Genomic DNA, 55,514 nt, shown 5'->3' with positions numbered 1-55,514 from the left:
GGTTTAAGAGTGCGTTAATCGGCTTCGGCCAGAGTGACCCGATTCGAGACAGATAGTAGTAGCGTGCGGGGAGCACCATGGCTGCCAGTATTTTGATCGCCGACGACGACGCCGTTGCCCGCCGCCTGGTCGAGAACATGGTGCAGAAATGCGGCTATGAGACGATCGTCGTGGAGTCCGGCGACGCCGCGATATCGGCCCTCACCGCCCCCGACGCACCTGCTGTCGACGCCGTGATCCTCGATCTCGTGATGCCCGGCCTCGACGGCATGGGCGTGCTGGCGAAAATCCGCGAGGCGGGCCTAGCCGTGCCCGTCATCGTGCAGACCGCCCATGGCGGCATCGACAATGTGATCTCGGCGATGCGCGCCGGTGCGGCCGACTTCGTGGTCAAGCCGGTCGGCCTGGAGCGGCTCCAGGTCTCGCTTCGCAACGCCCTCAACACCTCCGCGCTCAAAGGCGAATTGCAGCGCATCCGTCACAGCCGCGAGGGACGGCTGACCTTCTCCGACATCATCACGCGCGCGGAGGCAATGACGGGCGTGATGCGCGCGGCGCAGAAGGCGGCGAACTCGTCGATCCCCGTGCTGATCGAGGGCGAGTCCGGCGTCGGCAAGGAGATGTTCGCGCGCGCCATCCACGGCAGCGGCGAGCGCAAGGCAAAGCCCTTCGTCGCCGTCAATTGCGGCGCGATCCCCGACAATCTCGTCGAATCCATCCTGTTCGGCCACGAGAAGGGGGCGTTCACCGGCGCCACCGAGCGGCACACCGGCAAGTTCCTCGAGGCCCATGGCGGTACGCTGTTTCTGGACGAGGTCAGCGAGCTGCCGCTGACTGCGCAGGTCAAGCTGCTCCGCGCGCTCCAGGAAGGTGCGGTCGAAGCCGTCGGCGGCCGCAAGCCCGTGAAGGTTGACGTCCGCATCATCTCTGCGACCAATCGCAAGCTCCTGGAGCGAGTGAAGCAGGGCCATTTCCGCGAAGATCTGTTCTATCGCCTGCACGTGCTGCCGCTGACGATCCCCTCACTCAAGGCCCGGCGCGAGGATATCCCGCATCTGCTGCGGCATTTCCTGGCGCGCTTTGCCGCCGAAGAGAACCGCTCGATCTCCGGCATCAGGGGCGAGGCTGTGGCGCATCTCGCCCAGCTTGATTGGCCCGGCAACATCCGCCAACTCGAAAACGCGGTCTACCGCGCGGTGGTGATGAGCGAAGGCGACCAGCTCGGTCTCGACGATTTCCCGCTGCTGGCCTCGCATCCGCATTCCGCAAGCGAGATCCCGACCGCCCCGCTGATGATCGAACCGATCGCGGCGCCTTCGGTGGTGTCGGGTAACGAAATACCGATTGCACCGCTGCCCTCGGCAGGATCCCTGTCGATGCTGACCTCGACCGGCGACGTCCGTCCGCTCGAGGAGATGGAAAACGAGATCATCCGCTTCGCCATCTCGCACTACCGCGGACAGATGTCGGAGGTGGCACGTCGCCTGAAGATCGGCAGGTCCACGCTCTACCGCAAACTCGACGAAGCCGGGGTTCCCGGCCATGGCGGAAAAAGCGGCGAGGAGACGCACTGAACCTCATGCGAACGGAGGTTCGCGCGAGCGATGAGGCGCCCGCAAGCCGTTGAATTACGGCAAAATTCGGCGGCGACCGAAACCGTGACTTGGAAGTGACAGACAGCGGGAAAAACGTGCGGTCAAGCCGCACAATCCGTTGCAAACGCGCTGTCTTGAAGTCAGTTTGTCGTGAGTTTCCCGGGGTAGCGCTGGCCGCAAAAACGGGGCCTGTATATCGTCTGCGTAGGAATCGTTGCGTGCAGGCGTGCAACTTTCAAGAGGCCGGCGCGATTTAGCCGAAGCTCAATTAGGCGATAAAGAAAGCTGTTCCACGGGGGACAGTTCACCCGAGGGGTGCGATACAATGCGTGACTGTTTGAACCACCGTGCAGGCTTTGACCGCGTTTTGACAGCGGTCGCGGCGACCTTCCTCACGGTATCGGCCGGCTCGGCGCTGGCACAGGATCAGGCGCGCAGCAGTGCCGCCGAGCTCGCAATCGAAGCCGCGATCCCGCGCCCCGAGCCCGCAAACGTCCCGCCCCCGACCGCCGCCGACATCAAGCTCGACACCACCGCCGCCGTCCAGGATACGCCGAAGGAAGCTGCGAAGGAGCCCGTGAAGGCTGAAGCCGCACCGGCCCCCGAGAAAGTGGAGACCAAGCCTGCCGACGTCGCCACGACGCCAGCCTCCGACGCGCCGAAGAGCGAGACGGCCAAGACGGAGCCCGCGAAGACCGAACCCGCCAAATCTGAGCCCGCCAAGGCCGATACCGCGGCAGCACCGGCAGCCGCTCCGGCAGCGCCTGCAGCTGCAGCAGCCACTCCGACCGCCGAGCCCGTGAAGGCCGCAAGCAACGTCCCCGCCGCCGACCAGCCGGTCGCCGACAAGATCAAGGACATCATCGGCGCCAAGGCCTCGCGCCATTTCGACCGCAAGAACGAGCGCGCCGCCGTCGAGAAGTTTTATGGCGCCCGCGACTTCGCGCCGGTCTGGACTCAAGCCGGCGGCCTCACCGCTGCGGCCAAAGGTGTGATCGCCCGGCTGAAGGATGCGGCGTCCGACGGTCTCAATCCCGCCGACTATCCGGTGCCGGACTTCGCCGCCGCCACGACGCCCGACGCGCTCGCCGACGCCGAGCTGAAGCTCACCGCCAGCATGTTCGACTATGCGCGCCAGGCGCAGAGTGGCCGCATGCACTGGTCCCAGGTCAGCGCCGACATCCTCTATCCCGAGCATCCGGTCGAACCCAGCGAGGTGCTCGCCAAGGTCACGACGGCGGCCGACGCCTCCGCGGCGCTCGACAGCTACAACCCGCCCCAGAAACTCTACAAGGAGCTGAAGGCGCAGCTCGCCAAGCTCCGCGGCCAGACCGACGGCCCGGTCATCGAGATCACCGACGGCCCCGCGCTGAAGTACACGCCCGCCAAGGGCAAGAAGCAGGCTGAAATCGTGGTGCAGGATCCGCGCGTGCCGCAGCTCCGCGCCAAGCTCGGCATCACCGAGAACGCCAGCGACGACCACTATGACGCAACGGTCGCGGAAGCCGTCCGCAAATTCCAGGACGGCGCCGAGATGAAGGCGACCGGCGTCCTCGATTCGCCGACCGTGAAGGCGCTGAACAGCCCGAAGCGCGACAAGCAGATCGACACCGTGCTGGTGAACATGGAGCGCTGGCGCTGGCTGCCGCGCGACCTCGGCGTGGCCTCGCTCGGCGATGCCTATGTCATCCTCAACATTCCCGACTACACGCTGAAGGTGATGCAGCGCGGCCAGCAGGTCTGGACCACCCGCGTCGTCACCGGCAAGCCCGGCCAGCACGCGACGCCGCTTCTGACCGAGACGATGAAGTACATCACGGTCAACCCGACCTGGAACGTGCCGCCATCGATCGTCTATGGCGAATACCTGCCGGCGCTGCAGCAGGACCCGACCGTGCTTCAGCGCATGGGCCTCAAGCTCGAGCAGAACCGCGACGGCTCGGTGCACATCTCGCAGCCGCCCGGTGAAGCCAACGCGCTCGGCCGCATCCGCTTCAACTTCCCGAACAAGTTCCTGGTCTATCAGCACGACACGCCGGACAAGCACCTGTTCGCCAAGGACGAGCGCGCCTTCAGCCATGGCTGCATGCGCGTGCAAAATCCGGATCAGTACGCCTCGGTGCTGCTCAACATCACTATGCCGGGTGAGAAGTACACCCCGGAGCGCGTGCGCAGCATGTACGGCTCGGGTGAGATCGACCTGAAATTCCCGACGCCCATCCCGGTGAACATCACCTACCAGACTGCGTTCGTGGACGATGGCGGCAAGCTGCAGTTCCGCAAGGACGTCTATGGCCGCGATGCGACCATGATCAACATCCTGAAGAACGGCCGCGGCAAGGACCTCGAGAACATCGTCGCCCACTCGCAGCCGAGCTATTCGCGCCCGGCAACGACGCTGCCGTCCGGCGTGGCCTTTGCCAATAATGGCGGCTCGTCGGGTCCGAACTTCTTCGAGCGGCTGTTCGGCGGCGGCGCCCCGACCCCGCCGCCGGCTCCGGTTGGCCGCCGGCCGCAGCGGGTTTTCACGCGCTGAGCCCCGGCGCAGCTAAATTCCCCAATGAAATCAGCGACCCCGTCCGCTGGATGGGGTCGCTTAACGTTAACCATTCTCCACCCGAGTTCGGGCGGCGGGCGTTTTTTCGCCACACTCGGCCGTTTAGGATTGTAGCCTGACTTGGTTTTGGGGGCGGGAAGGTAAGCTGCAATTAACCTTCTCGCTTTAAGAAAGCGTTCACCCTCTTTCGCGCGCTAACGGGGTTGGCGGGAGAGTCCATTTTGAACGCTCGTCGACTGGGTGGGCTCATTCGTGCTGGCTGGTTTCGCACGCCAATTCGCTGCGTTGTCGTTGTCCCATGCGGGCGTGAAGGTCGGATCTCGGATCGGCCTCGCCTCGCTGGTGCTGCTCGCGGCTGCCGGTTCGGTCCATAACGCCGCCGCGCTGAACGAGACCAAGACCCTCTCGTTCCACCACACCCATTCCGGCGAAGACCTCACCGTCACCTTCAAGCGCGATGGGCGCTACGACGAAGCCGCGCTGAAGACGCTCAACCACTTCCTGCGCGACTGGCGTACCCAGGACGAAACCGTGATGGACCGTCACCTGTTCGACATCCTCTGGGAAGTCTACCGCGACGTCGACGGCAAGCAGCCGATCCAGATCATCTCCTCCTATCGCTCCCCGGCGACCAACGCCATGCTCCGCCGCCGCTCCTCGGGCGTGGCGCGCTTCAGCCAGCACATGCTGGGCCATGCGATGGACTTCTACATTCCGAGCGTGCCGCTGGAGCAGATCCGCTTCGCGGGCCTGCGCCTGCAGCGTGGCGGCGTCGGCTTCTACCCGACCTCAGGCTCGCCGTTCGTGCATCTGGACACCGGCAGCATCCGGCACTGGCCGCGCATGACGCATGACCAGCTCGCGCGCGTCTTCCCGGACGGAAAGACGGTCCATCTGCCGACCGACGGCGTGCCGCTGAAAGGCTATGAACTCGCCAGAGCCGAGATCGAGCGTCGCGGCGATGGCGACGACGGTGCCAGCAAGCCGGGCTTCTTCGCCGCCCTGTTCAAGGGCAAGCCGGCCCCCCCAGCCAGCAGCGACGAGGATGACGAGGGCGCTCCGGCCCCGGCCGCCAAGCCGGTCACGCCGACCGTTGTCGCCGCCGTCGCCAAGCCCGCCGATCCGGTGCCGACGCCGCGCGCCAAGCCGCAAGTTCCCGCCGCGCTGCAGCTCGCCTCGGCTGATGCCCAGCTCGTAGCGCCGCCCAAGCCGAAAGCAGAGCCGAAGCCGGAGCCCGTGGCTGACAAGCCGGCAGCCGGCAAGTTCGAGTCCCCGGCCGACATCATCAATGCCCGCGGCTTCTGGGATGCACCAGTGACCCCGCAGCAGGCGACGCCGGCCCAGGTCGCAGCCCTCAGGGCGCGCCAGGCACTTGCCGCCGCCACCGATCCGCAGCCGACCGCGAGCGTCACCAACGCCGCCTACCAGGCGCTGGCCTTTGCACCGGCTTCCGCATCGCCAGTCGACCGCTCCCGCGTCGTCGCCGCGTCCGCGCCGATCCCGCGCGGCGTGCGTCCAGCATCCGCTGCCCGCAACGCCGCACCGGCCACCGAGATCAACACCGTCGTCGGCAAGAGCTCCGATGGCATGATCGCAACCGCCACCCGCCTCTCCGCGGCCAAGGGTGAGAGCATCTGGCTCAAGATCGCGATGCTGTCGCCGAGCGCCAGCCGCGCGATGTCGGTGACGCTGATGGGCGAGCTCGACATGGCCGCGCTGCGCGGTTATTTCGTCAAGCCGCAGGCGGTGGTCGCGATGGGCTTCACCGACGATCCGATGCAGGGCCTGTCCTGCGACAGTTTCTCGGGCAGCGCCACCACCAAGATCGAAACGACGTCGTTTGTCATGCGTACCGCCGCGCTGCGCTGAGGCTGATCGCCTAGCGCGTCTTCTTTCCTCGCCGATCCAGATGATAGGTTAGCGCCAGCGACAGGCAGACTGACAGCTCCTGCTTGGGCAGCTTGCCCGCCACCGGCAGCAACAACGCCCTGGTCTGCCGATATTCGAACTGATCGGGAAAGCGCTCGCGAAAGGTGTCGACCAGCGTCGTCTTGCAGTTGAACAGAATGGCGGCGTGGTCGGAGTCCTTGAGGCGGCCAAGCCGGATCGTCGAGCCGCTCCCCGACTGCTCGGTCAGATAAGCAGGCTCGCCCCATTTCAGCGTTTCAGTGAGCTTGCCGACACTGTCATCCGCCGCAGCGGTCGCAAAAATCAGGTCGCGCACCTGAAGTAGCCGCTTGCCGATCGGCGCTGGAAGAGCGCCGATGGCACGGTTCACCTCACGCGGCAGCGATGGCGCAGTCACTGATGTCTCCGTTCACAAACGAAGTGCAGCAGCCGCAATTTGTAGCCTGAGTAATCTTCGAGGCGCAAACGCCTCAGATCATCCCCAACGCCTGCATGTAGGTCTCGAGAATGGTCTCGGCCTCGGCGCGCTCGTTGGGATCCTGCTTGCGCAGGCGCACGATGGTGCGCAGCGCCTTGACGTCGTAGCCGTTGCCCTTGCTCTCGGCATAGACGTCGCGGATGTCGTCGGAGATCGCCTTCTTCTCTTCCTCCAGCCGCTCGATGCGCTCGATGATGGATTTGAGCTGGTCCTTGGCAAATTTCGTCGCGGGCTCGTCGTCGCGGACGGCGGCGGAGGTGGCCATCTTGGTACTCCCAATGGAACTGGCAAAACGAGGTGACGCCGGCATCCACCGCGCGTGCTGCGTAGACCCTTAGGGTTGACGCTCCCCGCGTTCAAGCAAGCATCGCGCTCGTCCACAGCGCGCCCACACCTTCCTGCGGGGATGCAAAGAAAGCTGTTGTGTGGTGCGACTCAGGGCACCACAGCCCTTAGTGATTGTGGGGATGGACCTTCTTCATCGCCTCGATCTGCTCGGGGCTCGCCGTGCCCTGGTGCTTTGCCTTCCAGGTCTCGTAGGGCATGCCGTAGACGGCCTCGCGACTCTCGTCCTTGCTCAGCGCCACCCCCTGCGCATCGGCGGCGTCCTTGAGCCAGTTCGACAGGCAGTTGCGGCAGAAGCCGGCCAGATTCATCAGATCGATGTTCTGGACGTCGGTCCGCGTCTTCAGATGATCGACCAGGCGCCGGAAAGCGGCTGCCTCGAGCTCCGTTCTGGTTTTGTCGTCGATTGCCATGGCTGGACCTCTCGGCTTTGTCCCTGATCGTGGTCACCCTTACGGGATCAGGTGGGGTGCTGTCACAGATTTTGCCATATCGCGGCGCAAACGGCCGCTGGGCCGGCAAATCGGCCGTTCCCCGGCCCCTACGCCAAATCGTCAATCATCTGGTATACGTTCCGCGACAATGATCGCCGAATCTCCCCGCTCCCCCCTTCGCCTGCTCGCCCGGTTGGTCCCGGCGCTGGCGGTTGGCTTATTGTGCCTCTGGGCTAGCCCGGCCTCGGCCGATTTCCGGCTCTGCAACAACACGTCGAGCCGGGTCGGCATCGCGCTCGGCTACAAGGACGCCGAGGGCTGGACCACCGAAGGCTGGTGGAACATCTCGTCCCGCTCCTGCGAGACCCTGCTGCGGGGAACGCTGGTTGCCCGTTACTATTACATCTACGCGATCGACTATGACCGCGGCGGCGAATGGTCGGGGCAGGCCTTCATGTGCTCGCGCGACAAGGAATTCACCATCCGCGGCACCGAGGACTGCCTGGCGCGCGGCTATGACCGGACCGGCTATTTCGAGGTCGATACCGGCGAGCAGCGGGCCTGGACGGTGCAGCTCACCGATGCCAACGAGCAGCCCTCGTCGCAGCCACGGGTCCCCGGCATGCCCGGCCCTGTCGGCCCTGGTGGCGGCGTTCCGGGTTTGCCCAATAGTCCGCCCGGTGGTACGCCCCCCGCCGCACCTGGCCTCCCGCCAGCCCCCTCGCCACCGTCTGGAAATAAGCCATGAGGCGTCTTCGCCGTATCAAGATTCTCGCGACCCTGGGACCTGCCTCCTCGGACCTCGCGATGATCCGCCGCCTGTTCGAGGCCGGCGCCGACGTGTTCCGCATCAACATGAGCCACACCCCGCATGACAAGATGCGGGAGCTGGTGGCGACGATCCGCAATGTCGAGTCGAGCTACGGCCGCCCGATCGGCATCCTGGTCGATCTCCAGGGCCCCAAGCTCCGCCTCGGCGCGTTCGCGGAAGGCGCGGTCCAGCTCCAGAACGGGCAGACCTTCACGCTCGATTCCGACAAGACGCCGGGCGACGCCACCCGCGTCAACCTTCCCCACCCGGAAATTCTGGCAGCGCTCAGGCCCGGCCACGCGCTGCTGCTCGACGATGGCAAGGTACGGCTGATCGCCGAGGAGACCAGCAAGGAGCACGCGGTGACGCGCGTCGTGGTCGGCGGCAAGATGTCCGACCGCAAGGGCGTCAGCCTTCCGGATACGGACCTGCCGGTCTCGGCCATGACGCCGAAGGACCGCGCCGACCTTGAGGCTGCGCTCGTGACCGGCGTCGATTGGATCGCTCTCTCGTTCGTGCAGCGCGCCGATGACGTGATCGAGGCCAAGAAGATGATCCGCGGCCGCGCTGCGGTGATGGCCAAGATCGAGAAGCCGCAGGCGATCGACCGGCTCGCCGACATCATCGAGGCCTCCGACGCGCTGATGGTGGCGCGCGGCGACCTCGGCGTCGAGCTGCCGCTGGAGCGCGTGCCGAGCCTGCAGAAGCAAATGACGCGCATGGCGCGCCGCGCCGGCAAGCCGGTGGTGATCGCAACGCAAATGCTGGAATCGATGATCCAGTCGCCGGTGCCGACCCGCGCCGAGGTCTCCGACGTCGCCACCGCCGTGTATGAGGGCGCCGACGCCATCATGCTGTCGGCGGAATCGGCAGCCGGCAAATTCCCGGTCGAGGCGGTCTCGACCATGAACCGCATCGGCGAGGAGGTCGAGCGCGACCCGATTTACCGGTCCGTGATCACGGCGCAACGGCCGGACCCGGAATCGACAGTCGGCGATGCGATCGCCGATGCCGCGCGGCAGATCGCCGAGACGCTCGACCTGCCCGCATTGATCTGCTGGACCTCATCCGGATCGACCGCCGTGCGCGTGGCGCGCGAGCGGCCGAAGCCGCCGGTCGTCGCCATCACGCCGAACATCACCGCCGGGCGCCGGCTCGCGGTGGTGTGGGGCGTGCATTGCGTGGTGGCGGAAGATGCGCGCGACCAGGACGACATGGTGAACCGCGCCGGCCAGATCGCCTTCCGCGACGGTTTCGTCCGCGCCGGCCAGCGCGTGATCATCGTCGCCGGCGTGCCGCTGGGCATCCCCGGCACCACCAACATGGTGCGCATCGCCTCCGTCGGCCCCGAGGGCGACGCGAATATGTGAGGCGGTCGCCACCCGGCGAACCTAAACCCGCGAAAACAACCCCATGCACAGTAGCCGGCCATGGCCGGCTGCCTTGCGCGGGTCTTGCGAAAAGGCTTGCTCAGGCAACGGCCTGAACGCGATCAGGCCTAGGCTCCCACTGCAGGCGGCTCTTCACGCCCCGACCAGCGCCTTGGTCGTCGGCAGCAATGTCTGCTGCACCACCAGACCCCTGGCGCGGGCGTCCATGACGCCGACGGCGCGCAGCGCCAGCAGCGTCACGGTCTGAACAGCGTCGCGCATCTTGGCGGGATCTTCGAGATTGTCAGGCGCCAGCGGCCCGACCAGGGCCTCATGCAGCGCGCCGAGCAGCGCGGTTGCCGCCAGCGCCGTGTCCTGCGCCGGCAGATGGCCGGCGCGCACGGCGGCGTCGATCCGCCCGGCAATCTCGCCCGCGATCTCGCGGCGGCTGGCCAGGCGCGAGGCGCTGACATCGACATCGACGGGCTCGGCCAGGATGCCCCAGGCGAGGCGCCGCTGCGACAGGGTATGGACCGCCACCGTGGTCACGGCCGCCGCCAGCGCGGAGGACGGCCCTGGCGCGGCATCGGCCGCCCGCCTGATCGCCGCGAGCTCGTCGCGGGAGACTTCCGAAATCAGTTCGGAGATCAGCTCGGCCTTGGACGGGAAGTAACGATAGACAGTGCCGGCCGCCACACTGGCCCGGACCGCGACCGGTGCGATCTGCACCGCTGCCATGCCGCCTTCGGCTGCGGCTTCCCTTGCCGCCGCCAGGATGGCGCTGCGCCGAGCCGCAAGGCGCTTAACCACTTGATGCGTCCGCCGATAAACCATGGCGCGCTTCCTGTCCCACCACGCCTGCCGCACGCCAGCGGCCGAACGCTTCGTCACTGATTTCGCTGCAAATCGCCCCGCAAGGACTGAACAACTATTCAGGGAGGATGACAAGAAGCAAATGTGCGACCGATGACACGCGTTCGGCTTTGCGGATTGGCACTGGCTCCATGCTGCGGGATGCCGCCGCGGTGGGTCGCCGCGACACCGCTGATCAACGGCGCACCACTTTTACGAGAAAAATGAAAAAGTTCCCGCACTGATTCATGCAACCTTAACTGGTGATCCGTAGTCCTACGGGCGTAAATTGGAATTCAGCAATGCCCCTCGCAAGCGTGATTTTTGCGCCACGCCCCGCTTCCGCGAACGGCTCCGGCCCTCGGTTCGACGTCCACAGGGAAAGCAGCAACGCCATACACGATGGACCTATGGCAGACGTACCGAGTGCGCGGTGCGAACATCAAGCGCCGTTGTCCCGTGCCGATCACGAAGTTGCGACCGCACTAAGACTAGTTGAATTCAATTGGCGACTTCTGGCCAGCGTCGCAGGCTTCGTCCTCGCATGGCTCGTCGCGACGCAATTCTATATCGAGCCGGCAGGCTATGTCGTTGCCTTCGCATTGGCGACCCTCTGCGGATGGTTTGGGCTCCGCAATGCACGATCAGGCGCGCGCGCAAATCCGAGAGTCTTTCTTTCGCTCATTGCATTGGCGCAGATGACGTTGGCCATTCCGGTCATGCTCACACTGACCTATGTGGCCACATCCGCCGGCTTTCCGCTGCAAGATGCCCGACTGCTGGCCTGGGACCGCGCACTTGGCTTCGAATTCAAAAGCTTTCTCGATTTTATAAACGGTCATCCAGAACTGCTCTCTGTCCTGGCACAATCCTACAGCTCAATTACTTTGCAGATGATCCTGCTGGGACTCGTTCTTCCGTTAACCGGATGCTATCAGCGCGGCGCGGAGGCAATATGCGCTTACATCCTCGCCCTTCTCGTGACGACTTGCATTTCGGCTTTCGTCCCGGCTATTGGCGTCTATCATGTACTCGGCTTGCAGGCCTCCGACTTCCCTAACTTCGAACCTGCGGGCTACTACGATACTTTGCGCGACGCGCCGCTCGTGCGCGCGGGTCTACTCCGGAAGCTAAATTTGCCGCAACTCGTGGGCGTGGTTACGTTTCCGAGCTTCCATGCAGCAGCTGCCGTTCTTTACATGTGGTCGTTCTGGCCATTGCGCTGGCTCAGACTGGCCGCCATCCCCTGGAACGTGCTGATGATCGTCGCGACCCCGCTGGGCGGAGGTCACTATCTGGTCGACATACTGGCCGGCGTCGCGGTGTCAACCGTGGCGATTGTCGTCACGACAGCCATCAGTGCAGCCTGCTCAACAGGCCGCCTCATGAGCACCGCTCGGCTGGCGATGGTCCCTGCACGGGCTGGAAAACCAGCATAGCAATTCGGCTTCGTCCGCTCCATCGACTGCGGCTTTCTCTCCGACCCTTTGCGAGATTGCGCGGTCTTCGCACCCAGAGATTTGGGACACTCGTCGAAATGCACCTTGGAACAACCTTGACGTGGAGTCTGACAATCGGCGCAGCCCTCCTTGCGCTCATCATGGGCAAGCTGCAGGGGTTCAGTTTGGCGCTAGGCGGCTATGCCCTCCAAGGTCTGGGTCTCCTCGTTGTCTGTCCACTCGCCTTCGCCCTGTACGGAACGCTACGATCGGGCTTCAGGTTTCTCGCGTTGCCATTCCACGCCTTCGCGCAGTTTTCCGCGTTCAATATTGCTGCGTGGCTGCTCCAATTCCCGCTGGCAAGCCTCGATCTCCCGTCCGTCGACCGCTCCTTGATCCAATTCGACAGCATGCTGGGCAACGATTGGCTGGCACATTTCGAACTGATCTGCGCCGATCCGACGGTATACAGCTTTGTTGAACTCATCTATCGCGCACTCCTTTTCCAGGTCCCTATCGTCTGTGCCGTCGTGGGTACTCTCGATCCGCTCCGACTGCGCATATTGGTCCTGGCAAATGCGCTGGCGCTCTCGCTAACGCTCGCCTTGGCAACGCTATGGCCTGCGGGAGGGGCTTTTATGGCGTTCTTCAAGCCGCCTTACGCAGCGTCGATGGCATCGCAATTCGCCGCTGTCCGTGACGGCAGCCTGCGGGCCCTCGATCCCGAGGTCATGACCGGCATCATCGCTTTCCCCTCGTATCATACAATTCTAGCGATCCTCATCGGGCTCTCATTCCGCGGCGTCCCGGTTCTATTCCCGTTCGTCGCAGCCTTTCAATTTGCGATCATCTTTAGTGCCCGTTCCATGGGGGGCCATTATTATGCCGACATTCTCGCCGGTATCCTGATTGCCTGCGCGTCGAACTGGGCGGCTGAACGGTTGACCACCGCGAAAGAAAGCGGCATCGGATCGAATTTTCAAATTGCTACCGCAGAACTACCCGGGAATATGGCGACCAACCACTACGTTGCTCAGCGCTTCCCGAAGGCGGGCACGTGAAGAACCTTCGAGGCGGGGTGCCGGCGACGTCACACTCGGGAAGCCGGGCGGCAAATCGCTCAAATTGCAGGGAATCAATTGGGAAACAGTCGACCACGATTGTTACCGTGCCCTTAAAGCCGGTCGGCGACTGTGGCTTTGATCCTAAGCGGTGCAGTATGGTCGACACGGACGCCAAAACGGCCTGGAAGCTCTTTCAGCTGAACGGGTTTCCCATCGCAGCGATGGGCAGCCTGCTGGCGCTCGGCCTCTCCGTCACCGGCCTCAGGCTCGAGCCGGTCGGCTACGGCATCACGCTCGCGATCGCCGCGTCCTTCGTTGCCATCGCCTATCGCCACTACATCGCCAGGGGCGATCGCGCCGATCCGAAACTCATTTTCTCGCTGGGCACGATCGGCCAAATCATCATCACCTGCGCCATCGTCGGGCCGCTCAGCTATGTCGCCAACTGGATGGGCTTTCCACTCCAGGATCAGGCGCTGCTCGCGATCGATCGCGCGCTAGGCCTCGATCCCGAGCCGATCGCGCGCTTCGTCAACGATCACCCCTGGCTCGCGGACGTCCTCTCGCGCAGCTACGGCCTGATCAAATGGCCGTTGCTCGGCATCCCCATCGTGCTGGCGCTGACGGGGCGTTACGTGCGGCTGCAATTGTTCATGCTGGCGATGAGCCTCGCGCTCGCCATCACCATCGCAATCTCGGCGCTCGTGCCGGCAATCGGCACTTACTACGGTCTGCAATTGCCGGCGGCCCAGCTGCCCGATATCAACACCGCCGCTTACGCCGGACAGCTGCGCGATATCCTGGCGCTGCGCGACGACAGCCTGCACCAGCTGCAACTGTTCACGCTCTCCGGCATCGTCTCGTTTCCGAGCTTTCACGCTGCATCCGCCGTGCTCTACATCTGGGCGCTGTGGCCGGTGCGGCGCATTGGCGGCATCGTGGCCACGCTCAACCTGCTGATGATCGCGGCAACGCCGGTCATCGGTGCGCATTACATCATCGACGTTGCCGGCGGTGTTGCACTGGCGGCAGGCTCGATCTGGGCCGCGAAGGCTTATCTGGAATGGATGGGGCGCGTTGCGCACAATGTTGCGAAGGGCGCATCGACTGTCTGGCAGCCGGGTCTCGGCTGAGCTCCCTTCGAGCGGGCAAAGGCGCACGGCGCCGTGCTCACCACGTATCCGCAACCACGATAGAAGTCGTCCCACGACGACCCATCCCCGTCATTGCGAGCGCAGCGATGCAATCCAGACTGTCTCCGCAGAGAGATTCCTGGATTGCTTCGCTGCGCTCGCAATGACGTTGTGGGTGCAGCGGGCCCCAAAACAAAGAGAGCCCCGTCCAAGGACGGGGCTCTCTAGAACTCTGAGTTCGTCTCAGCTTACTTGAGGCTGGACGAGATCGAGCCGAACTTGGTGTTCAGCGTGGTGCCGAGGTTGTTGACGACGGTGATGATCGCCAGCGCGATGCCGGCAGCGATCAGGCCGTATTCAATGGCGGTGGCGCCGGATTCATCCTTCACGAAACGCGAAACGAGGTTCTTCATAGACTGCTCCAAAAGGTACACGAGGCTTCAATGGTCTGGTCTCTTCGGCTTCCCAGCGCCGCCCGACCATGGAACCGAACGTAAGGGCAAAGACTTGCGCCGCAGTTAATTCGACTGCGTAAACACGGAACGGTTTGCATGTATTCGTCGATGGTAAACCGAAATTGAAAACAACCCGTTAAATTGCACGGACACGAAATCCGGCAATCCCGCCGATTTACTGGAAGTTATGACCGCTATGGTCCAATGCCGCCCGCTGGCAAATCCGACAAGAACAAGACGAGGCGGCATGTCCCTTTCCTTCACCAACAGCATCACGGTGCAGAGCCGCGCGCGGGCGCTGGTGCCGCTGTGTGTCGGCGCGGGCGCCTATCTCTTCTTCCTCTATATCGGCGACACGCTGCTTCAGGACTCCGATTCATTCTGGCAGATCAAGATCGGGCAGTGGATCCTCGATCACCACGCCCTGCCCTATTTCGACATCTACTCCTTTACGCGGCCGGGCGAGCCCTGGATCTCGACCTCGTGGCTGTCGCAGATACTCTACGCCGTCTCCTACGCACACATGGACTGGGCCGGGCCGGTGATCCTCACCGCGCTTGCGATCGCGGCCTCAGTTGCGATCTTCGTCTACCTGCTCGATGCGCATCTCGAGATTCCGCGCTCAGTGCTGTTCGCAATGCTGGCCGTGCTGCTGTCACTGCATCACATCCTGGCGCGACCGCACATCCTGGCGCTGCCTGTCATGATCGCGTGGGTCGGCGTGCTGATGAACGCGGCCGACCGCAAGGTGACGCCGTCCTGGGTCTGGCTGCCGCTGATGTCGCTGTGGGCCAACCTTCACGGCGGCTTCGTGCTTGGCCTCGCGCTGATCGGCCCGATGGCGCTGGAGGCGATCTGGACACTCGAGTCCGGCAAACAAATCCGCCTGCTCGCGCGCTGGTTCCTGTTCGGCGTCGCTGCTATGCTAGCCGCCTGCGTCACGCCCTATGGCTGGCGTACGCTGTTGGGCGCGACCAACATTCTCAATCTCGGCGAGCTGCTGTCGGTCATCTCGGAATGGATGCCGGCGAATTTCGCCTCGTTCTCCGCCTTCGAGGGCGCGATCCTCGGCCTGATCGCGATCGGCCTGTTTCGCGGGCTGACGCTATCGCCGCCACGCATCCTGCTGATCCTGCTGTTCACCTGGATGGGGCTGACCCATGTCAGGAGCATTGAGGCCTTTGCCTTCCTGGTGCCGCTGGTGCTCGCAAAACCGCTCGGCGAAAAATCGCCGCTGCCGCAACTCGCGCAAGGCACGGAGACCCCGGCGGCGCGTTATGTCACCATGATGGGTGCGCTGATGATCGCCGCCGCGGCGTGGACCTCGACCTCGATCTACATGTCGCATCACCGCTTCACCTTCACGATGGATCAGACGCCGGTGGCCGCGGTCGATTTGCTGCAGCAGCGCAAGGCGCAGCGGATCTTCAACGCCTACCAGTTCGGCGGCTATCTGATCTCGCGCGACATTCCCGTGTTCGTCGACGGCCGCGCCGAGCTCTATGGCGAGACATTCGTGATGGATTTCTTCAAGGCGATCGAGGTCAAGAAGCTCGACAATTTGATGCGGCTGCTCGAAGAGCACAAGATCGACGCAACGCTGCTGGTCGCCGACTCTCCTGCCGCCCAGGTGCTCGATCACATCAAGGGCTGGAAGCGGCTCTATGGCGACGATATCGCCGTGATCCATGTGCGGGATGACGGGGCAGGCGCCGCGCCGGCCAAACCATGAGCATCGCCGCCAGTCTTCCGATTGCGCGCACCCGGCGCAATCTGGCCCCGCTGTGCCTGGCAGCCGCGACCTTTCTGTTGCTGCTGGTGAGCGGCGACAGCCTGCTGCACGATCCCGATACGCTCTGGCAGATCAAGGTCGGCCAGTGGATCCTCGATCATCGCGCTGTGCCCTGGACCGATCTTTATTCGCTGACGCGGCAAGGCGAGGTCTGGCTCTCGACGTCGTGGCTGTCGCAGGTTCTGTTCGCGACCGCTTATTCTGGATGGGGATGGGCTGGGCCCGTGGTGCTGACCGCGGCCGCGATCGCGTTGGCGATGGGATTGTTGCTCGCCTTCCTGCAACGGCATCTCGATTTGCCCTATGCCCTGGTGTTCTGCCTGCTGGCGATGACGCTGGCCGCGCCGCATCTGCTGGCTCGTCCGCATGTGCTGGCGCTGCCAGTGATGGTTGCCTGGAGCGGCGCCTTGATGGCGGCGGCCGATCGAGGTCGTGCGCCGTCCTTCCTGCTGCTGCCGCTGATGGCGCTGTGGGCCAATCTTCACGGCGGCTTCGTGCTCGGGCTCGCGCTGATTGGCGCGATCGGCCTCGAGGCGCTCTGGCGTTCGCCCGCGCCGCGCCTGATGGCGCTCGCGATGCAATGGGCCGCGTTCGGAGTTGGCGCGCTGGTGGCAAGCTGCTGCACGCCCTACGGCGTGGATACCCTGCTCGGTGCAGCCCGCATCCTCAGCCTCGGCAAATCCTTCTCGGTCATCGCCGAGTGGCGTCCGGCCGATTTCAGCTCGTTCAGCCCGTTCGCGGGCGCGCTGCTCGGGTTGCTCGGCCTCGCGCTGACGCGCGGCCTGACGCTGTCACCGCCGCGCGTGCTGCTGATCCTCGGCACGACCTGGATGGCGCTGGCGCATGTCCGCAGCATCGAGACCTTTGGCGTGATCGTGCCTCTGGTGCTGGCGCAGCCGCTGAGCGGCTGGTTCAGCCCCGTTTCCGATGCACCGCGCGGTTTGCGGATGGCACCCGGTGCCCCGGCGGCACTGGCCGCGGTGGCCATCGTGCTCGCGACCGCAAGCGCCACGTCGGCTTTTGCCGCGCGTCACCCCTTCGAATTCTCGACGGTGCAGACGCCGGTTGCGGCCGTCGATATGCTGACCGAGCGAAAAGCCGCGCGCATCTTCAATTCCTACGGTTTCGGCGGCTACCTCATCGTTCGCGACATCAAGCCGTTCGTCGACGGCAGGTCGGAGCTCTACGGCGAAAAGTTCCTGATGGACTATTTTGCCGCCGAAGACGGCCGCGACGTGTCGGGTCTGCTGCGCATGCTGGACGAGAACAGGATCGATGCGACGCTGCTGACCGTGGATTCGCCCGCGGCGCAGATTTTGGACCACATCCCGGGCTGGAAGCGGGTGTATGCGGATAAGGTTGCGGTGGTGCATGTGCGGGACGATCAGGCTGCCGCACCGTCGAAGTGAAGCTCGGCAACAATCAGGAGAGGCAATCACCGATGTCTTCACTCGTCTTGATTGCTCGTCTCGATGGAATGGGCCTTGCCGGGCAGGAGGGACTTTTCTTCAACCCTGCTCGTGGCCGGATCGACGATCTCGGCTTTTCCAGCGGGCTCGATCAAGCTTTGTCACAGCGCCCGTCCCGGCCCGAGAGTGTGCCGTACGACAACTGGTGTCAGGACAGGTTTTTCGCTGTCCGGCCCAACGAGGACAACAATTCGACCGGCAGTGTGAAAGTGGCTGAAGCACTGGTCTACGATTTCCGCATGCATGGAGAGATCGACTTTACCGGCTTGAGTGTCACGGTCTCACTCCAGAAGGAGGCCTACCAGACCTACCTGGATTATGTCGGCACGATGCGAATGGGTGCGACGAGCAATAGCGATGCATGGGATGGTCGCATCCTGTTTCGCATCCCGTCAGACCCTTTCGCGTTTCCGATGCCTCGCGGAAGCTCTAGCCCGTGGGGGGACATGAGGAACCCAACGGTCAGCCCATTGAAGCTGATCAAGCAGTTCGCCTTTGACGAGATCGACATCCAGCCGCTTCGCGACGCGCAAGGCCGCCGCGTCCAGTTCGACGAAACTGCCAGCGAAGGTCGCGCTGGATGGCAAACAGCCTTGTCTCTCCGGGCCTGACGCAGTTCAATGCAGCCGGATCGGGGCGACGCAAAGGCCCCCAAGTAGACCGCGTGATGAAAAATCCGGACGCAATTGCTGTCATCGTATCCGCGCTCCGCCACGTCCATGGTGACGACATCGCGCGAATGATGCTGGTCGAAGGCATGAGCCTGGCCAATCTGATCGACGCGATGTTCTCGGCGCCCCTGGCGCACCGTGACGCCGTTCGGGCGATGACCGATGGATTGGAAGACTTCGTCATCACGCCGGACCTTGGGCTGATATGGCACCTGAAATTCGTCTACGGAGACCAGCCTGGTTCCCTGCACGTCGTGGACCTGGAGATTGCCACGCCGAACGGCACGCTCGCGAGCAACGACGTCTGGCTGCGTCTGGCGTCGTGAGATGATGGGTCAGGTCATAGCGGGTGGAAACTATGCTGAACGTCGCTGATGCGGAGCTGCTGGTCAAACAGCACCTGAGCGACACGCCGAGAGCCGATCACTCGCGGTTCGTGGCCCACATCATGCGAGCGCTGGCGCCGCGTTTTTCCGCCTCCACCGATCTGTGGGAAGTCGTCGGTCTCTGCCATGACCTCGACTACTTCTACACGCACGGCAACTGGAGCCAGCATGGCTTGGTGACCGTCGCCTGGCTCGGCGACAAGATCCCCGCTGAGGCTCAGCATGCGATCGCCGCTCATGATCACCGCACTGGCGTTCAGGCGGATACGTTGCTTGCCGATATGCTGAAGGCCGCCGATGCGCTTGCCATCATCGACGAGAAACTGGGACGCACCTCACTTCGCAATGCGGATCGCACAGCCCCCTACCCGGCGCTGCGCCGTCTACTCGGTGATCGCTCTTATTTGAGCGATATTCTGGAGCGATACGCAAATAGGCATGGGGTGCCTTTTGAGGACCTCATCGACGTAGTTGCGCGCGCGTAGTTGCTATATTGGGCGTCGGTCACGGAACTGCAACATCAATTCCCCGTCTGCAATTCGCCAAAGCGCTCCCAGGTCTTGCCGTTGAAGCGCATGAACTGCATCTGGTCGACCGGCACATGGTCGGTCGCGCTGGTGTTGATCTTGATGCCGGGGAGCAACATCGGCAGTTCGAGATCGTGGATCGAATAGGCCTGTTTCAGGATGTTCTCGGTCGACAGATCGTCGCCGCAGGCTTTCAGCACGGCCTCCAGCGCCATCGCGCTGTTATAGGCATTGACGTAGTTGGTATCGTGCTGGTCGGCTTCCGGCACGTACTTCGTCATGAAGTCGCGCCAGGCCTTGACGCCGGGATCGTCCTTCCAGGCGGGATCATCGGGGTCCTTCACGTAGGCCGTGGAGAGAATGCCGGTGCCTGCTTCGACGCCGGCAGGCTCCATCACGGTCGAGATCCACACCGCGACGTTGGACAGGAAGGTCATGGGACGCCAGCCGATCTCGAAGGACTTGCGGATCGCTTGCGCCGCGAATTTCGGCGTCGCCGCGATCACGAACACGTCGGCGCCAGAGGCTTTCAGCTTGACGATCTGGGAATCGATGGTCGGATCCTGGATTTCATAGGTCGCGACGGTGACGACGGAATCGTATTTCTCGCCGAGCACGTCCTTGAGGCCGGCAAGATAGTCGCGGCCGTAATCGTCGTTCTGCGAGATCACGGCGAACTTCGCGTTGGGGTTCTTGGCGAGCGCATAGCGCGCATAGAGCCGCGCTTCGTAGCGGAACGGGCCCTGCACGCCCATCGTCGCCTGCGGATATTGCGTGACGTCGGCAAACTTCGAGGCGCCGGAACCGATGAAGAGCTGCGGCACGTTCTTGGACTGGAGATATTTTGCAATCGCAGTGTTATGCGCGGTGCCGATCGAGGAGAAGATCAGCGCAACCTCGTCGCTCTCCACCAGCCTTCGGGTCTGCTCGACCGATTTCGGCGGCGCGTAGCTGTCGTCGAGCGAGATCAGATTGACCTTGCGGCCGTTGATGCCGCCCTTCTCGTTGAGCATCTTGAAATAGCCGACCTCGCCCTTGCCGAGCGCGCCGAAGGCGGAGACCGGCCCGCTATAGGGCATGGTCTGGCCGATCCTGATTTCCGTCGCGGTGACGCCGCGCATCTCGGCGGCGAGCGAGAGGGTTGGCGATAGCAGGATTGAAACGGCGCCAAGCGCGCCCAACGCCGCCACGAAGCGCATCGGTCTCTCCTCCCCTTGCTGGTGCGATCACTCCACACCTTTGTTTGAGGCCGAGCATGTCACGACGGTCGCGTCGCTGCCAAGACTTATTCAAGACCAGGGGATCTCGTGTCCCGGACGCGCTGCAACGCCCACCAGCGCGTTCACGCGCGTCTTCGACGCACTATGGCGTTGCTGCGCAGAGCCGGGACCCACGCCGCACGGATTGCTCGGGGAGATGGGCCCCGGCTCTGCAGCGCGTCACTGCGTGCCGCATCGCGTCCGGGGCACGAGAGCGATGCTATTTCGCGCGATCCTTCACGGGGATCACGAGCTTCAACCCGGACCAGACCTCGCTGACGGCGCAGATCTTGATGTCGACGAGGCCATTCGCCAGCGCGGTCTCGCGCACCAGCGCTTCCGTGACATCAGTTGCAACGCCGGAGGCCTTTTTCGGCCATGACGCCCAGATCATGCCGTCGGGCGCGATCGCCTTGCGATAGCTGCGCAGTTTTGCAGCGAGGCCTTTGGCTTCAGTGGCGAAGACATGCACCACGTCGAGCGGCGGCTTGGCGGCCTTCACCAGCCGCACGTCGGTCGGCAGTTCGCCGACTATGTCGGCATAAGCAACCGGCAGCCCGTCGACAAGAATGCGAAAGCCCGGCTTGAGGCCGAGCTTCTGCACAACTGTTCTGCCGGAATAGCCGGCCATGATCGCTCACCTGCTCACAGACGCTTCGCAGCAACTGCGTTCGAGATCAGGGCCCGAACTCCCGTGCGATGGAAGGGGACGATGAAGAACAGATAGATTTTTCCGAACACGTTATGCACGGTGCAGACCGTCGTAACGATGACGTTCGGCCCCTCGCCATCCCGTGCCTCCAGGACCGACAGCCGGAAGTCGAGATGCTTGTTGTTCCGCCCGGCGACGATCTCGTTCTCGGCGATGAAATAGATCGGCCATGGCCCGATCTTGTCGCCCACGCGGTATTCGCTCTTGATGGCGGGGCTCATGATCTCCCCGACGCTCGGCGCCTCCAGGCCGACCAGCTTCGCGATCGCGTTACGGACGATCAGCAAAAGCTTCATCCAGAGTGGCGTATGTCCGAACAGCGCGAAGAAGATATCGACGATCCCGAGTTCGGGACGCGCCAGCGCCGCGCGGTAGGAATCGTGAAAATAGGCCCGTTCGACAAGGTCGCGGCTGAGCCCGCTGCCGGGAGGATAATCGCATTCGACGACGTGCATGGCGAACCCTTGAGCAGAGCTGAACGGTCCAAAAAAGAACGGGCGCTACGAAGCGCCCGTTCTGAATTCAATCGTTGAAAGCCATCAGCGTTACGCCTGCGGCTGCGGCTCCAGGCCGGGATCCGGATCGGGCCGCGGGCGCGACTTGCCGGCCGGGGGCACGGCGGAGGCACGCGGCGCGGTCGGCTCGAGCACGGACTCGCGGTTCGGCTTCTTGCCCTTGAGCAGGTCGACGATCTCGTCACCCGAGAGCGTTTCGAACTCCAAGAGGCCCTTGGCCAGCGCTTCGAGGTCGGCGTGCTTCTCGGTGAGGATGCGGGTCGCTTCCTTGTAGCCTTCCTCGACCAGGCGACGGATCTCGGAGTCGATCTTCTGCACGGTCGCTTCAGAGGCGTTCTGCGTCCGCGAGACCGACATGCCTAAGAACACTTCATCCTGGTTCTCGCCGTAGGAGACGGTGCCGAGCTCTTCCGACAGGCCCCAGCGCGTCACCATCATCCGGGCCAGGCGCGTGGCCTGCTCGATGTCGGAGGCGGCACCTGATGTGACCTTCTCGCGGCCGAAGATCAGCTCTTCGGCGACACGGCCGCCCATCATGATGGCGAGGCGCGAGGTCATCTGCTCCAGCGACATCGACAGCTTGTCGCGCTCGGGCAGCTGCATCACCATGCCGAGCGCACGGCCGCGCGGAATGATGGTCGCCTTGTGGATCGGATCGGTCGCGGGCACGTTGAGGCCGACGATGGCGTGGCCGCCCTCGTGATAGGCCGTCAGCAGCTTCTCTTCCTCGGTCATGACGAGCGACTTGCGCTCGGCGCCCATCATCACCTTGTCTTTTGCTTCCTCGAACTCGGCCTGCGTCACCATCCGCTTGTTGCGGCGGGCGGCGGTCAGCGCGGCTTCGTTCACCAGATTCATCAGGTCGGCGCCGGAGAATCCGGGCGTGCCGCGCGCGATGGTCTTGAGGTTGATATCGGGAGCCAGCGGCACCTTGCGGACGTGAACTTTCAGGATCTGCTCGCGGCCGACGACGTCGGGGTTCGGCACCACGACCTGACGGTCGAAGCGGCCCGGACGCAGCAGCGCGGGATCGAGCACGTCAGGACGGTTGGTGGCGGCGATCAGGATCACGCCCTCATTCGCCTCGAAGCCGTCCATCTCGACCAGCAGCTGGTTCAGCGTCTGCTCGCGCTCGTCATTGCCACCGCCGAGACCGGCGCCACGGTGACGACCGACCGCGTCGATTTCGTCGATGAAGATGATGCAGGGCGCGTTCTTCTTGGCCTGCTCGAACATGTCGCGGACGCGAGAGGCGCCGACGCCGACGAACATTTCGACGAAGTCCGAACCCGAAATGGTGAAGAACGGCACGTTGGCTTCGCCCGCGACCGCACGCGCGATCAAGGTCTTGCCGGTGCCGGGAGGGCCGACCAGCAGCACGCCGCGCGGAATGCGGCCGCCGAGGCGCTGGAACTTGCCGGGGTCGCGGAGGAATTCGACGATCTCCTGCAGGTCCTGCTTGGCTTCGTCGACACCAGCGACATCCTCGAAGGTGACGCGGCCATGCGCTTCCGTGAGCATCTTCGCCCGCGACTTGCCGAAGCCCATCGCCTTGCCGGCGCCGCCCTGCATCTGCCGCGACAGGAAGATCCACACGCCGATCAGCGCGATGAAGGGCAGCCAGGAAACCAGCAGCGAGACGAACCACGGCACGTTGTCGCCGGGCGGCTTCGCGCTGATCTGGACCTTGGCGTCATAGAGACGCTTCACCAGGCTCGGATCGCTCGGCGCGTAGGTCTGGAAGCTGGTGCCGCTGTTGAAGGTGCCGTGGATATCCGGCCCCTGGATCACGACGTCGCGGACATTGCCCTTATCGACCTCGGTCAGGAGTTGCGAGAACGAGATATCCGTGGAAGAGGCCCGCTGACCCGGATTCTGGAACAGCGTGAACAACGCCAACAGCAGCAAAACAATGATGACCCAGAGGGCGAAATTGCGCAGATTGGCGTTCATCGATCTTCCTTCGTGGTCGCGCGGATCGCGGCCTCATCCTTGGGGCTCTACGAGGAAATCCCCAAGGAATCCTCATCGTTCGACGCATACAATTTAGGTGCCGCCCCGGTCGCTGCCAAGGGAACGAGATGGGACTATTTATCCCATCTTAGAGCGATTCCCGCTGAAATAATGGCAGTGGAGCCGGGGTTTTTCCTGCCTGGTTAAGGTGTCCTGACGGCACCCTGCCGAAACGGCCGGTGTCATGGTCCGCCCTCATCCGCCCCTCAAGTCCCCTTCGACCGCCGGGCCGGCGCAGCGGTGACGTGGATACGCCCCCCGGCAAGGCTGATCAAGGCTCCCGCAAGGGTCTGCTTGAGACGGGTCTGCTTTGGGGTCGCACGGCCATTTGCGGGGGCGCGGGACCCCAGGGCCACAGCCTGATCGAGCGCGGCCAGCAGGGTCTCGACCTTGCCGAGTTCCGCCGGCCCTTCGTGCCCGAGCGCATCGATGGCCCGCAGCAGCAGCCGCAGCCGGACTTCCTCGGGCAAGGTGACGAAGGAAGCGGCCTCGAAGCTGCGAACGCCCGGCTGCGGCGCATCGCCGCGATCGCGCAATCGGAGAAAGCGCTCGGCGCCGTCGGTCAGGACCTCGACCGCGGCATTGGCGCGAGCGAGCCTGCCTGCGAGCCGCACCAGCGTGCGAGCATCGCCGCCCTCGGCTGCGAGCTGCGGCAGCAGCGCGCGCAGACGGGGCCGCGTGAAGGCCGCGTCGCGATTGGTGGGATCGTCGGCATAACCGATCCCGGCCCGCTTCAGGGTTGCGATCAGTTGCGATTTCGGAACATCCAACAGCGGACGCGCCAGCACGAGGCCGTCGCGCGTCGAATGGCGCGCCATCGCCGAGAGACCGGCAATGCCGCTGCCGCGGAGCAGCCGCATCAGCAGCGTCTCGGCCTGGTCGTCGCGGGTGTGGGCGGTCAGCACATGGCTCGCGCCGGCAGCGCGTGCGGCCTGCGCGAGCAGGCGGTAGCGGGCCTCGCGCGCAGCGGCGGGCAATCCTGTCTCTGGCTTGGCGCCACGCCAGCGCAGGGTCCGGTGCGGCAATCCGAGATCTGTCGCGAGGTGCTTGACCTCGCGCGCCTCGCGCGCCGATTCTTTCCGCAGGCCGTGATCGACGGTGACGATTGTGAGATCAGGGCCGCGGGCAAGACTGCGCCGCCAGCGCGCCGCAAGCCACATCAGCGCGACCGAGTCAGGCCCGCCGGAGACCGCGAGCACCAGCGCCGGCGCAGCCTTGAACTCAGCGAAGAGCTGCTTCGCCGCGCGTGCGGAGATCGGAGAATTGTCGTCGTCTGGCATGACGCGGCCCGGCAATCGCCAGACTGTTTAGCGCAATCCCGTCAGCACTTCACCCGCTTCTGCTCGCGATCGACGGCGGCCTTCACGCCGGCCGAGGCGCGCGGATATTTGCGGCCGACCTCGCCGAAGGCGGCGCAGGCGGCTTCCTTTTCCTTCAGCGCGGCGAGCGACTGGCCAAGCCGCAACAGCGCATCCGGCGCCTTGGCCGATTTGTCGTATTTGGTGGTGACCGCGAGGAAGGCCTCGGCGGAATCGCGATATTGCTGGCGCTGGAAATAGCTTTCGCCGAGCCAGTATTGCGCGTCCCCGAGCAGCGGATCTGAAGGATACTTCGCGGCAAAATTCTTCATGGTCTGCTCGGCGAGCGCGTAGTCCTTGCGCTGCATGTAGCCGATGCCGAGGTCGAACTCGTCGCGCGGCGTGGCCGAGGGCGGCAGGGTCGCGAGAGCCGGACCACCTTGCGCGGGATTGCCCTGCTGGGCCGGCGGATAGCCCGGCTGGGCGGGAGCGGCTCCTTGCGGGTATTGTCCGCCATTGTTGGAGAGATCGAGCGGCGCCCCCGCCGGCATCGGCTGCTGGCCGCCGCCGAGCGCGCGCGGAGCACCGGGCGCGTTCGGGCTCTGGCTCGGATCGAACGCATCGCCGCGGCGACGCGTGCCCGGAGCACCCGGGCCCGGCTGCTCCTGAACGATCGGCGCGGGCGCCGCGATCTGGGGCTGCTGGTAATTCGGTTGCTGCACGGCCTGTTGTTGCGGCTGGCGATAGCCGGGCGCGACCTGGGCGGGCGGAACGGCTGCGACATTGGGCTGGGCCGGCGCCTGTCCGGGCGTCGCGCCTTGCGCGCCGCCCTCGAGCTGCCGGATGCGATCCTCGAGCTGGCGGTTGCGATATTGCAGCTCTTCGTTCTGGCCGGTGAGCTGCCGCAGCTGGTTCTCCAGCCGCTCGATCCGAATCTCGGGATCATCGTCGGTCTGCGCGAACGCGGGCGCGCACAAAGAGAGCAGCGCGGCCAATGCCACGATGCCGGTAATTCCCTTGGATCTGGATGACATCTTGCCCTGACGACGAAAACAAAAGCTGCGACGGAACACGCGAGGCGCCACACATTGAAAGCCACTACGCCAAAAATGTGACTGGCGCCACGCCGTTTCTGTCACAGTTGGCTGAAACGAAACCGGCGCCCGAGAGGGCGCCGGCATATTCGATTTCCAAAGATGAACGGCGGCTGACTGCGAGTCAGTATCTGGCGTCAGGAGCTCGCGTTCAGCACGGTCACAGCACGACGGTTCTGCGACCAGCAAGAGATATCGTTACACACCGCCACGGGGCGCTCCTTGCCGTAGGAGATCGTGCGCATGCGGTTCGGATCGATGCCGCGCGAGGCGAGGAAGGAGCGCACCGACTGGGCGCGGCGGGCGCCGAGGGCGATGTTGTATTCGCGGGTGCCGCGCTCGTCGGCGTGACCTTCGATGGTGAAGGAGTAACGCGGATAGGTCTGCAGCCACTGCGCCTGCTTCTCCAGAGTCACGATCGCCTGCGGGGTCAGATCGGTCTGGTCGCTCTCGAAGAACACGCGGTCGCCCACGTTCACCACGAAATCCTGCTGGCTGCCGGGCGTCGCCGCGCTCGCATTGGCGTCCAGGCCCGCATTCTGCTTGGCGCAGGCGCCCATCGACAGTGCGATTGCGACAACTGCGGCCAGCTTCAATCCCTGGAGGATACGCATAGGATTCATCATTCCGGAGCCTCCACGCTCACGTTCGTCCACTGCTGTCCGGTCTACAGGGGGTTGGTTAAGCGAACGTTCCGTCAACCTTGACGGAACCTTGCCTCAGCCGGTCAAATGCCCCCAACCAGCGAAAAGCACCCGCGATGGTTAATGGTTTGTAAATGTGGCACGAGGGTGAAGGCAAGCGGGACCGGCAGGCAAAAACGCTGGATTTTGCTGGAATTTTGGGCCCGGCGCGGAAGAGACACGAACGGGGCCCGTCAGCAGGCGCCGGCGGCCGTCATGAAGCCGACGCAGAAGCCGTCTGCCCAAGCCGACGCAGAATCAGGCGTGGGCCGTCCCGGCCACCAGCACCGGCCGCTGCGGAACCTGGCGCTGGCCGCCACGCCCGAACAGCATGCGCCGCTCGAACGCCGTGGAGCGCATGATGGGATAACGCTCGAACACCTTCTTGCGGAAGGTCGGGAAATCCGCCGCCATCAACCCGAACGCCTTGGTGAGGCCGGGGACCAACCGGGGCTCGGCAATCGGCGCATGCAGGAATACCCGGCGATAGAATGCCTGATGCTCGGGACGCACGATGGCGAGGCCCAGATCAGCATTGAAATGCTCGCACGCCATATAGGCGAGACGCGTGGTCAGATAGGGCAATTCCGGAACACGCTTGGCCATGTCGGGGTCGGCGACGAACCGCGTCGGGTCGATCATGACCTCGCCGCGATCGAGCCGCGGCAGCACGACGTCGGGAAAAACGTCCGCCGAGGTCGACGAGCGCCATTCCGAGGTCAGCACGCTAATGCGCACGGAGCTGCAGAGCTCGCCGCGGAGGTAAACGCCGAAGGTCCACGCGTTCGGCAGTTCGTCATAATGGTCGGTGACGCGTGCGTCGGGAGATTCCTTGACGGCCCCTTCGCGCAAATAGGCGCGATAGCGGAGGTTGTAGATTTCCTCCTTCTCCTCGACCGTCTCGGCGAGATGATAATCGACGTCAGTCAGGAGTTCGGCACCCCGTCCAACAGCCGAAATGACCGCTCTGGCTGAGGACTGCATTCCAACTCCTTACCCACCACCGCTCACCGCAGGCGCGCAGGACAACCTCCACGCGTGATCAATTATTAACAGCTTCTTAATAGCGACGCAAAGCAATCGAAAGGTTAGGGTTAACCCTCCGTAGGACTACGGAGCCATCACAACAGTCTGAAACGACGGGAAATTTTGCGAAGCGCCGTCTAGGCGAAAGAGCGCGCGCTGACGAGCTGGAGCAGGTTCTCGCCGCGCCGTCCGTGGGAGGCATTCAGCAGCTGGCGCATCCGCACGGCGGGCACCGGACGGCTGAACAGATAGCCCTGGGCCTCGGACACGGTACCATCGGCGCTGATCAGTTCGAGCTGTTCGTTGGTCTCGATGCCCTCGACCACGACCGCCATACCGAGATCGGCGGACAGCCGCGCCACGCCGCGCAGCAGCGTCAGCGGACGGTCGGTGTCGATGCCCTCGAGGAAGGAGCGGTCGATCTTGACCTTCTGCATCGGGAAATTGTGCAGATAGCTGAGGCTCGAATAGCCGGTGCCGAAATCGTCCAGCGAAATGCGCACGCCGAGCGCATGCAGCTGCGACAGGATGTCGTGGGTGAGCTGGGTGTTGCGAAGCAGAGAGGATTCGGTGATCTCGATCTCGAGGCGATGCGCCGGCAGGCCCGACACTTCGAGCGCATAGCGAATCTCGCTCAGCACGTCGCGCTGGTGGAATTGCTGCGGCGAGAAGTTGACGGCGACGCTGACGCCCTCCGGCCATTTCATGCATTCCATGCAGGCGCGGCGCAGGATCCAGCGGCCGAGATCGACGATCAGGCCCATGTCCTCGGCAACCGGGATGATGTCGACCGGCGAGACCGTGCCGCGTACCGGATGATTCCAGCGCAGCAGCGCCTCGCAGGTGGTGATCTTGCCGGACTTGAGGTTGACCAGCGGCTGGTAGAACAGCTCGAACTCCTCATTGGCGAGCGCCTTGCGCAGGTCGAGCTCGAGGATGCGGCGGGCCTCGACGGTGGCCGCCATCTCGTCGCGGAAGAAGCAGAAGGTGCCGCGGCCATCGGCCTTGGCGCGGTACAGCGCCATGTCGGCGTTCTTCAGCAGCGTGTCGGCGCTGGTGCCTTCAGGCGAGGTCAGCGCGATGCCGACGCTGGCACCGATCTCGACCAGATGGTTGTCGATGCGGTAGCGCTCGCTCAGGCGCTCGACGATGCGGCGCGCGAGGCTCGCGGCATCTTCCGCGGAATTGATGTTCTGCTGGAACACGACGAACTCGTCGCCGCCGAAGCGGGCGACGAAATCCTCCGGCCGCAGCATCTCGCGCAGGCGATTGGCGACCGCGCAGAGCAGCTGGTCGCCGCAGGGATGGCCGAGCGTGTCGTTGACCTGCTTGAACTGGTCGAGGTCGACGAACAGCAGGGCGGAGAGCCGATCGGAATGATGCGATTGGGCGAGCAGCCGCTCGATCTCGTCGCGGAACGAGACGCGGTTCGGCAACGCGGTCAGTTCGTCGTAGCGAGCAAGATGGGTGATGCGGGCTTCCGCATTGGTGCGCTCGGTAATGTCTTCCAGCAGCAGCACGGTGCCGCCGCGGGCCATCGGCTGGAACGTCCAGGCCAGCGTCCGGCCGCGCGCCGAATTCGGATCGGCGGTGACGATCTCGCAAATCCTGGCATGCTCGATCTCGGCCATGACCTGATTGCCGCTCTCGGCCGAGATGGTGCCAGCGGCGACGCAGGCCGACACGATATCGGCCGCGGTGGCGCCGCGCTTGACCAGGTCCTCGGGCAATTCCATCAGCTCGCCGAAGCGGTGGTTCATCACCGCGAGGCGTCCGTCGGCGCGAAACATACAGAGGCCGTGCGGCATGTTGTTGAGCGCGGTATCGAACTGGCTCGCCAGCGCGGATTCGCGGAAGCTCGAGGTCAATGCCTTGACGAAGATCGCATGCAGGCTGAGGTTGATGTTCTTCAGCCCGATGAAAAAGAAGGCGAGCAGGATGGCGAGACCAATATGGTAGGGGCCGCCGTGCAGCAGCAGCGCGAGCGACATCGGACCGCAAGCAAGCGCGACGTGCCACTGGATCACCCGGGGCTGGCCGTAATTGCGGGCGGCGCCGCCGGCGGTATAGCCGATGCCGATGGCGACAGCGAGCATGTCGGCGACCGGATCCTCGTTGTTGTAGATGACGACGAAGGACCACAGGCCGAGCACTGCCGCATAGCTGAGGGCGCCGATCCAGTAACGCGGCGCCAGATGAGTGGCCTCATCGAATGACAGCGGCTGCGTGCGATTTTCGTATCCGCGCATCTGGAACGCGCGCGCCGTGCCGATGGCGATCAGCAGAAACGCGATCGGCCACAGCCAGACGTCGCCAGTCTTCAACGCGGTCATGACCGCGGCCACGGCCGCCGAGGCCGAGCCGAGGAAGATCGCCCAGAAATTCTGAACCATAGAGTTGATGAGAGCGGCGTAGAGTATCGGCTCCAGCTCGTCTCGATCGCTCTGCTTCTGGTCGGCCAGTTGCATTGGCTTTACTTACGCGTCCTGTTTGGCGCGTACTTTTACCCACAGCAGATGAAGTCTTTCTGAGGGAACATCGTTAAAGGCGAGTTGTTTTTCGGCAATAGCGAAATTGTTTCTGCTGAGAAATCAAGCAGCTAGGCAAGCCTTGCCGGGCACAAGGTGAAGGAAAGCTTGCCGCGTTCGCAGAAAGCGGAAAAATCGGCGCATTTTTTCGAAAACATCGCGCGTTGCAAGCGCGCGATCGACTTATTGGCCCGCGGTCGCGGAGAGCAGCGGCGACCATGCCGGATCCGAGGCGAAGCCCGGCGTCGGCACTTTCAACTCGTTGCGGCCTGAGATGTCGACCGAGAACAGCGACGGTCCGGCATTGCCGCCGGGATCGCGGAAGAACATCAGCACGCGGCCGTTCGGCGAGAACGTCGGACCTTCATTGTGAAAGCCTGACGTGAGCAGACGCTCGCCGGAGCCATCAGGCTTCATGACGCCGATCGAGAATTGCCCGCCGCCCTGCCGGGTGAAGGCGATGTAGTCGCCGCGCGGCGACCACACCGGCGTCGAATAGGTGGCGTTGTTGTCGTCCTTGGAGAAGGAGATGCGTTGTGCCTGTCCGCCGCCCGCCGCCATCACGTAGATCTGCGACCGGCCGCCGCGATCGGACTCGAAGCAGATGCGGGTGCCGTCGGGTGAATAGGACGGCGACGTGTCGATCGCCGGCGTGTCGGTGAGGCGCGTGGTCGAGCGCGAGCGCAGATCCATCACGAACAGGTTGGAATTGCCGCCCTGCTGCAGGCTCATGATGACGCGCTGGCCGTCCGGCGAGAACCTTGGGGCAAAGGTCATGCCGGGGAAGTTGCCGACGATCTCGCGCTGGCCGGTCTCGATGTTGAAGAGATAGACCTTCGGATCGCCCTGCCCGAACTCCATGTAGGTGATCTCTTGCGAGTTCGGCGAGAAGCGCGGCGTCAGCACGAGGTCGGCGCCACGGGTGAGGTAGCGCACATTGGCACCGTCCTGGTCCATCATGGCAAGCCGCTTGACGCGGCGCTCCTTCGGCCCGGTCTCGTCGACGAACACCACGCGGCTGTCGAAATAGCCCTTTTCGCCGGTCATCTGCTCGTAGATCTGGTCGGAGATGATGTGGGCGATGCGGCGCCAATATTCCGGCGAGGTGAAATATTGCTGGCCCGCGAGCTGCTGGCCGGTGATCACATCCCACAGGCGGAATTCGGCCTTGAGGCGGCCGTCCTGCTGCCGCGTCATGCGGCCGGTGACGAGCGCCTGCGCGTTCAGCGTCTTCCAGTTCTGGAATTGCGGCGCGACGTCGATGTTGCTGATGCGCTCGATGAAGGCGGCCTGGTCGATCGGGGCAAACAGGCCCGAGCGCTTCAGATTGTTGGTGATGACCTGGGTGACACCGTTGCTGACCTCGCCGTCGGCCGGCGAGCCGGGCACGAAATTGGTGATCGCGATCGGGATCGGACGAAACTCCGTGGGATCGATGCGAAGCCGGGGCTGGGCCTGCGCAAAGGCACGTCCACCCCCAAGCATCGCGAGTCCCGATCCGGTCAGGGTCATGAAACGGCGGCGGTTCATCGATCGAACGTCAATCATCGCAAAATTTCTTTTGTTCGGATGTCACAACATGTCTTTCAGGCCGAAAGTCATCGGAATGAGCTTCCAGCTGTCGTATTGCTGCTTTGGCAGGAATGAATAGAGCTGACACTGCACGATGGCACGCTTGGCGCTCTCCGCCACGGCTTGCGCGATCGACCGCGACGGTCCGCGCACCGCGACGATCACGGGCTCCGACGCGAGCGATCCGTCGATCTTCATGGGAATGTCGATATCGGCTTCGTACAGGTTGGCGTCCTGGCCGTTATAGGTTGGCGTAAAGCAGCGTTTGACCGCGCCCTGGAATGCACCTTGCCAGGTCGCGACGTTGTTGGTGGCTGTTCCTGATGTCGAGCCCAGCGAGGCCGACGCATTCAGCGCCGATCCCGCGAGCTCGTGACGGGTCGCGGCACGCTTGTCGAGGTCGCGGGCAATCTGCGCGGGATCGAAGGTGCGCTCCTTGGGCTTCGGCTGCTGCTGCGGCTGCACCGCCGCGACCTTCTGCTCCACGGGCTTGGGCGGCGGCTTCTTGGTGTCGAGCTTCTTCTGCAGCTCGGCGATCGGATCTTCCTTGGCCGGATCAGGCTTCTTCTCCTGCGGCTTCGGCTCTTCCTTTGGTTTCGTCTCGGCGACCGGCTTCGGCGGATCGGGCTTCTTCTCGACCGGCTTTTCGACAGGCTTCGGCGGCGGCGTATCGGGAGTCGAATTGGTCTTGATCAGCTCTTTCTTCTCGGTGACCTTGCCGACCGCATCTTCCTCGGGCTTGGCCTCGGCGATCTTCTCGACCTTGGGCTTCGGCTCTTCCTTCTTGCCGGTCTTCTGGCCCGACATCATCTGCGCGAGCTGGTCGCTGGAAATGATGTCGACCGGCAACGACTCCTCCGGCACGATGTAGGCCCTGCTGCTAAAGGTCATCAGACCCCATCCCAGCACGAGGACGTGGAGAGCGATCGACGCAACGAGTGTCTTGTCGACGTTCACCTTCACCGCCTTAAGACCCCTGATCCGCTTCCGTGACGAGCGCCAGCTTCTTGAAGCCCGCGCCCGACAGCAGGCCCATGACTTTGGCCACCGTGCCGTAATCCGCCTTCTTGTCGGCGCGCAGGTAAATGCGTTCCTCAAGCCCGCCGCGCGCGTCCGTGATCGCCTTCAGCTTCGGGATCAGCTCGTTGATTGCGATCTCCTGGTCGGCGATGAAAACCTTGCCCTTGATGTCGACCGACATCTGGATCGGCTTCTGGTCGCTCTGATCGAGACTCTTAGCCTGGGTCGACGGCAGATCGAGCGGAACACCCACCGTCAGCAGCGGCGCCGACACCATGAAGATGATGAGCAGCACCAGCATCACGTCGACCATCGGCGTGACGTTGATCTCGGCCATGACCGGCTTGCGCCGGCTGCGGCGCCCGCCGCCTCCGGACGAACTGGCTACGTTCATGCCCATCGCTTGATGCCCAATCTCGCCTTTACACTATACATGCCGCCCGTCAGCCCCGCTCGTCGATCTGGCGCGACAGAATGGCTGAAAATTCATCAGCGAAGCCCTCGAGCCGCTGGGCCTGCCGGTTCACCTCGGAAGTGAACTTATTGTAGAAAATAGTGGCAGGAATTGCGGCAATGAGGCCGACAGCGGTCGCAAACAGCGCTTCCGCGATACCGGGCGCCACCACCGCCAGAGAGGTATTTTTCGACGCCGCGATCGACTGGAAGCTCGACATGATGCCCCAGACCGTGCCGAACAGGCCGACGAAGGGGCCGGCGGAGCCCACGGTTGCGAGCACCAGGAGCCGGCGCTCCAGCCGCTCGACCTCGCGGGCGATCGAGACGTTCATGACCTTGTCGATCCGCATCTGCAGGCCTGCGACCGAGCGGGCGTGGCTCTCGAACGAGCGCTTCCATTCGCGCATCGCGGCGACGAAACAGGCCGCCATGGAATGGGTCGGCTTGGCCGAGAGCGTCCGATAGAGCTCCTCGATCGACTCGCCCGACCAGAATGCCTGCTCGAACCGGTCCATCGAGCGGCGGGTACGGGCATAGAGGAAGATCTTGTCGATCGCGATGGCCCAGACCCAGACCGAGCAGGACAACAGGCCCAGCATGACGCATTTCACGATCCAGTGAGCTTGCCAGAACAGCGCGATCAGCGACACGTCGGCGGAAGCGGCAACCGGAAGGGCGGACTGAGCCACATCGGCCGGATTCATCAGAAATATCCTCTCAAGGCGATCGTTAACCCACGTCTCCGGCCTGCATAATGACTGCCGGTTCCCCAACCGCCGCGCAAACCGGCGCGGCCGGCAAGCCCGCTCAAAGCCTTGTCTTTCTGGGGTGCAGGGGCTGATCCAAAGCCGCCGCCTGCATTCCCTGCCAAGATGTCAAAACTATGGGCCTCGACGACAGCTCCGGGCGCGATTGTCCATAAATACCAGAGACCGGCGATGGTTAATGCCGGGTTACCGGGGGCGAATTTGGCGACGGAAAAGGGAGGCGGCGCAGGGGGATGGGCTGGAACATCACCCACCGGCAAATTCGGCGGGGGCGCCGGCGCGTCATGCTGCAAGGGCCCGGCTGCCCCACGACGGAACTCGATTGCGAGATCTCCCCGACGAACTCCGGAGCGGTCCCTTGTTCGTGGCGCGTCTTCGAGGGACTCGCGCGGACCTACTCAGGCCGCGTTCGTCGCTCTGCTGCTGCGATGTTCCGCAAGCGTCCGTTGCAATGTTTCAACGAAGGTTGCGAGCTGCGGCGCGTATTTCTCGGATGCCACGTCGCGGGCCGTGATGGAGAGGCAACCGACGGGACGCTTGCCCACCACCTCCTGCATCTGGCCGAAGGCCTGATCGCTGCCAGCTCCGCCGAGCGTACAAAAGAACGCCACGGAAGGAAGTCTTGGCTTGTTTGTCAGCAGGTAGGACCGGACGGGCGAAGATAGTGACCAAGCCCAGACCGGAGTCCCGATCACGACGAGGTCGTAGAGCGATGGATCTCTAGCTGCCGCCGCGATGCGCGACGGAACCTGCCGTCGCGCTTCGATCACCAACCGCAGATAGCCGAACACCCCGCTTCGGCTGCCCGTCTCGACGACCTCTTCACTGTCACAGCGCAATGCAGCCGCGAGCGATTGGGCAACTTTGCGTGTCGTTCCGGTCCGAGAATAGTAGACCACGAGAATCCTTGCATCCGCCATTGACACGCTCCTCCCTCGTACACGAGGGACTACATCTCTGTTGTGGTGACGGCAGCTTGATCCACGTCAACAATGATCCTATCCGCCGTCATGCCGCCGATGCCGGCTCGGGGCAGTTGGTCAGCCGCGCGGGGTTGCCAACCGCTGTACAGCCGGCCGGGACGTCGGATGTCACGACCGTATCGGCGCCGATTTTGGCGAAATCGCCGATATTGATGTCGCCGAGAATGGTCGCGCCGCCGCCAACATAGACGCCGCGCCCGATGCGCGGCGAGCGCGCCGGCAATTCACCACGGCGGCCGATGCTGACGTTTTGGAGGATCGTGGCCTCGTCGCCGATCACGACATTGGCGCCGATGACGATGCCGGTGGCGTGGTCGAGGTAGACGGCCGATCCGATCGCAGCAGTTGGATGGATGCTGACCTGCAGAACGTTCGAGGCCTCGTTCTGGAACAGCAGCGCGGCGTCGCGATGATCTCGACGCCAGAGCCAGTGCGAGACGCGAAAGGCCTGCAGCGCGACATAGCCCTTGAAATGCAGCAGTGGCGGCAACAATCCGGCGATGGCGGGATCGCGGCGCGTGATGGCTTGCAGATCATGGCCAGCCGTCTCGATCAGATTCGGCTGGCTGCGATAGGCCTCACTGGAAAACGCGGCGAAGTGTTCGCGCTCGGTTGCGCTCGAGCCAAGCCGGCGTCCGATCAGATCGGCAAGCGCCGCGGCGAAATCTTCATGAGCAAGAATGGCGCCGGCAACCGCCTTGCCAAACATGGGATCGGCGGCAGCTGCGCGCTGCGCTTCGTCGCGAATGGTTTGCCAGAGGCGGTCGCTCGCCATGATCGCAGCCCGTGCCATCGTCGCCTCCGCATCCGCCCTGCGCCGGGGAATATAGGCGGTCCCGATCAAGGTGCCAGTGAGGCCGGCGGAATGGCGCTCCGCGCAGGCGCCCGGCCTGACCGGGCCCATCTGCGCAAGTCGAGCGCAGTGAGCCAGCCGCCGGCCGCGACGAGGCCGGGAAGGACGAAGAGCGCGAAATCACTGAGCAGGATCATGGGACAATGTCCGCCTTCGCGAACCTGATCGCGCGATCGAGCGCGAGGCCGGCCAGAAAATACAAAAAGCAGCCGAGAAAGAACTTCCAGGATTCGCCGACCTGCCAATGCGGATAGAGCTCGACCTTGGTCGGCCATCGATTGAGGAATGCGATCGCGAACGGAATGGTGCCGCCGAACCGAGCGAACAGCGCGCCTGCGCGCCTGCGCGCTCGAGCAGCGCAATGCGCTGGAGAACCTGCTTGCGTTCGGCGTCGGTCATGGTCGAGCCCGTTGGCACGGAAGGCGTGTCAGGGATTAGTCGTGCCGCACGCTGATCGGGTTCTATGGCGATGTGCGGTCCTGCGCATGGCTGTAGGCGACACCGCAGAACCGATGGCCGCAAGTGCGGAAATGGCAGTCGGGATCGCCGGCGCAGCTGCCATAGACGAAGCCAAGATAGCCAAGCACCGCGGCGGCGGTCAGGCCGATCAAAAAGCGGGTGGTGAGGTCCATGCACGTCGTCCAGACATCATGCGCGACCTGAGCGAGCTGGCGCGCAAATCTTGGTGTCGGATCGCCGGCAGCTGGTTCGCCCCAAAACCAAACCGCCCGCCTGCGGGTGCGCAGGCGGGCGGCTCGGGGCCATCAGGACTTTGGGGGCATGCGCCTGAAGGCTTTGAGAGGTATCAGGCTTTCGAGATCAGCCTTCCAACATCAACCCTGCGGCTGGTCGGTCGGAGGCGGGGTCGGACGGGTCTTGTGCTGGGCCATGAACTGGTCGAACTCTTCCTTGTCCTTGGCGTGGCGCAGACGGTCGAGGAAGTTCTTGAACTCGACCTGCTCTTCCTCGAGACGGCGCAGCGTCTCAGAGCGGTACTCGTCGAAGGCGCGGTTGCCGGAGGACGGCGGGCCGAAGCCAAAGCCGCCGAAGCCACGGCGCTCCATGCGGTCGCGCATGCGGTCCATCTTGTACTGCATCCGCTCCATCTTGTTCTGCCAGCGGTCCGAGTTGCTCCAGCACGACATTCTTCTGCTCCCGAGTGTGAAAAAGAGAAGGGCAAGTCCAATCGGCCACCAGATGATGAAGCCGAGAATGGTCACGGCAATCCAGCCGGGATGCCAGGGCGTGTCGAGCATGTGCGGGCGCTCGTACTGTTGCTGGTCCGAGGGGCCGCGCCAGCGATTGACGTCAGCGGTGTAGGCCATTTCCCTTCTCCATCACGGCATCAGCGCCGTTGTGAATGTAAATAACATTTACATAGCTAGACCATCCCGCGATTTTGTCAAGCTGGCGGCCCGACAGGGTCCGGGAATTATTTGCGCAACTTTATTTCGGCTTACCCCAGGGACCACCCGGCGGGACGCTAGAACCGGAGGGAGCCTCCGGCGGGACCGGCGGTGGCTCGGCGCCCTGGGGACCACGATCCGTCGGGAAGCCGAGGCCGCGCAGATAGATCAGCACCTCGGCCTCGAGCAGTTCGTCCGGCGACATCGGCAGTTTGCGGCGTGCCGCGTCGCCACGCGAGAACAGCGAGGCGACACCGTGCGCCATCGACCAGATGTGGAGCGCCATCATCATGGCCGGCGGACGCGGCTGGCCTTGCGGCGCCAGCGCCGCAAGGCGCTCGGCGGCGGCGCGAATCACGTTGAATGCGCGCTCGCTCGCAGCCTGCAGCGTGGGATTGGCATCGACCGGCAGGCCGGATTCGAACATCGCGTTGTAGAACGCCGGCTCCTCGCGGGCGAACGCGAGATAGGCCCGGCCGACGCGCTCGAACGCGGTGACGGTGTCGGGGCGGCCATCGTCCCATGCCGCGGTCAGCCGCTGCTCGAACTGCTCGAAGCCGCGCTGGGCGATCGAGGACAACAGCTCGTCACGGTCGCGAAAATGCCGGTAAGGCGCCGCCGCACTGACACCGGCCATGCGCGCGGCATCGGCGAAGGTAAAGCCGGCCGCCCCCTTCTCGGCGATCAGCCCGAGGGCGGCCTGCAGAAGTGCTTCCTTCAGATTGCCGTGATGATAGCCGCGCTCGGCGCGGCGCTGCTCCTTGCGCCAACTCATGTAAACGATCTTTACATGAGCCGTGCGTGAAGGTCACTAGCCTCTCCTCCGTCATTCCGGGGCGATGCGCCAGCATCGAGCCCGGAATCTCGAGATTCCGGGTTCGGTCCTGCGGACCGCCCCGGAATGACACTGCTCCCCTAGCCGCCCGGGATCGGCAGCACCGGCATGATCTCGACGCGCTCGCCGGGGAAGATCGCGAAATGCGGGTGGTTCTCGAACATTTTGGCAGCGGCCTCGTGCGAGGCGGCGCGAACGACGGTGAAGGCGCCCATCTCGTTGGCAATGTCGGCGACACCCTTGGCATCGACCTTCTTGGTCTTGCCGAGCGGACCGCCCATGGCCTGGATCGCGCTTTGATGCTTTTCGACCCAGCCCTTCCAGGCCGCGATGCCCTCCATCTCCTTCGCCTTGCGCTCGGCGTCGGACATCGCATTCCACGCGGCCATTTTCGGGCTGTCCTTGCTGCCGAGGAAGACGGCGAGATAAGTGTCGGTGCTCATTGGTTGGTTCTCCTTTGCTCGACTAGTTTTTCAGATCGTCGAAACCGGCGGCGGCTGCCTGCACCTCGGGCGGAAAGTCGGACATTTCCTGCACCTGGCGGATCTCGATGATTTCGTTGGCCGAGGCCGGACACTTCCTGGCCCAGGCGATCGCTTCCTCGCGCGAGCCGACCTCGATCATCCAGTAGCCGCCCAGCACTTCCTTGGCTTCCGTGAACGGGCCGTCGGTCACGACAGGCACACCGGTGGAAAAGGAAACGCGGGCGCCCGTCGACGGCGGATGCAGGCCGTCCAGCGTGATCAGCACGCCGGCATCCTTCAGTGCCTCGTTGTAGCGCATCATCGCGGCGACACGTTCGGGATCGAGTTGCACGTCCGCCGGCGCGGTCTCGTAGCCGAGCGGGATCATCAGCATCATGAATCGCATGCGGTTCCTCTCTTGCCTCGTCAATAAGACGCACGAGGTCTCACGAGACAGACATGGCCGCAGAAATTATTTCGCAGGTCATTGCCCGGCGCGCGGGGACCCGAACTTGCAAGATGACACTTGGGTGGCAGCGCGTCGCAGCATGCGCGAAATGAGAAATATTTTTCAAAATGCGCCCGTACAACTACGGGCGCGCGCATGCTCTCATATGAATTGCGCTGTGCTTATGAATCGAGAAGGCGCATGAACTGAAGGACATCGCAATCGCACGTGGAACTACGGAAGAAAAGCAGCTGCGTGCAGCCGTTTACAGTTGCTCAACCACCGCATGCAACTTTTCAGATAAAGCGCGACGGTAACGCAACCCACCGATCGGCCCTCAATCACAGCGGAGCGACCCGTGTTCAATTTTCAAAACAAAAAGGTCAAGCACGCGGTCGCAGAGGTCGAAGCACTCGACCGGTCGCAGGCAGTGATCGAGTTCGGTCTCGACGGCACCATTCTCGACGCCAACGAAAACCTGCTGAAGATGAGCGGCTATTCGCTCGCGGAGATCAAGGGCAAGCACCACAGCATCTTCGTCAGCCCGGCCGAGCGCGAGAGCGCGCGCTACCGCGATTTTTGGGCCAGCCTGAACCGTGGCGAGTTCCAGACCACGCAATACAAGCGGTTCGGAAAGAACGGCAAGGAAGTCTGGGTGCACGCCTCCTACGCGCCGCTGCTCGACGAGAACGGCAAGGTGGTCAGCTTCATCAAGTTTGCCACCGACATCACCGCCCACAAGATCAAGACGATGGAGGATGCCGGCAAGATCGCCGCGATCAACCGCGCCCAGGCCGTGATTGAGTTCCAGACGGACGGCACCATCATCAGCGCCAACCAAAATTTCCTCGACGCGATGGGCTATTCGCTCGACGAGATCAAGGGCAAGCATCACAGCATGTTCGTGACGGCGGAGGATCGCGCCAGTGCGGCCTACGGTGCGCTCTGGGCCAAGCTGAACCGCGGCGAGTTCGAGGCCGCCGAATTCAAGCGGGTCGCCAAGGGCGGCCGCGAGATCTGGATTCTCGCGAGCTACAACCCGATTCTCGACGAGAACGGCAAGCCGTTCAAGGTGGTGAAGTTCGCAACCGACGTCACCGCCCAGAAGATGAAGGCCGCCGACAATGACGGCCAGCTCGCCGCGATCCAGAAATCGCAGGCCGTGATCGAGTTCAACATGGACGGCACGATCCGCACCGCCAACGCGAATTTCCTGGCCGCGATGGGCTATTCGCTCGCCGAGATCAAGGACCAGCATCACTCGATGTTCGTCGAGCCGAATGAAAAGAATTCGGTCGCCTACCGACAGTTCTGGGAAGCCCTCAATCGCGGCGAATACCAGGCTGCCGAATACAAGCGGATCGCCAAGGGCGGCCGCGAGGTCTGGATCCAGGCGTCCTACAACCCGATCTTCGACCTCAACGGCAAGCCCTACAAGGTGGTCAAATATGCCACCGATACCACTGCGTTGGCGATCGGTCGCAAGAAGGCCGAGGCCGCGCGCGGACTGATCGATGCGGTCGCGGCAGGCAGCGAAGAAATGAGTGCGTCGATCCGCGAGATTTCCGAGACCATGGCGAAGTCGCGCGAGACTTCCAAGGTGGCCACGACGCGCGTCGAGTCCGCGGACAGCCAGGCCCAGAAACTGGCTGTGGCGGCGCAGGCGATGAGCGGCATCGTCGAAATGATCTCCGGCATCACCAGCCAGATCAACCTGCTCGCGCTCAACGCCACCATCGAATCGGCCCGCGCCGGCGAAGCCGGCCGCGGCTTCGCCGTGGTCGCCTCCGAGGTGAAGAACCTCGCCAACCAGGCCAAGCAGGCCACCGACACCATCACCTCCGAGATCGACGCGCTGAACGTGATCTCGGGTGACGTCGCAAGCTCCCTGACCGCGATCAAGGCGGCGATCGCCGGTGTCAACGAGTTCATCGCCTCGACCGCCGCCGCGGTCGAGGAACAGAGCGCCGTGACCGCGGACATGTCGGCCAACATGCAGCGCGCCGCGGCGGAGCTGTCGTAAGGCTCAACTCTCTCCCGTCACCCTTCGAGGGCCGCTGAAGAAGTGGCCACCTCAGGGTGATGGATTTTGCGACTTTGCCCATCATCAAGTCGCCATTCCCCGGCCCTTTCTCCCCCAGGCCAAAGCGCGGTAAAAGACGCACGCGCTTACGTACGCCTCTTTTCGACACAGGACCCGGTCGCCCATGCCCGCCTCCCCGCAAAAAGTCGCCCTCGTCACCGGAGCCGCGCGCGGCATCGGGCTTGCGACGGCGAAGAAATTCCTCGCCGAGGGCTGGCGCGTCGCGTTGCTCGACATCGAGGGCGAGCTGCAGGCGCGCGCGGCCGCGGCGCTGAACGATCCCGATAACACGCTGGCGATTGCCTGCGACGTATCCGACGCAGCAGCGGTGGGAGCTGCGACGGCCGCGGTCATGAACCGCTTCGGCCGTCTCGATGCGCTCGTCAACAATGCCGGCGTCGCCGTGTTCGCGCCGGTGCTGGAGACCAGCAATGCCGACTGGAACAGGATCATGGCGGTCAATCTCTCCGGCCCGTTCCTCTGTACCAAAGCGGCCGTGCCGCTGATGCGCGAGCTGGGCGGCGGCGCCATCGTCAACATCACCTCGATCTCGGCGGTGCGGGCCTCGACGCTGCGCTCGGCCTACGGCACCAGCAAGGCCGGGCTCGCGCATCTCACCAAGCAGCTCGCAGTCGAGCTCGCCTCGCTCAACATCCGCGTCAACGCGGTCGCGCCGGGGCCGATCGACACCGCGATGGCGAAGGAGGTGCACACCAGGGAGATCCGCGCCGACTATCACGACGCCATCCCGCTCAACCGCTATGGCCTCGAGGAAGAGCTCGCCGAGGCGATCTACTTCCTCTGCTCAGGAAGCGCGAGCTACATCACCGGCCAAATTTTGGCCGTCGATGGCGGCTTCGATGCAGCGGGGATCGGCCTGCCGACGCTGCGCGGCGAGCGGCGGAACGGGTAGAAGCCCGCAGGATGCGTGGAGAGTACGATGCAACGCGTTGCCATTGTCTGGACTCTCGCGACCGCCCTGCTCGCCTCCGCGCCGGCGTCAGCCGAGATCCGCATCATCCAGAGCCCCGGCGGCCAGGTCGGACCGTTCCTCGATCTGTTCGAGAAGGTGCGCGCGAGCGGTGAGCGCGTGGTGATCGACGGGCCCTGCCTGTCAGCCTGCACGCTGGTGCTCAGCATCGTGCCGGGCGAACGAATCTGCGTCACGAGGCGCGCCGTGCTCGGCTTCCATGCCGCGCGTTCGGTCGACCGGCGCGGGCGCTTCTATGCCGAGCCGGAAGCATCACAAGCCGTGCTCGAAGCCTATCCTGGGCCGATCCGCGACTGGATCGGTCGCCGCGGCGGCCTCACCTCACGGTTACTTTTGCTAAGGGGGAGTGACCTTGCCGCGATCTATCCACGCTGCCGATGAGGCCGCGTTCAGCTGGAATCCAGCGGTTCCCGCCCGATGAGAGCTGGCCCTTGTTCGTCGATTGAGCAAAATATTTCGGGTTCGGGGCAACAAATCGCCCATCTGCTTCGCAAGATCTGCCCAATTTACCCCGTTCTCCAATTTCTCCCGATAGTCTATGATCCCAGTGTATTTTGAGGTCGGTCATTTTCAAAAAACGGGTCGCGTGCATGCAGCCCATCGATTTTCGCTACCGCATGTCGGATCAGGGGCGGGTCGTACTCGGCTCGCTGAGCTCCGAAGAAACGCTCGAATTCGAAGTGCTGTCGCGGCGCGACCGCGAGGGCGTGATTGATTTGGCGAACGAGCTTCGCTTGCTCGAGCTCTATGTGAAGTACCACGGCTCCAACCATCAGGTTCCACTCGCGCCGCTGGAACCTGTTGACGATCTGGACGATCTGATCGAAACGCCGCTCCCGCGCGCTTCATCACCGCGAGCGCCGGAGCAAGCTTACGTTGTTGCCTTTGTCGCTGTCATGAGTGTTGGCTTCATTGTGATCGCGATGTTGATCAACTGACGAACGGCGCGCTGCGCCATCAAAAATTCACAACATCTGTGAACCGCGTCACACTAAGGCCAAGGTAGATTGGCATACTCTGCGCCAGCTTACATTGATGTCCGCGGAGATTGTCATGACCAGCATCAGCACCGACGGACACGCTGATTCACGCGCTCAATCGTCCCTGTTGCAGCGAGCGGGCGAGCAGGCCTTCACTCTATCGTTCCTAAGCGCGAGCGCGGTTGCAACCGTCGGCTGGCTTTACGTGCTCGGACAAGGCACCCTCGCCGTCGCAAGCTGGCTGTTCTTCTAGACAGAAGCTGGTCTAGTAGAAAAGTGGTCGAATCATCGGAGCCAGCTTCACGCTGGCGCAGATGAGCATTCCCCAAAGAGCAAAATTGATTTGTAGCGCCGCCGCCATCGGCCGCTCCCCTTGCAAGTCACGTCCACCCTAGTTTGTAGATTTTGTGACGTACAATTAACGGATTGCGCGCGAAATTTATAGCCCAATATTGCGCCAGTTGTTGTGCGATGCGGGCCGGAATCCACAGGGCGCTCGCGCGTTGCGTCTATGACGTCAGTCGGACGCGCGGTCCAGCGCGACGCCCTTTCCCAAGAAAATGAAGAGAGGGCGCCGCGGCTCAACGGGGCTAGTGCTCACATTCCTTCGGCCGGACAGTTCACCATCCAGGGAATACCGAACTTGTCGACACACATGCCAAAGCCCTTGGCCCAGAACGTCTTGCTGAAGGGCATGGTGACGGCGCCGCCGTCGGCAAGCGCGGTGAACTTGCGCTCGCCCTCGGCGGGGTCAGCGACCGTGAGCGATATCGAAAAGCCCTGCGGCTTGTGAAAGTGCTCAGGCGGCGTGTCGGAGGCCATCAGCACGGCGCCGCCAGGCAGCGTCATCCGCGCATGCATGATCGTCTTCTCGCGGCCAGCGGGTCCCGGAGGCATATCAGATGGCGGCGCGTCCGAGAGGCGCATCATGGCATCGATCTTGCCGCCGAGGACCTTGGCGTAATAGTTGAACGCCGCTTCGCAGGTGTCCTGATAGAACAGATAGGCGCTGAGCATCGTTTCTCTCCTCTTCGTTTGCCTGACAACTTTGTCTGACGATTTCTTGGCAGTCCTCCGGGCGACAGCCGGCGTTACTTCTCGGTGAGCTTCTTCAGGCTGGCGAGGCCTGCCTCGAAGTCCTTGCCGATCATGGTGTCCATGTTGACGAAGACCTGCATCACCTTGGACATGAAGGGCGCCGGGCCGTACATCGCCCATGAAACCAGCGTAGCATCGCCTTGCGGCACAAAAGTGAACTCGGCCGTATTGTGCCCCTCGAAGGGACGCTCGAAATCGAGCTTGATGCGCAGCTTCGACGGCGTGTTCGCCTCGAGAATCTCCATATGGCCGGCACCGACATTGTTGTTGCCGTCCCATGCATAGGTCGCGCCCTTCCCTGCCGCAGTTCCCCCATAGGTGCGCTTCATCGCGGGATCGCGGTTCTCATAGGGTGACCAGTTGGTCCAGAAATGGAAATCGGCGACCAGCGGATAGATCGCCTCGGCGGGCGCCTTCAGCGCGAGCGAGCGCTCGACATGGAACGTGTCCGGCTTGGTCAGGGCGAAGACGAGGATGCCCGCGATCCCGATCGCGAGCACGACGGCGATAATGGCAACAGCTTTCAGCATGAATGGCTCCCTTGATACGGGATTAAGACGAAGGGAGGCGGCGCGGGCCGACAATTGGCGGAACGATTTTTTGGCACAATCCGCACCCCACGTCATGGCCGGGCCTTGTCCCGGCCATCCACGTCTTGGCCGAGAAGAACGTGGATGCCCGGGACAAGCCCGGGCATGACGATGGGGAGACAGCTGGGCTCTACTTCGCCTTCGCGCCCTGCCGGGCGCCGCCAGCTTTCGGCTGGCTGTCCCGGATCAGCCGATCGATGTGCATGCGAATGTGGGCGGCTTCGGCCGAGGTGTTGGCGAGCGCGATGGCGCGGTCGAAGGCGACGCGCGCTTCGTCGTTGCGGCCGAGTTGCATCAGGAAGGCGCCGCGTACGCCATAGAAATGGAAGTAGTTGGCAAGTTTCGGCGCCAACGGCTCGATCAGATCGAGCGCAGCCTGCGGCCCACGCACCTTGGAGACCGCAACCGCGCGGTTGAGCGTCACTACCGGCGAAGGTTGCACCACTTCGAGCGCGCCGTAGAGCAAGTCGATCTGGGCCCAGTCGGTCTCATCAGGCGTCGCCGCGCGCGCATGCAGCGCAGCGATCGCGGCCTGGATCTGGTAGGGCCCACTCCGGCGGTGGCGCATCGCCTTGTCGATCAAGGCGAGGCCTTCCGCAATCATGTTGCGATTCCACAGCGAGCGATCCTGGTCATCCAGCAGGATCAGCGAGCCATCTTCGGCAAAGCGCGCGGCACTGCGCGCGTGCTGCAACAGGATCAACGCCGTCAGGCCCATGATCTCCGGCTCGCTCTGGAACAGTCGCAACAGCAGCCGCGCCAGCCGGATCGCCTCCTCGCAGAGCGGCTTCCTGATCTCGGCGGTCTCGCCACTCGCCGAATAGCCCTCGTTGAAGATCAGGTAGATCATCGCTGCAACACCGGCGAGCCGCTCCGAACGCTCGATCGCGCCCGGAGTCTCGAACGGCGTCCCGGCTTCCGCGACCTTGGCCTTGGCACGGGTGATGCGCTGCTCCATCGCGGCGTCCGAGACCAGGAACGCGCGCGCAATCTGCTTCACCGTGAGGCCGGAGACGATGCGCAGCGCCAGCGCGATCTGCTGCGTCGCCGGCAGCTGCGGATGGCAGCAGATGAACATCAGCCGCAAAATGTCGTCGCGATAGTGCGAGCCGTCGAGCCGCTCGGCGAGTGCCCCTTCGGCATCGTCGAGATCGGAGACCGCCTGGTCGTCCTCCGGCAGCGGCTGCTGCTTGCGGGTGCGTCGCACCTCGTCGATGGCGACGTTGCGGCCGACCATGATCAGCCAGGCCGCGGGATCGCGCGGCGGCCCATTCTGCGGCCAGGTCTTGAGCGCGCGCAGGCACGCGTTCTGAAACGCCTCTTCGGCGGTATCGAGGTCGCGGAAATAGCGCAGCAGTGCGCCGACCGCCTGCGGACGCGCCGAGGTCAGCGCAGTCTCGATCCAGCCGGTCTCGGTGTCGCTCACGCCGAAATTCCCCCCGGCCTGAACACGCCGACAGGACGCACCTCATAGGCACCGCCGGGATTGGCCCCGCCAAGGTCGCGCGCGACGTCGAGCGCCTCGTCGAGATTCTTGCAGTCGACGATGTAGAAGCCGAGCAGCTGCTCCTTGGTCTCGGCATAGGGGCCGTCGATCACCAGCGGCGGGTCTTCCTTGCGCAGGGTTGCGGCCGCGGTCGTCGGCAGCAGCCGCGCCACCGGCCCGAGGCGGCCCTGTTGGGTGAGCCTCTCCTGCACCACGGCGAGCTTCTTCATCACGGCCTCGTCCTGGTCCTTGCTCCAGGAGCCGACGAAGTCCTCGTCATGATAGCAAAGGATCGCATAAAGCATGGGCAGCACCTTCCCTGAACGCTTGTTTTAAAGACGATCCAATATGCCCCGCCCCGACAGGGCTGCGGAAAAAAACTGCAAGAAAAATCCGGCAGATCGTGTCAAGGAGGGTCACCAAAAGCGGAACCTTATGAGGCACTTCGAATGACCGTGGGTACACTGGCCGTCCTGATCAACAGCACGCAGCAGAACTGGCTGCCGGAGCGCTGGAAGGCCCGGTTCGACACGGTCTGCGGTGGCCGGCGCGTGGTGCTGCTGCCGGATGCCTCCCTCGATCCGGCCGAGGTGCACTATGCCGCGGTGTGGAAGCCGATACCCGGCGACCTCGGCTCCTTCCCCAATCTGCGGGCGATCTTCAATCTCGGCGCCGGCGTCGATGCGCTGATGGCCGACAAGAGCCTGCCCAACGTGCCGCTGGTCCGCGTCGCCGTCCCTGACCTGACCAACCGCATGACCGAATATGTCGTGCTGCACGTGCTGATGCACCATCGCCAGGAGCTGTACTTGCGCGACTCGCAGCGCGCCAAGCGCTGGGCGCCGCTGTATCAGTGGCCGGCGAGCGCAGTCACTGTCGGCGTCATGGGCCTCGGCACCCTCGGTGCCGATGCGGCTGACGTGCTGCGGCGGCTCGGCTTCCGCGTCGCCGGCTGGAGCCGCAGCCCGCGCACGATCGCGGGCGTCGAATGCTTCCACGGCACCGCCGGCATGGATGCGTTCCTCCGCAAGACCGACATCCTGGTGTCGCTGCTGCCGCTGACGCCTGACACGCACGGCATTCTCAACCGCGAGGTCTTCACCAAGCTCAACCGTACCAGCCCGCTCGGCGCGCCGGTGCTGATCAATGCCGGCCGCGGCGGCCTGCAAAATGAAGCCGACATCCTGGCCTGCCTCGACGACGGCACGCTGGGCGCCGCCTCGCTCGACGTTTTCGTCCAGGAACCGCAGCCCGCGGACAGCCGGTTCTGGACCCACCCCAAGGTGGTGCTGACCCCGCACAATGCCGCCGACACCGACGCGGACGCGATCTCGGCCTATGTGGCCGCGCAGATCGCGCGGTTCGAGGCGGGTGGTGCGCTGGAGAACGTGGTGGATCGCGGGCGGGGGTATTAGGGCTCGACAGCTCCGCCCACGCTGTCGTCCTGGCGAAAGCCAGGACCCATTACCCCAAGAGGGAGTTGCGGCGCGAAGTTGGTCACTCCGAGTCTTCGCCAAACAAAATTCGGTGGTTATGGGTCCTGGCTTTCGCCAGGACGACGCTGGGGAGATAGGTCGCCCCACACCTCCGCTGGTGTCGCGACGACAGCCTACGCTTTAGCCCCCACCATCACGTCGATCGCGCTTTTCACGATCGCCTCCAGCTCCTTGCGCGGCACGCGCGCGCGGGAGCGGATGGCGATGGTATGGATGGTGGCGGAGGCGAGTTGCGCCAGTGCGGCGGGATCGGCGCTTTCTGGGAGCTCGCCCTTTTCCTTGGCGCGGCGGAAGCAAAGGGCGAACGCCTTGTCGAGCTCGGTGAGCCCCTCGATCACCATCGCGCGTATCTCGGGATCGCTGACTGCTTCGGAGGCCGCCGTCACCACCGTGAAGCAGCCGCGCGGGCCGGTCTCGCCGGAGAGATAGATGTGCAGCGCGGCGGCATAGATGCGCTCCAGCCGCTGACGCAACGGCATCTCCTGACGAAAGATCTCGACCATCGACGCACGCGCGTCCTCGCGGTAGCGCTGATAGCTCTTTATGTAGAGCTCGCGCTTGTCGCCGAAGGCGCCGTAAAGGCTCGGCCTGTTCATGCCGGTGGCTTCGCTGAGATCGTCGAGCGATGTCGCGGCAAAACCCTGCTTGCGGAAGAGATCAAGCGCCTTGCCGAGCGCGATCTCGGGCTCGTAGGCGCGTGGTCGGCCACGGCGTTTCGGCTCGCCGCGGCGCCCGGCTTCGCTGGCAGCAGTTGGCGGCTTCGATTTTTGTACCATTTCGAAAATTAATCCTTGACCGGCCCCATATTATGCAAGACAGTACAAAAATCAATCTGGCCAGGTTGAGCGACACTCACAAAGAGCAATTGCCCCAAGGAGGCTCCAGATGGATCTCTATTTCTCGCCGCTCGCCTGCTCCATGGCGACGCGCGTCGCGCTGTATGAAGCCGGCGCCGAAGCGAATTATCTCGAAGTCGATCCGCCGACCAAAAAAGTCCTCAACGACGGCTCCGACTTCCGCGCCGTCAACCCGATCGGCCTGGTGCCGACGCTACGCACCGACGAGGGCGTGGTGCTGACCGAGAACGCGGCGATCCTGCAATATGTCGCGGACCGCTTTCCGCAATCCGGCCTCGGCGCTACGCAGGGCATCGATCGCACGCGGCTGCATCAATGGCTCTGCTTCATCGGCACCGAGCTGCACAAGGGTCTGTTCGTGCCCGTGCTCGACCGCAAGGCGTCGCAGGAAGTGAAGGCCTATGTGCTGGAGAGGAACCTGTCGCGGCTCGACTATCTCGACAATTACCTTGAGGGCCGCGAGTTCCTGCTCGACCATTTCAGCGTGGCCGATGCCTATCTCGTCACGGTCATCAACTGGACCATGGCGACGCCACCGATCGAGCTTTCGAAATGGCCGAACCTGAAGGCCTATTATGAGCGCCTGCGCCAGCGGCCGTCGATCGCGAAGGCGGTCGCGGAAGAGTTCGAGCTGTACAAAGCCGAGCAGGTACGGAAGAAGGCGGCGGCGTAGCGTCAGGTGATCAAGACATCGTCCCGGCCGGTGAGGCCGGGACGAATAGTTTCAGTGGTTCACTCCGCGTAGCCGTACACCGCGGCCGCGTTGTTCGATGACACCAGCCCGCTTTCGACATCGGCCTTGACCGCGGCGCGATCACGCTCCGTCGGCGCGCCGATGCCCGCGCCGCCGGGCGTGTGCACCACCAGGCGGTCGTCCGGCGGCACCTGCTGAAAGCCTTTGCCGCGCAGCTTCTTGCCGGACTTGAGGCCGACATAGCCGGCCTCGCCATTCTTGCCGCCGTCGCGGCCGCGCGGCGGATGATCGATACGATCGAACGCCGCCAGAATGTCGAACGGTGCATCGACGCCGCTGCCGACCTCGATGATCTGGCCGAGGCCGCCGCGGGTGCGCCCTGCCCCGCCGGAGTCAGGACGCAGCTCCTTGCGCCAGAAGATCAAGGGCGTCTGCGTCTCCGCGATCTCGACCGGCGTGCCGCGCACGCCGCTCGGATAGGCCGTCGCCGACAGCCCGTCCTTCGCAAACCGCGCGCCGGTGCCGCCGTTCGAGGTCACCGCCATCGAGAATCCGTAATTGCCGCCGACGCCGGAACGCGTCTGGCCGCGCACGTTGAGATTCCACAGGCATGAAGTGCCTTCGGCGGGCACGCGCTCGGGAATGATCTGGCGCAGGCAGCCGAACACGACGTCGGGCAGCATCTGGCCGACGATGTGGCGCGAAGCGACCGGCGCGGGCTTGGGCGCATTCAGGATCGCGCCCGCGGGTGCCGACACCGTCAGCGGCGACAGCGAGCCGGCATTGTTGGGGATCTGCGAGGCAACGACGCAGCCAAGGCCGAACACGGTATAGGCCGTGGTGTAGGACAAGGGCACGTTGATGCCGAACTTCGAGGCGACCGAGGTGCCGTCGAAATCGACGTGGATGCCACTATCCGAGATCGTCAGCGTCGCGGCCAGCGTCACCGGCGCGTCGTAGCCGTCGACGACCATGGTGTTGCGCCAGCTGCCCTTCGGCAGCTTGGCGATCTCGGCCAGCACCGCTTCGCGCGAGCGGTCGCAGATGTAGTCGCCGAGCTCATCGAGCGTGTCGATGCCGAACTCGGTCATCATCTCGACCAGGCGCTCGCAGCCGACGTCGTTGCAGCCGGCGAGCGAATAGGTGTCGCCTTCGGTGTCAACAGGCAGACGCGTGTTGGTGCGGATCATCGCCATCAGCGTCTCGTTGACGACGCCCTGGTCGATCAGCTTCAGCATCGGGATGTAGAGCCCCTCCATGAACACGTCGGTGGCATCAGGGCCAAAGCCGATGCCGCCGATGTCCATGAGATGGCTGGTGCAGGAGAACAGCGCCACGACCTTGCCATCCTTGAAGCAAGGCGTGGTGACGACGAAGTCATTGAGATGGCCGGTGCCCATCCAGGGATCGTTGGTGATGTAGGCGTCGCCCTGCTTCATCGTCTCCAGCGGAAAGTGGTCGATGAAGTGCTTGACCGATTCCGCCATCGAATTGACGTGACCGGGCGTGCCGGTCACCGCCTGCGCCAGCATCCGTCCCCTGAGGTCGAACACGCCGGCCGAGAGATCGCCGCATTCGCGGACGATCGGGCTGAACGCGGTGCGCAGCAGCACCTGCGCCTGCTCCTCGACCACGGCGATCAGCCGGTGCCACATGATCTGGAGGTCGATCAGGCTCGCGCCCTTTGCCTTGCTCATGATCAGGCTGCCTTCCGTTCCATGACGATGCTGCCGGCACCGTCGATATGGGCGTCAAAACTGGTGGAGACGAAGGTCGAGGTCTCGTCCTCGGCGATCACCGCGGGTCCCGCAATCGTCGCGCCAGGCGCCATGTCCTCGCGGCGATAGAGCGGGATCTCGATGATTTCGCCCGCACGGCCGTCGAAGAACTTTCGGCTGCCTGACGCCTTGCCCGCGGGCTTACGCGTCACAGCGGCGACCGTGGGCGGATTGCGCGCCTCGGTCGTTGCGAGCACCGACCAGCTCAGCACCTCGATCGCAGCACCAGGAATCGGCCGCTCGAACATTGCGGCATAGTCCGCCTCGAACTTCTGGCGCAGGCCCGCAAGATCTGAAGACGTCAGCGGCCGGTTCGGCAGCTCGACGGTGATCTCATGCCCCTGGCCGACATAGCGCATGAAGGCGGCGCGACGCTCGCGCACCGGCGCGCCGGCGGCACCGGGCTCGACGAGTGCGCGCGCCTCGGTTGCCATCTCCTGGAGCAGATCGGAGACCGCGCCCGTGTCGAAATCGTCGAGCCGGACATGACGGCTGCGCACGAGTTCATAGGCAATGGGCGCCGCCAGGAATCCGACCGCCGAGCCGACGCCGGCATTCGACGGCACGATCACGCGCGACACGCCGATCTTCTCGGCGACGCGCGCCGCATGCAGCGGGGCAGCGCCGCCGAAGGCGATCAGCGTGTGCTGGCCGACGATTTCACCGCGCTCGACCGCATGCACGCGCGCCGCGCTCGCCATGTTCTCGCAGACGACCTCGTGCACGGCATAGGCCGCAGTCTCCGCCGACAAGCCCAGCGGCTCGCCGACGCTGCTCAGGAGAGCTTTCTTTGAAAGCTCCGGATCGAGCTTGATCGTGCCGCCCGCAAAGGCGTCGGGATCGATCATGCCGAGCGCGACGTCCGCATCGGTCACCGCAGGACGCTGGCCGCCACGGCCGTAGCAGGCGGGGCCTGGTTCGGACGACGCGCTCTCGGGGCCGACAGTGACCCGCTTCATGGCGTCGACATGGGCGATCGAGCCGCCACCGGCGCCGATCTCAACCATCTCGATCACGGGGATGCGCACCGGCAGGCCGGAGCCCTTGAGGAAGCGCGCGGCGCGATCGACCTCGAACACGCGCGAGGTCTCGGGCTGGAATTTTTCGATCAGGCAGATTTTTGCGGTGGTGCCACCCATGTCGAAGGAGAGCACCTTGCTCTCGCCGAGCCTTGCTGCGATCTGCGCCGAGAAGATCGCGCCGCCCGCAGGGCCGGATTCGACCAGACGAACCGGAAAGCGCCGCGCCGTCTCGATCGAGGTAACGCCGCCACCTGACGTGACAAGATAGATGGCGCCGCGGAACTGCTCGACCTGCAGGGCATCCGCCATGCGCGCGAGATAGCCGTCAATCAGCGGCTGCACATAGGCATTCGCAACCGCCGTCGACGTGCGCTCGTATTCGCGGATTTCGGGACACACGGCCGATGACACAGTCACCGAAATACCCGGCATTTCCTCACTGATGATCGCGGCTGCGCGTCGCTCGTGATCGGGGTTGGCATAGGAATGCAGAAAGGCAATCGCGACGCTCTCGACCTTCAGCTCCCGCAATTTCGGCGCGAGTGCACGCACGGCCGCTTCGTCCAGCGGGAGGCGGATGGCGCCATGGGCGTCGATACGCTCGGGCACGGTGAAGCGCAGGCTACGCGGGGCCAGCGGCTTCGGCTTGTCGATGGTGAGATCATACTGATCGTAGCGGCTTTCGGTGCCGATATCGAGCACGTCGCGAAAGCCTTCGGTCGCGATCAGCGCAGTCTTTGCGCCGCGCCGCTCGATGATGGCGTTGGTCGCAAGCGTGGTGCCGTGAATGAAGACGTCGATGTCGCTGATATGGGCGTGAGCATCGGTCAGAATGAGACGCATGCCATCCAGCACCGCCTGTTCGGGCCGCTGCGGCGTCGTCAGCACCTTGCGGGTTTTGCGCACCTCGCCCACATCAAGCACGATGTCGGTGAACGTGCCGCCAATATCCACGGCAAGCCGTACCTCGGCTCCCTCAAGCATTCCAAATCTCTCCGTGCTGATCGTCAAATCGGAGTCTCATCCGCAGCAATTTTCATACCAGCGACAGCACCGCCGGTGAAGTGCGTAGCACCTATGCGATAGCGGGCGTGCAGTGCGCTCAGAGCAGGAATGCCAGCGCCGCCTCGCAGCGCTCCTCGACCTTCAACGTCAGGAGATCATCGGCGCGGGTGCGGCCAAGATTGACGGCGGCGATCGGGATCTGCCTGACGGCCGCAGCCTGGACGAAGCGGAAGCCGGAATAGACCATCAGCGAGGAGCCGACGATCAGCATCGCGTCGGCCTGCGCGAGATGATCCTGCGCAGTCGCAACCACGTCGCGCGGGACATTCTCGCCAAAAAACACCACATCGGGCTTGAGGATACCGCCGCACGCCTCGCAAGCCGGTACCTTGAACGAGGAGAAATCCGCGTGATCGAGATCGGCGTCGCCGTCGGGTGCGTCGGCCGCATCGAGTGTCAGCCATTCCGCATTGACGCGGCCCAGCGCATCCTGGAATTCGTTGCGCGGCGTCTTCGCCCCGCAGCCCATGCAACGGACCAGGTCGAGCCGGCCATGCAAATCAATCACCTGTTGGTGGCCGGCGGATTGATGCAGCCGGTCGACATTCTGGGTCAGCAGCATTTCGCAGCGACCGTTGGCCTCGAGCCGCGCCAGCGCATGATGCGCATCGTTCGGCTTGGCCTGACCGAACCGCCGCCACCCGATCAGGCTGCGCGCCCAATAACGCTGGCGCGTGTGCTCTTCCGACATGAAGGCCTGGAAATTGACCGGTTGCGTCCGTTTCCAGTTGCCATGGCTGTCGCGATAGTCGGGAATGCCTGAATTGGTGCTGCAGCCGGCCCCGGTCAGCACGAACAGCTTGTCGTGCCGGCCGATGAAATCCTGGAGCGATGGGTTTGTCATGGCGCAGATGTAGTCTGCGCCGTGGCATTTTGCCAGATCGCCCCGCTAGCTCGCCCAATTCTCTCTGAATTCGGGGAAGAGCGTGAGGCCACCGCAGGCGTAGATGGTCTGCCCGGTGATGTAGCTGGCATCATCCGAGGCGAGGAAGGCAAACACGGCCGCCATCTCTTCCGGCGTGCCGACGCGGCCGAGCGGAATGTGGCTGGTGACAAGGTCGCGCTTCCCGGTGTCACCGGTCCAGGCCGCATTGATCGGGGTGTCGATCGCGCCGGGGCCGACCGCATTGACGCGAATGCCGCGGGCGGCAAATTCCAGCGCCAGCGTGCGCGTCAGATTGGCCATGCCGCCCTTGCTGATCGAATAGGCGAGATAGCCGGGCTTTGGAATGCTTTGGTGGACGCTGGAGCAGTTGATGATGCAGCCAGCACCGCCGCGGGCGACGAAATGCGCCAGCGCCTTTTGTGCGCAGAGCACGGCACCGTTGAGGTTCACGTCGATAATGCGGCGATAGGTGTCGACGTCCAGCGCTTCGCTCGGCGATTCCTGCTGGAAGCCCGCATTGTTGACGAGACAGTCGAGGCGATTCCAGCGCGCCAAGACTGTCTCGAACATCGCAGCGACCTCCTGCTCGTTGCTGACGTCGGCCTTGACGATGACATGGTCGAGCTTGCCGTGACCGCGATCGCTCGATCCCGTCCTTGCCAGGGCAAGCGTCTCCTCGGCCTTCCCAGGATGATCGACATAGTTGACGGCGACGGTCGCGCCTTCCTGGGCCAGCCTGACGGCAACGGCGCGGCCGATGCCCTGGGAGGCACCGGTCACCAGTGCATATCGGCCGACAAGGCGTGAAGGAAAGGCGGACGAGAGATCAGTCTTTGGCATGAGCATTCTCCGGATGCCTCATCATGAACGGGACTGGCGTTTGGTTCCATCCCGGCCGATGCATCCCTGGGATTCATTCCGCGCGGCGCACGATCGGCGACGTGAGGATCTGATACAGCATTATCGCGACAAAGGTAGCTGTGCCGATCCCGCCGATCGTGAACGCACCGAATTTCGGCGAGGAGCCGAGCAGGACCGACACGGGACCGCAACATTGGGATCGAATCCCCATTGCGGTGCAGCGATTGATCTTCGTGCGATCCGACAAAAATGTGATTGTTGCTTATACGGTGAACATCACATGATGTGAATCACGCAAGATCAATGCGTTCCGGGATTCACTTCATGACACAGATTGCGATCCAGCCTGCCATTCACCGCCGGCACCAGTCCTGGTACAGGATCCTCTATGTCCAGGTCCTGATCGCGA

At 63.9% G+C, this 55,514-nt stretch carries 57 protein-coding genes (1 of these 57 cut by a window edge); 21 read left to right on the top strand and 36 right to left on the bottom strand.

Annotated elements, in window-relative coordinates; translation table 11 throughout:
• The first annotated feature begins 77 nt into the window (after positions 1-77).
• From M2427_RS01075 to M2427_RS01065, 3 genes are all read left to right on the top strand, one after another.
• Positions 78-1,574 carry a sigma-54 dependent transcriptional regulator gene (locus M2427_RS01075; protein ID WP_280704201.1) on the top strand — a complete coding sequence of 499 codons (1,497 nt, stop codon included), beginning with the start codon at positions 78-80 and terminating at the stop codon, positions 1,572-1,574.
• 346 nt (positions 1,575-1,920) lie between these two features.
• On the top strand, positions 1,921-4,131 hold the full coding sequence (locus M2427_RS01070) for a L,D-transpeptidase family protein (protein ID WP_280704200.1): 2,211 nt from the start codon (positions 1,921-1,923) through the stop codon (positions 4,129-4,131).
• A 273-nt stretch (positions 4,132-4,404) separates the two neighbouring features.
• Positions 4,405-6,021 (top strand): DUF882 domain-containing protein, encoded by a 1,617-nt coding sequence (locus M2427_RS01065; RefSeq protein WP_280704199.1) that lies wholly within the window; start codon positions 4,405-4,407, stop codon positions 6,019-6,021.
• 10 nt (positions 6,022-6,031) lie between these two features.
• Here M2427_RS01065 and M2427_RS01060 read toward each other — a convergent pair whose 3' ends face one another.
• The 3 genes from M2427_RS01060 to M2427_RS01050 all read right to left on the bottom strand — a co-directional run bounded on the left by M2427_RS01060 (position 6,032) and on the right by M2427_RS01050 (position 7,296).
• Positions 6,032-6,457, bottom strand: a complete 426-nt coding sequence (locus tag M2427_RS01060) for a DUF1801 domain-containing protein (protein WP_280704198.1) — start codon at positions 6,455-6,457, stop codon at positions 6,032-6,034.
• A gap of 73 nt (positions 6,458-6,530) precedes the next feature.
• The gene (locus tag M2427_RS01055) at positions 6,531-6,803 is read right to left on the bottom strand and encodes a DUF2312 domain-containing protein (RefSeq protein WP_008546273.1); all 273 of its coding nucleotides are present in this window, start codon (positions 6,801-6,803) and stop codon (positions 6,531-6,533) included.
• A 187-nt stretch (positions 6,804-6,990) separates the two neighbouring features.
• The gene (locus M2427_RS01050) at positions 6,991-7,296 is read right to left on the bottom strand and encodes a DUF1244 domain-containing protein (RefSeq protein WP_280704197.1); all 306 of its coding nucleotides are present in this window, start codon (positions 7,294-7,296) and stop codon (positions 6,991-6,993) included.
• Positions 7,297-7,465: 169 nt separating this feature from the next.
• Between M2427_RS01050 and M2427_RS01045 the strand changes: the two genes are divergently transcribed.
• Positions 7,466-8,065 (top strand): DUF1036 domain-containing protein, encoded by a 600-nt coding sequence (locus M2427_RS01045; protein WP_280704196.1) that lies wholly within the window; start codon positions 7,466-7,468, stop codon positions 8,063-8,065.
• Positions 8,062-9,498, top strand: coding sequence for a pyruvate kinase (gene pyk, locus M2427_RS01040; protein WP_280704195.1), 1,437 nt, complete (start codon positions 8,062-8,064; stop codon positions 9,496-9,498). Before M2427_RS01045 ends, pyk begins: the two co-directional genes overlap by 4 nt.
• 153 nt (positions 9,499-9,651) lie before the next feature.
• On the opposite strand, the gene M2427_RS01035 is transcribed toward pyk, so the two are convergent.
• Positions 9,652-10,332, bottom strand: coding sequence for a TetR/AcrR family transcriptional regulator (locus M2427_RS01035; RefSeq protein WP_280704691.1), 681 nt, complete (start codon positions 10,330-10,332; stop codon positions 9,652-9,654).
• A 428-nt stretch (positions 10,333-10,760) separates the two neighbouring features.
• On the opposite strand from M2427_RS01035, the gene M2427_RS01030 reads away from it, so the two are divergent.
• From M2427_RS01030 to M2427_RS01020, 3 genes are all read left to right on the top strand, one after another.
• Positions 10,761-11,789 (top strand): phosphatase PAP2 family protein, encoded by a 1,029-nt coding sequence (locus M2427_RS01030; protein WP_280704194.1) that lies wholly within the window; start codon positions 10,761-10,763, stop codon positions 11,787-11,789.
• 116 nt (positions 11,790-11,905) lie between these two features.
• Complete coding sequence (locus M2427_RS01025; protein WP_280704193.1) at positions 11,906-12,850, top strand: phosphatase PAP2 family protein; 945 nt, start codon at positions 11,906-11,908, stop codon at positions 12,848-12,850.
• A 158-nt stretch (positions 12,851-13,008) separates the two neighbouring features.
• On the top strand, positions 13,009-13,986 hold the full coding sequence (locus M2427_RS01020) for a phosphatase PAP2 family protein (RefSeq protein WP_280704192.1): 978 nt from the start codon (positions 13,009-13,011) through the stop codon (positions 13,984-13,986).
• A 248-nt stretch (positions 13,987-14,234) separates the two neighbouring features.
• On the opposite strand, the gene M2427_RS01015 is transcribed toward M2427_RS01020, so the two are convergent.
• A complete protein-coding gene (locus M2427_RS01015) occupies positions 14,235-14,399 on the bottom strand; it encodes a Flp family type IVb pilin (protein ID WP_194466236.1) in 165 nt (54 codons plus the stop codon).
• Positions 14,400-14,688: 289 nt separating this feature from the next.
• Here M2427_RS01015 and M2427_RS01010 point away from each other — a divergent pair, with 289 nt between their 5' ends.
• From M2427_RS01010 to M2427_RS00990, 5 genes are read left to right on the top strand one after another with little or no spacing between them, the layout of a single operon-like run.
• A complete protein-coding gene (locus M2427_RS01010; protein ID WP_280704191.1) occupies positions 14,689-16,173 on the top strand; it encodes a hypothetical protein in 1,485 nt (494 codons plus the stop codon).
• Positions 16,170-17,642 (top strand): hypothetical protein, encoded by a 1,473-nt coding sequence (locus tag M2427_RS01005; protein ID WP_280704190.1) that lies wholly within the window; start codon positions 16,170-16,172, stop codon positions 17,640-17,642. Before M2427_RS01010 ends, M2427_RS01005 begins: the two co-directional genes overlap by 4 nt.
• Before the next feature lie 32 nt (positions 17,643-17,674).
• Entirely contained in the window at positions 17,675-18,313 is a 639-nt protein-coding gene (locus M2427_RS01000) for a hypothetical protein (protein WP_280704189.1), read from the top strand.
• Entirely contained in the window at positions 18,283-18,699 is a 417-nt protein-coding gene (locus M2427_RS00995; protein WP_348521902.1) for a hypothetical protein, read from the top strand. Before M2427_RS01000 ends, M2427_RS00995 begins: the two co-directional genes overlap by 31 nt.
• A 32-nt stretch (positions 18,700-18,731) precedes the next feature.
• Positions 18,732-19,244: an HD domain-containing protein gene (locus tag M2427_RS00990; protein ID WP_280704188.1), complete on the top strand. Its 513-nt coding sequence runs from the start codon at positions 18,732-18,734 to the stop codon at positions 19,242-19,244.
• 35 nt (positions 19,245-19,279) lie between these two features.
• Here the strand turns inward: M2427_RS00990 and M2427_RS00985 are convergent, their stop codons facing one another.
• The 21 genes from M2427_RS00985 to M2427_RS00885 form a co-directional block, all read right to left on the bottom strand.
• Entirely contained in the window at positions 19,280-20,485 is a 1,206-nt protein-coding gene (locus M2427_RS00985; RefSeq protein WP_280704187.1) for an ABC transporter substrate-binding protein, read from the bottom strand.
• 280 nt (positions 20,486-20,765) lie between these two features.
• A complete protein-coding gene (locus tag M2427_RS00980) occupies positions 20,766-21,176 on the bottom strand; it encodes a DUF3052 family protein (protein WP_280704186.1) in 411 nt (136 codons plus the stop codon).
• Positions 21,177-21,190: 14 nt separating this feature from the next.
• Positions 21,191-21,712 (bottom strand): DUF2867 domain-containing protein, encoded by a 522-nt coding sequence (locus M2427_RS00975; protein ID WP_280704185.1) that lies wholly within the window; start codon positions 21,710-21,712, stop codon positions 21,191-21,193.
• A 90-nt stretch (positions 21,713-21,802) separates the two neighbouring features.
• Positions 21,803-23,725, bottom strand: a complete 1,923-nt coding sequence (gene ftsH, locus M2427_RS00970) for an ATP-dependent zinc metalloprotease FtsH (protein ID WP_280704184.1) — start codon at positions 23,723-23,725, stop codon at positions 21,803-21,805.
• Between the two features lie 266 nt (positions 23,726-23,991).
• Positions 23,992-25,065 carry a tRNA lysidine(34) synthetase TilS gene (gene tilS / locus M2427_RS00965; RefSeq protein WP_280704183.1) on the bottom strand — a complete coding sequence of 358 codons (1,074 nt, stop codon included), beginning with the start codon at positions 25,063-25,065 and terminating at the stop codon, positions 23,992-23,994.
• 41 nt (positions 25,066-25,106) lie between these two features.
• Positions 25,107-26,117 (bottom strand): tol-pal system protein YbgF, encoded by a 1,011-nt coding sequence (gene ybgF, locus M2427_RS00960; RefSeq protein WP_280704182.1) that lies wholly within the window; start codon positions 26,115-26,117, stop codon positions 25,107-25,109.
• Positions 26,118-26,314: 197 nt separating this feature from the next.
• Entirely contained in the window at positions 26,315-26,803 is a 489-nt protein-coding gene (gene pal, locus M2427_RS00955) for a peptidoglycan-associated lipoprotein Pal (RefSeq protein WP_188107445.1), read from the bottom strand.
• Positions 26,804-27,118: 315 nt separating this feature from the next.
• Positions 27,119-27,844, bottom strand: a complete 726-nt coding sequence (locus tag M2427_RS00950; RefSeq protein WP_280704181.1) for a hypothetical protein — start codon at positions 27,842-27,844, stop codon at positions 27,119-27,121.
• A gap of 179 nt (positions 27,845-28,023) precedes the next feature.
• Positions 28,024-30,354 (bottom strand): EAL domain-containing protein, encoded by a 2,331-nt coding sequence (locus M2427_RS00945; protein ID WP_280704179.1) that lies wholly within the window; start codon positions 30,352-30,354, stop codon positions 28,024-28,026.
• A 243-nt stretch (positions 30,355-30,597) separates the two neighbouring features.
• Positions 30,598-31,944: a Tol-Pal system beta propeller repeat protein TolB gene (tolB, locus tag M2427_RS00940; protein WP_280704689.1), complete on the bottom strand. Its 1,347-nt coding sequence runs from the start codon at positions 31,942-31,944 to the stop codon at positions 30,598-30,600.
• A 42-nt stretch (positions 31,945-31,986) separates the two neighbouring features.
• The gene (locus tag M2427_RS00935) at positions 31,987-32,949 is read right to left on the bottom strand and encodes a protein TolA (RefSeq protein ID WP_280704177.1); all 963 of its coding nucleotides are present in this window, start codon (positions 32,947-32,949) and stop codon (positions 31,987-31,989) included.
• Positions 32,950-32,953: 4 nt separating this feature from the next.
• Positions 32,954-33,406 (bottom strand): protein TolR, encoded by a 453-nt coding sequence (gene tolR / locus M2427_RS00930; protein ID WP_280704176.1) that lies wholly within the window; start codon positions 33,404-33,406, stop codon positions 32,954-32,956.
• Positions 33,407-33,449: 43 nt separating this feature from the next.
• Complete coding sequence (gene tolQ, locus M2427_RS00925; protein ID WP_027532430.1) at positions 33,450-34,166, bottom strand: protein TolQ; 717 nt, start codon at positions 34,164-34,166, stop codon at positions 33,450-33,452.
• Positions 34,167-34,627: 461 nt separating this feature from the next.
• The gene (locus tag M2427_RS00920) at positions 34,628-35,149 is read right to left on the bottom strand and encodes a hypothetical protein (protein ID WP_280704175.1); all 522 of its coding nucleotides are present in this window, start codon (positions 35,147-35,149) and stop codon (positions 34,628-34,630) included.
• An 88-nt stretch (positions 35,150-35,237) separates the two neighbouring features.
• Positions 35,238-36,005, bottom strand: coding sequence for a serine acetyltransferase (locus tag M2427_RS00915; protein ID WP_280704174.1), 768 nt, complete (start codon positions 36,003-36,005; stop codon positions 35,238-35,240).
• Between the two features lie 47 nt (positions 36,006-36,052).
• Positions 36,053-36,202: a hypothetical protein gene (locus M2427_RS00910; RefSeq protein WP_280704173.1), complete on the bottom strand. Its 150-nt coding sequence runs from the start codon at positions 36,200-36,202 to the stop codon at positions 36,053-36,055.
• 324 nt (positions 36,203-36,526) lie between these two features.
• On the bottom strand, positions 36,527-36,697 hold the full coding sequence (locus M2427_RS00905; protein ID WP_280704172.1) for a hypothetical protein: 171 nt from the start codon (positions 36,695-36,697) through the stop codon (positions 36,527-36,529).
• A 201-nt stretch (positions 36,698-36,898) separates the two neighbouring features.
• Positions 36,899-37,390, bottom strand: a complete 492-nt coding sequence (locus M2427_RS00900) for a DUF2852 domain-containing protein (protein ID WP_280704171.1) — start codon at positions 37,388-37,390, stop codon at positions 36,899-36,901.
• 121 nt (positions 37,391-37,511) lie between these two features.
• Positions 37,512-38,246, bottom strand: coding sequence for a TetR/AcrR family transcriptional regulator (locus M2427_RS00895; RefSeq protein ID WP_280704170.1), 735 nt, complete (start codon positions 38,244-38,246; stop codon positions 37,512-37,514).
• Between the two features lie 140 nt (positions 38,247-38,386).
• The gene (locus tag M2427_RS00890; RefSeq protein WP_280704169.1) at positions 38,387-38,749 is read right to left on the bottom strand and encodes a hypothetical protein; all 363 of its coding nucleotides are present in this window, start codon (positions 38,747-38,749) and stop codon (positions 38,387-38,389) included.
• 22 nt (positions 38,750-38,771) lie between these two features.
• The gene (locus M2427_RS00885; RefSeq protein WP_280704168.1) at positions 38,772-39,176 is read right to left on the bottom strand and encodes a YciI family protein; all 405 of its coding nucleotides are present in this window, start codon (positions 39,174-39,176) and stop codon (positions 38,772-38,774) included.
• Between the two features lie 400 nt (positions 39,177-39,576).
• Here M2427_RS00885 and M2427_RS00880 point away from each other — a divergent pair, with 400 nt between their 5' ends.
• The 5 genes from M2427_RS00880 (at position 39,577) to M2427_RS00860 (ending at position 43,525) form a co-directional block, all read left to right on the top strand.
• On the top strand, positions 39,577-41,241 hold the full coding sequence (locus M2427_RS00880; protein WP_280704167.1) for a PAS domain-containing methyl-accepting chemotaxis protein: 1,665 nt from the start codon (positions 39,577-39,579) through the stop codon (positions 41,239-41,241).
• A gap of 184 nt (positions 41,242-41,425) precedes the next feature.
• Complete coding sequence (locus tag M2427_RS00875) at positions 41,426-42,214, top strand: SDR family oxidoreductase (RefSeq protein WP_280704166.1); 789 nt, start codon at positions 41,426-41,428, stop codon at positions 42,212-42,214.
• A 27-nt stretch (positions 42,215-42,241) separates the two neighbouring features.
• The gene (locus M2427_RS00870; protein ID WP_280704165.1) at positions 42,242-42,673 is read left to right on the top strand and encodes a hypothetical protein; all 432 of its coding nucleotides are present in this window, start codon (positions 42,242-42,244) and stop codon (positions 42,671-42,673) included.
• Between the two features lie 209 nt (positions 42,674-42,882).
• Complete coding sequence (locus M2427_RS00865; RefSeq protein WP_280704164.1) at positions 42,883-43,230, top strand: hypothetical protein; 348 nt, start codon at positions 42,883-42,885, stop codon at positions 43,228-43,230.
• Between the two features lie 115 nt (positions 43,231-43,345).
• Positions 43,346-43,525 (top strand): hypothetical protein, encoded by a 180-nt coding sequence (locus M2427_RS00860; protein ID WP_280704163.1) that lies wholly within the window; start codon positions 43,346-43,348, stop codon positions 43,523-43,525.
• Between the two features lie 344 nt (positions 43,526-43,869).
• Here the strand turns inward: M2427_RS00860 and M2427_RS00855 are convergent, their stop codons facing one another.
• The 4 genes from M2427_RS00855 to M2427_RS00840 all read right to left on the bottom strand — a co-directional run bounded on the left by M2427_RS00855 (position 43,870) and on the right by M2427_RS00840 (position 46,751).
• The gene (locus tag M2427_RS00855; protein WP_280704162.1) at positions 43,870-44,289 is read right to left on the bottom strand and encodes a VOC family protein; all 420 of its coding nucleotides are present in this window, start codon (positions 44,287-44,289) and stop codon (positions 43,870-43,872) included.
• 74 nt (positions 44,290-44,363) lie between these two features.
• A complete protein-coding gene (locus tag M2427_RS00850; RefSeq protein WP_280704161.1) occupies positions 44,364-44,900 on the bottom strand; it encodes an SRPBCC family protein in 537 nt (178 codons plus the stop codon).
• A gap of 190 nt (positions 44,901-45,090) precedes the next feature.
• Positions 45,091-46,386: an RNA polymerase sigma factor gene (locus M2427_RS00845; protein WP_280704160.1), complete on the bottom strand. Its 1,296-nt coding sequence runs from the start codon at positions 46,384-46,386 to the stop codon at positions 45,091-45,093.
• The gene (locus tag M2427_RS00840) at positions 46,383-46,751 is read right to left on the bottom strand and encodes a YciI family protein (protein WP_280704159.1); all 369 of its coding nucleotides are present in this window, start codon (positions 46,749-46,751) and stop codon (positions 46,383-46,385) included. The genes M2427_RS00845 and M2427_RS00840 overlap by 4 nt, the downstream gene beginning before the upstream one ends.
• Positions 46,752-46,895: 144 nt before the next feature.
• Here M2427_RS00840 and M2427_RS00835 point away from each other — a divergent pair, with 144 nt between their 5' ends.
• Positions 46,896-47,861, top strand: a complete 966-nt coding sequence (locus M2427_RS00835; protein ID WP_280704158.1) for a glyoxylate/hydroxypyruvate reductase A — start codon at positions 46,896-46,898, stop codon at positions 47,859-47,861.
• Positions 47,862-48,055: 194 nt separating this feature from the next.
• Here M2427_RS00835 and M2427_RS00830 read toward each other — a convergent pair whose 3' ends face one another.
• Entirely contained in the window at positions 48,056-48,718 is a 663-nt protein-coding gene (locus tag M2427_RS00830) for a TetR/AcrR family transcriptional regulator (protein ID WP_280704157.1), read from the bottom strand.
• A gap of 109 nt (positions 48,719-48,827) precedes the next feature.
• On the opposite strand from M2427_RS00830, the gene M2427_RS00825 reads away from it, so the two are divergent.
• Positions 48,828-49,472, top strand: a complete 645-nt coding sequence (locus tag M2427_RS00825) for a glutathione binding-like protein (protein ID WP_280704156.1) — start codon at positions 48,828-48,830, stop codon at positions 49,470-49,472.
• A gap of 59 nt (positions 49,473-49,531) precedes the next feature.
• Here M2427_RS00825 and M2427_RS00820 read toward each other — a convergent pair whose 3' ends face one another.
• The 5 genes from M2427_RS00820 to M2427_RS00800 form a co-directional block, all read right to left on the bottom strand.
• Positions 49,532-51,190 (bottom strand): hydantoinase B/oxoprolinase family protein, encoded by a 1,659-nt coding sequence (locus tag M2427_RS00820; protein WP_280704155.1) that lies wholly within the window; start codon positions 51,188-51,190, stop codon positions 49,532-49,534.
• A gap of 2 nt (positions 51,191-51,192) precedes the next feature.
• The gene (locus tag M2427_RS00815; RefSeq protein ID WP_280704154.1) at positions 51,193-53,277 is read right to left on the bottom strand and encodes a hydantoinase/oxoprolinase family protein; all 2,085 of its coding nucleotides are present in this window, start codon (positions 53,275-53,277) and stop codon (positions 51,193-51,195) included.
• Positions 53,278-53,395: 118 nt separating this feature from the next.
• Positions 53,396-54,202: an NAD-dependent protein deacetylase gene (locus tag M2427_RS00810; protein ID WP_280704153.1), complete on the bottom strand. Its 807-nt coding sequence runs from the start codon at positions 54,200-54,202 to the stop codon at positions 53,396-53,398.
• A gap of 45 nt (positions 54,203-54,247) precedes the next feature.
• Positions 54,248-55,084: an SDR family oxidoreductase gene (locus M2427_RS00805; RefSeq protein ID WP_280704152.1), complete on the bottom strand. Its 837-nt coding sequence runs from the start codon at positions 55,082-55,084 to the stop codon at positions 54,248-54,250.
• A 73-nt stretch (positions 55,085-55,157) separates the two neighbouring features.
• Positions 55,158-55,286 carry a hypothetical protein gene (locus tag M2427_RS00800; RefSeq protein ID WP_280704708.1) on the bottom strand — a complete coding sequence of 43 codons (129 nt, stop codon included), beginning with the start codon at positions 55,284-55,286 and terminating at the stop codon, positions 55,158-55,160.
• A 143-nt stretch (positions 55,287-55,429) separates the two neighbouring features.
• Between M2427_RS00800 and M2427_RS00795 the strand changes: the two genes are divergently transcribed.
• Positions 55,430-55,514: the start of a dicarboxylate/amino acid:cation symporter gene (locus M2427_RS00795; protein WP_280704151.1), read on the top strand. Its footprint extends 1,244 nt past the window's final position; the window shows 85 of its 1,329 coding nt (coding positions 1-85); its start codon is at positions 55,430-55,432; the stop codon falls past the right edge of the window.

Origin of the sequence: Bradyrhizobium sp. BR13661, assembly GCF_029892425.1 — a bacterium.
Taxonomy (GTDB): Bacteria; Pseudomonadota; Alphaproteobacteria; order Rhizobiales; family Xanthobacteraceae; genus Bradyrhizobium.
This window is presented reverse-complemented; position numbering and strand designations above follow the sequence as displayed.

What these genes read in the sequence shown, in the direction of transcription:
- pyk (WP_280704195.1), top strand. Translation starts at nt 8,062, where the DNA reads ATGAGGCGTCTTCGCCGTATCAAGATTCTCGCGACCCTGGGACCTGCC.
- M2427_RS01010 (WP_280704191.1), top strand. Translation starts at nt 14,689, where the DNA reads ATGTCCCTTTCCTTCACCAACAGCATCACGGTGCAGAGCCGCGCGCGG.
- M2427_RS00860 (WP_280704163.1), top strand. Translation starts at nt 43,346, where the DNA reads ATGACCAGCATCAGCACCGACGGACACGCTGATTCACGCGCTCAATCG.
- M2427_RS00850 (WP_280704161.1), bottom strand. Translation starts at nt 44,900, where the DNA reads ATGCTGAAAGCTGTTGCCATTATCGCCGTCGTGCTCGCGATCGGGATC.
- M2427_RS00975 (WP_280704185.1), bottom strand. Translation starts at nt 21,712, where the DNA reads ATGCACGTCGTCGAATGCGATTATCCTCCCGGCAGCGGGCTCAGCCGC.
- M2427_RS00875 (WP_280704166.1), top strand. Translation starts at nt 41,426, where the DNA reads ATGCCCGCCTCCCCGCAAAAAGTCGCCCTCGTCACCGGAGCCGCGCGC.
- tilS (WP_280704183.1), bottom strand. Translation starts at nt 25,065, where the DNA reads ATGCCAGACGACGACAATTCTCCGATCTCCGCACGCGCGGCGAAGCAG.
- M2427_RS01005 (WP_280704190.1), top strand. Translation starts at nt 16,170, where the DNA reads ATGAGCATCGCCGCCAGTCTTCCGATTGCGCGCACCCGGCGCAATCTG.
- M2427_RS01030 (WP_280704194.1), top strand. Translation starts at nt 10,761, where the DNA reads ATGGCAGACGTACCGAGTGCGCGGTGCGAACATCAAGCGCCGTTGTCC.
- M2427_RS00945 (WP_280704179.1), bottom strand. Translation starts at nt 30,354, where the DNA reads ATGCAACTGGCCGACCAGAAGCAGAGCGATCGAGACGAGCTGGAGCCG.
- M2427_RS00900 (WP_280704171.1), bottom strand. Translation starts at nt 37,390, where the DNA reads ATGGCCTACACCGCTGACGTCAATCGCTGGCGCGGCCCCTCGGACCAG.
- M2427_RS00905 (WP_280704172.1), bottom strand. Translation starts at nt 36,697, where the DNA reads ATGGACCTCACCACCCGCTTTTTGATCGGCCTGACCGCCGCCGCGGTG.
- ftsH (WP_280704184.1), bottom strand. Translation starts at nt 23,725, where the DNA reads ATGAACGCCAATCTGCGCAATTTCGCCCTCTGGGTCATCATTGTTTTG.
- M2427_RS00865 (WP_280704164.1), top strand. Translation starts at nt 42,883, where the DNA reads ATGCAGCCCATCGATTTTCGCTACCGCATGTCGGATCAGGGGCGGGTC.
- M2427_RS00840 (WP_280704159.1), bottom strand. Translation starts at nt 46,751, where the DNA reads ATGCTTTATGCGATCCTTTGCTATCATGACGAGGACTTCGTCGGCTCC.
- M2427_RS01020 (WP_280704192.1), top strand. Translation starts at nt 13,009, where the DNA reads ATGGTCGACACGGACGCCAAAACGGCCTGGAAGCTCTTTCAGCTGAAC.
- M2427_RS00985 (WP_280704187.1), bottom strand. Translation starts at nt 20,485, where the DNA reads ATGCGCTTCGTGGCGGCGTTGGGCGCGCTTGGCGCCGTTTCAATCCTG.
- M2427_RS00810 (WP_280704153.1), bottom strand. Translation starts at nt 54,202, where the DNA reads ATGACAAACCCATCGCTCCAGGATTTCATCGGCCGGCACGACAAGCTG.
- tolB (WP_280704689.1), bottom strand. Translation starts at nt 31,944, where the DNA reads ATGAACCGCCGCCGTTTCATGACCCTGACCGGATCGGGACTCGCGATG.
- M2427_RS01015 (WP_194466236.1), bottom strand. Translation starts at nt 14,399, where the DNA reads ATGAAGAACCTCGTTTCGCGTTTCGTGAAGGATGAATCCGGCGCCACC.
- M2427_RS01070 (WP_280704200.1), top strand. Translation starts at nt 1,921, where the DNA reads ATGCGTGACTGTTTGAACCACCGTGCAGGCTTTGACCGCGTTTTGACA.
- M2427_RS01045 (WP_280704196.1), top strand. Translation starts at nt 7,466, where the DNA reads ATGATCGCCGAATCTCCCCGCTCCCCCCTTCGCCTGCTCGCCCGGTTG.
- M2427_RS00885 (WP_280704168.1), bottom strand. Translation starts at nt 39,176, where the DNA reads ATGCGATTCATGATGCTGATGATCCCGCTCGGCTACGAGACCGCGCCG.
- M2427_RS01050 (WP_280704197.1), bottom strand. Translation starts at nt 7,296, where the DNA reads ATGGCAATCGACGACAAAACCAGAACGGAGCTCGAGGCAGCCGCTTTC.
- M2427_RS01055 (WP_008546273.1), bottom strand. Translation starts at nt 6,803, where the DNA reads ATGGCCACCTCCGCCGCCGTCCGCGACGACGAGCCCGCGACGAAATTT.
- M2427_RS00910 (WP_280704173.1), bottom strand. Translation starts at nt 36,202, where the DNA reads ATGATCCTGCTCAGTGATTTCGCGCTCTTCGTCCTTCCCGGCCTCGTC.
- M2427_RS00895 (WP_280704170.1), bottom strand. Translation starts at nt 38,246, where the DNA reads ATGAGTTGGCGCAAGGAGCAGCGCCGCGCCGAGCGCGGCTATCATCAC.
- tolQ (WP_027532430.1), bottom strand. Translation starts at nt 34,166, where the DNA reads ATGAATCCGGCCGATGTGGCTCAGTCCGCCCTTCCGGTTGCCGCTTCC.
- M2427_RS00870 (WP_280704165.1), top strand. Translation starts at nt 42,242, where the DNA reads ATGCAACGCGTTGCCATTGTCTGGACTCTCGCGACCGCCCTGCTCGCC.
- M2427_RS00915 (WP_280704174.1), bottom strand. Translation starts at nt 36,005, where the DNA reads ATGGCACGGGCTGCGATCATGGCGAGCGACCGCCTCTGGCAAACCATT.
- M2427_RS00890 (WP_280704169.1), bottom strand. Translation starts at nt 38,749, where the DNA reads ATGAGCACCGACACTTATCTCGCCGTCTTCCTCGGCAGCAAGGACAGC.
- ybgF (WP_280704182.1), bottom strand. Translation starts at nt 26,117, where the DNA reads ATGTCATCCAGATCCAAGGGAATTACCGGCATCGTGGCATTGGCCGCG.
- M2427_RS00990 (WP_280704188.1), top strand. Translation starts at nt 18,732, where the DNA reads ATGCTGAACGTCGCTGATGCGGAGCTGCTGGTCAAACAGCACCTGAGC.
- tolR (WP_280704176.1), bottom strand. Translation starts at nt 33,406, where the DNA reads ATGGGCATGAACGTAGCCAGTTCGTCCGGAGGCGGCGGGCGCCGCAGC.
- M2427_RS01075 (WP_280704201.1), top strand. Translation starts at nt 78, where the DNA reads ATGGCTGCCAGTATTTTGATCGCCGACGACGACGCCGTTGCCCGCCGC.
- M2427_RS00950 (WP_280704181.1), bottom strand. Translation starts at nt 27,844, where the DNA reads ATGCAGTCCTCAGCCAGAGCGGTCATTTCGGCTGTTGGACGGGGTGCC.
- M2427_RS00995 (WP_348521902.1), top strand. Translation starts at nt 18,283, where the DNA reads ATGGCAAACAGCCTTGTCTCTCCGGGCCTGACGCAGTTCAATGCAGCC.
- M2427_RS01035 (WP_280704691.1), bottom strand. Translation starts at nt 10,332, where the DNA reads ATGGTTTATCGGCGGACGCATCAAGTGGTTAAGCGCCTTGCGGCTCGG.
- M2427_RS00825 (WP_280704156.1), top strand. Translation starts at nt 48,828, where the DNA reads ATGGATCTCTATTTCTCGCCGCTCGCCTGCTCCATGGCGACGCGCGTC.
- M2427_RS00805 (WP_280704152.1), bottom strand. Translation starts at nt 55,084, where the DNA reads ATGCCAAAGACTGATCTCTCGTCCGCCTTTCCTTCACGCCTTGTCGGC.
- M2427_RS00830 (WP_280704157.1), bottom strand. Translation starts at nt 48,718, where the DNA reads ATGGTACAAAAATCGAAGCCGCCAACTGCTGCCAGCGAAGCCGGGCGC.
- M2427_RS00815 (WP_280704154.1), bottom strand. Translation starts at nt 53,277, where the DNA reads ATGCTTGAGGGAGCCGAGGTACGGCTTGCCGTGGATATTGGCGGCACG.
- M2427_RS01000 (WP_280704189.1), top strand. Translation starts at nt 17,675, where the DNA reads ATGTCTTCACTCGTCTTGATTGCTCGTCTCGATGGAATGGGCCTTGCC.
- M2427_RS00920 (WP_280704175.1), bottom strand. Translation starts at nt 35,149, where the DNA reads ATGGCGGATGCAAGGATTCTCGTGGTCTACTATTCTCGGACCGGAACG.
- M2427_RS00820 (WP_280704155.1), bottom strand. Translation starts at nt 51,190, where the DNA reads ATGAGCAAGGCAAAGGGCGCGAGCCTGATCGACCTCCAGATCATGTGG.
- M2427_RS00980 (WP_280704186.1), bottom strand. Translation starts at nt 21,176, where the DNA reads ATGGCCGGCTATTCCGGCAGAACAGTTGTGCAGAAGCTCGGCCTCAAG.
- M2427_RS00835 (WP_280704158.1), top strand. Translation starts at nt 46,896, where the DNA reads ATGACCGTGGGTACACTGGCCGTCCTGATCAACAGCACGCAGCAGAAC.
- pal (WP_188107445.1), bottom strand. Translation starts at nt 26,803, where the DNA reads ATGATGAATCCTATGCGTATCCTCCAGGGATTGAAGCTGGCCGCAGTT.
- M2427_RS00855 (WP_280704162.1), bottom strand. Translation starts at nt 44,289, where the DNA reads ATGCTCAGCGCCTATCTGTTCTATCAGGACACCTGCGAAGCGGCGTTC.